Here is a 57,146-nt window from a genome sequence, read left to right on the forward strand (position 1 = left end):
CGCGACATCAACGGCACCGCCAACACCACCACCACCTCCCCACCCTTCACCGTCGAAGAACGCACCAGCCGCCTCGTCGCCGACCTGTGCACCGACAGACCGAAACCACCCGACTGCTGAGGACCGCAGCATCTTCGACCGACCTGCCGGACAGGCACCGCGGACTGCGCGCACCACCCGAACGGAGAACTCGTGATCTCGCTCCTCAGCCTGGTGCCCGTCCCCGACGTGCCTCCCGAACCCCCGCCACCAACGTCAGCTTCGACCCTCGGATGGGCTCTCATCGCCCTCGGTCTGGCGGGCATGCTCGGCTTCGCGGTGATCACCGTGCGGGCCATCCTCAACGTCTCGTTCCGCAAGCACGAGATCCGGCTCGCCGCCTGGCTGTCGTTCGGCGGCATTGCGCTCCTGGCCCTGTCCTACGTCGATTGGCGCATCCACCACCACCGGCAGGACGCGGCACGTGACACCTGGTGGGAGGCACGCCAGCAGGCGGACGACGTGGCGCAGGCAGCCCTGGAGAAGAAGTACGGCATCACCTTCACAGACCCGGTCCTCGTCTTTCCGATCGAGGAGGATCCGCTCCCGTGGGAGATGCACGTCGAGCTGACCGACGGCAGTCCTTCGAGCTGCTGGCTGAGCAACGCACATGACTACTTCACGATCTCGTGCGGGCCCGATGAAAGCACGGCTACCCCTCTCGCGGTGGTCGGCAACGACCACTCGGAGTCGGACGAGCATCCCGCACCCGCGACGGACGGTAACTCATGACGAACGCTCTCAGCCTCGACACAGATGCTCTGCATCGGACGGGAGCGGGCCTTCGACACGTCGCATCGGCGTTCGACGGTGCGGACGCGCAGAGCGGGCAGGCAGCCCAGGCGGCCGGGCACGGCGGGCTGTCGACCTGCTTGGAGCAGTTTGCTAGCGGTTGGGATGGCAGGCGCGCGTCGATCATCGAGGACATCGCCCGCCTGTCGGACGCCTGCGCTGCGGTGGCGACGGGGTTCGAGGACATCGACGAGAGCCTTGGCGCTGCGCTGCGAGGTCAGGGATGACCACCCGCGCCACGTCGTGGTACCCCCTCGCAGCAACCGATCCCGTGCCCGGCGATCCCGCCGTTCTCACGCAGCAGGCCGCGGCGCACCGTGAGGTCGCGGCACAGATCCGGCTCGCCGCTGACTCGCTCGTGGAGCTCACGAGCGACCCGCGCATGCGGTCGCTCGCTGTCGACACCCTCCGCGAGCGCGCGGCGGGGGTGGCAGGCACGATCAGGAAGGCCCGCGCTCGCTACCTGGCGGTGGCGGATGCGCTGAGCACCTACGCCGTCGCCCTACGCCAGGCCCAAGAGGCCGCAGACGACCTCCTCGCACGAGCCCGCACCACGCAGCAGTCCCTCGACGAGGCCGTTCAGCAGCGCCTGCGCGCGGCGGTGCTGCTCCGCGACCTCGAGGACGATCCCGCCGCGGCGGCGACCGACGTCCGGGCGACGACGAACCGGCTGGAGACAGCCCGCACCGCGGTGGACGATGCAGAGCTCCGGCTGACGACGCTGCGCGACGAGCTCGAGATCGTCGAGCGGGAACGCGACGCCGCGGCGCGACGCGCCATCGACACGATCGACGAGGCGCGGGCGAGCGATGGTCTGGACGACGGCTGGTGGGAGGACTGGGGTCTGGAGGTCGCGACCCAGGTCTCCGCGATCGCGGGCAAGGTCGCGACGATCGCCGGCACTGCGGCACTCGTCCTGTGCTGGGTGCCGATCCTGGGGCCCGCACTGGCGCTGACTGCGACGATCGCCGGCGCGGCCTCTCTCGTCGCGAACGTGATGCTCGCGGCGAAGGGCGAGAAGGGGTGGGCAGACGCAGGCATCGACGCTCTCGGCATGCTCTCGTTCGGCTGGGGAAAGGTCGTCGGCAAGGGGCTGCAACAGCTGTCCCGAGAGATGCCCGACGCCCTCACCGCGGTGCGCGGCTTCACCTCCCGCTCCGGCAACCCCGCGGTCGCCGCCGGCAGCGGCGCCGTCGACATGGCGACACGCGGTCTGCTTGCGTCCTCGGACCTCACGGTGCGCGGACTGCTCGCCGGCGGTTGGCGATCCGCGCCGGGCACGTACCTGGCGGCGTTCCGCACGGCGTTGTTCCAGGTCGGCGCCGGCCCCAAGGGGCTGCTCACGATGGCAGGCCACGGCGACGTCGTCGCCAACCGCGCCCTGCTGGACGACGTCGCGTCGGTCGCCACGCACCCGAAGGCCGTCGACCTCCTGAACCCGCTCCTTGCCAAGGCGTCGAGCCTCGAGCAGCAGGTGGTCTGGATCCATGGGATCGACGTGGCGGCGAACGCCTACGGTGCCGGGCAGCTCGCCTCTGAGCTCACCTCACCGCCCCAGCAGTCCGCGCGCGAGAGGCTCCACCTGTGACCGCGCCCATCGCGACCGTGCGCTGCGCGGCACCCCGCGGCTGGGTGGTCTGGCCGGCAGGCGACGGCGCCGTGGCCGCGGACCGGCTCACGACCGCGAACGACAGCCCGGCCACCCACGCCCTCGCCTCCGCGGTCCGGACCTTTGACGACGAGACGCAGACCAGCCATCCCGGCACGCTGCTCGCCGGCCTCTGGCAGCCGGATGAGAACAAGACCCCGTTCGCGTCGATGCGGATCCTTGTGTCGTCCCCGGCGTCACCCCGCATGACGCCCGACGAGCTCCTCGCCTTCGCGTGGGAGACGCCCGTGCTCGACGACGTCGAGATCCTCGACGTCGCGGCCGACCCCGGGCAACTGGCAGCCGGTCCGACGGTCGCGCAGATCGTCCGAGGCGTCCGACGGCCCGCGCGCCGGGGCGCCCTCGCGCGGCTGCTCGGCGGCCAGACCCGTCAGGTGATCACCCACGTCACCTGGTACGTGCTGCCGCCAGGGACCGAGCAGACCGTCGCGTGCCGCTTCGAGACGTCGAACCCGTACCTCCTCGAGGAACTGGGTCTGCAGACCAACGCGATCACCGACTCCCTCGTCGTCGACCTGGAGAGGGCGTGACCGACCACGCAAACGGGGCCGTCATCGTCACGCTCCCCGACGACTGGGCCGTCATCGAGCTCGGCGACGACGACGCGCGGACGGCAGACGTCCACGCCGTCGTGAACGAGCGGCTCGGAGACGACCCGCGATGGGCGAACCTGCGGGCCGACCTGACGCGCACCCTCCTCGACAGCACGGCGGCGGCCGCCGCCGCGCACGGGTTGTTCGTCGCGCTCGCGCTCGGTAGCGGCGACGGACCGCCGCTCCCCGCCTCAGTCTCGGTCCACCGCCTGCCCGGCCAGCGCGTCGACGCCCGCGGGCGCGCGCTCCTCGCCGACCTGGCGCGCACCGACGCGGAACCGGGCCAGGATCTCGATCTCGGGGAGACACCCCACGGCGTCGTGCTCCGTCGCGTTCGCGCCAGAGCCGCGAACCCCGACGAGGGAGCGCCGGATGCGCTGCCCTCGCTGGTCGTCGACTACTGGGTCGAGCCGACCGGCTCGCCGGACCTCGTCCACCTCGCATTCGCCACCCCGCTGCCGGCCGCCCGCGACGCCTTCCTCGAGCTGTTCGACGCCATCACGCGCTCCGTACGCGTGGCCGGTGGACCACCAGGGACGCCGAGAAGCGATCGATGAGGGCACCCGGCAGCCGAACCGCGACGGCCCTCAGCCCAGCGCCGCCGACGGCGTCGTCCGGCCGGCGGACCGGATCGGCCCCGAGGCTGTGCAGCTCTGACGTGCGCGTCGCGCCCCCGGCGCCGGCCGGGAGCGCCTCAGCGCCGGCCAGACCGTCGCCCCGACGCGGACGGCCCGCACGCAGCCGGATGATCCGGCGACGTGCGGGCCGTCCCTGCGCGACGACGCGCGCAGCGGCAGGTGAGGTCAGCTCACGTGCGAGCCACGTCGGCGGCGCACCGTCACCAGGACGGCTCCGCCGACCAGCAGCAGCAGGGCTGCGGCACCGAGTCCGGCGACCTGCGCACCGGTGACGGCCAGTGCTCCTCCGGCCGCGACCGGCGGGGCCGCCGCGACACGGACCGTGACCGTCGTGGTCGTGCGCGCCCCGGTCGCGTCGGCGGCGGTGTAGGTGAACGTCACCTCACCGACGAACCCCGGCGCGGGGGTGTAGACGAGCTTGCCGTCCACGATCTCGACCGTGCCGGACTCCGGCTGGGTGACCTCGACGATCGTCAGCGGACCGCCCTCGGGGTCGGAGTCGTTGCCCAGGACGTCGATCGTCACGGGCGAGCCCGCGGTGCCGTCCGCGGTGTCCGGCGTGACGACCGGTGCACCGTTGCCGACGGTGACGGACGCGGTGCCGGTGGTGGTGTCCGTGCCGTCGGAGACGACGTACTCGAAGGTGACCGTGCCGGACCACCCGGCGGGCGGCGTGTAGGTCACCACACCGTCGACGAGCGTGACGGTGCCGCGCGGGGTGCCGTCCGCGTCCACGGGGACCCGGACCTCGTCGACCTCGAGGGGGTCGCCGTTGGCGTCGGTGGCGGGCGTCAGGACGTCGACGACCACGGGCGTGCCGTACGGCGTGCCGACGGTGTCGAGCGGCGGGACGACCGGCGCCGCGTTGGCGACGGTGACCACGAGCATGCCCTCGTCGCTGCCACCGGCACCGTCGGTGACGGTGTAGGTGACGGTGACGTCGCCCTTGAAGCCGGTGGCCGGGGTGACGGTCAGGCGGCCGTCGGGCTCGATGGCGACCGTCGCGCCCTGGTCGGCCGTCGCACCGGTGACCGTGAGGCGCTGGTCGGTGCCCGGGATGTTCGGGTCGGTGTCGTTGCCGAGCACGTCCACCGTCACGGGGGCGTCCGTGGCGGTCGTGGCCGTGTCGTCGACGGCGACCGGCTCCGCGTTGGCGACGGTCACGGTGACCGTGCCGGTCGTCGTGCTGGTCCCGTCGGTGACGTCGTACTCGAACGTGACCGTGCCCGCGAAGCCGGGCGCCGGGACGTACCGGACCTGACCGTCCTCGACGGTGACGGTGCCCTGGGGCGTGCCGTCGCCGTCCACCGGCGGGGTGAGCGCGCCGGGCACGATGCTCAGCGGGTCACCGTTGGCGTCGGTGTCGTTGTCCAGGACGTCGACGAGCACGGACGTGTCGGTCGGTGTCGTCATCGGGCCGTCGTCGCCCACCACGGGGCTCGCGTTGGCGACCGACACCACGAGCGTGCCGGTGTCCTCGCCGCCCGCGCCGTCGGAGACGGTGTAGGTGACGGTGACGTCACCCTTGAAGCCGGGCGCCGGGGTCACCGTGACGCGACCGTCCGGGTCGACCACGGCGGTCGCGCCGTTGTCGGCCGTGACGGCGGTGACCGTCAGCTCCTGCGTCGAGCCGGGGATGTTGGCGTCCGTGTCGTTGGCCAGCACGTCGACCGTCACAGCCGTGTCGGTGTCGGTGCCGGCGGTGTCGTCGGTCGCGACGGGTGCGTCGTTGGCGACGACCACGGTGACGGTCGCCGTGTCGGCGGTCGTCCCGTCGGTGACGGCGTACGTGAACGTCACCGTGCCGGCGAACCCGGGCGTCGGGGTGAACCGCACCTGGCCGCCCTCGATCGCGGCGGAGCCGCGCACCACCCCGTCGGCGTCCCGCGGCACGGACAGCGACGCCGGGACGACGGAGAGCACGTCGCCGGGGTTCGCGTCGGTGTCGTTGGCGAGCACGTCGATGAGCGTGCTCGTGCTCGAGGCGGTCGTGACGGGGCCGTCGTCGCCCGCGACCGGTGCCGCGTTCGCCACGGACACCACGAGCGTGCCCGTCGCCGTGCCGCCCGCGCCGTCGGCGATCGTGTAGGTGACCGTGACGTCGCCGCGGAAGCCCCCGGCCGGGGTGATGGTCAGGCGACCGTCGGCCTCGACGACGACACCGGCACCGTTGTCGGCGCTCGCACCCGTGACCTGCAGGCGCTGGTCCGTGACGGGGATGTTCGGGTCCGTGTCGTTGCCGAGCACGTCGACCGTCACGGCCGTGCTCGTCGTCGTCGACGCCGTGTCGGCGACCGCGACCGGGGCGGCGTTGGCGACCTCGACCGTGATGGTGCCGGTCGCGGTGTCCGTGCCGTCGCCGACCACGTAGGGGAAGGTCACCGTGCCGGAGAAGCCGTCCTGCGGGGTGAAGGTCGCGACGCCGTCGGTGACGGTGACCGTCCCGCGGGGGGTGCCGTCACCGTCGACGGGCGTGCCCGCGCTGACGACGAGCGTGTCGTCCGGGTTGGCGTCCGACGTCAGCGCCGTCAGGTCGACGTCCACGGGCGTGCCGTAGGCCGTGGGGACGGAGTCGTCGTCGGCCACGGGTGCCGCGTTGGCGACCGTCACGGTGATCGTGCCCGTGTCCGTGCCGCCGGCGCCGTCGGCGACCGTGTACGTCACGGTCACGTCACCCTTGAAGCCCGGTGCGGGGGTCAGGGTGAGGGTGCCGTCGGTGTTGACGACGACGCCCGCGCCCTGGTCCGCGACGGCGCCCGTGACGGTGAGCTCCTGGTCCGTTCCGGGGATGTTGGCGTCGCTCGCGTTGCCGACCGCGTCGAGGACGACGGGGGTCCCGGACGGGGTCGTCTCGGTGAAGTCACCGGCGACCGGGACGGCGTTCGCGACCACGACCGTGGCGGACCCGGTCGCGGTCACGTCGCCGTCGGTGACGTCGTAGGTGAACGTGACCGACCCCGCCCAGCCCGTCGGGGGCGTGTAGCGGACCTCGCCGTTCTCGATGGTGACGGTGCCGCGGGGGGTGCCGTCGCCGTCGACCGGCGTGCCGAGGCCGCCCGGGACCAGCGTGAGCGTGTCGCCGTTCGGGTCGGTGTCGTTGGCGAGGACGTCGACGAGGACCGAGGTGCTGGTCGACGTGCCGACCGGCCCGTCGGGCAGCGCCGACGGCGCACCGTTCGCGACCTCGACCGTCAGGGTGCCGACGTCCGTGCCGCCGGCGCCGTCCGCGACGGTGTACGTGACGGTGACCGTGCCGGTGAAGCCGGCGGCCGGGGTCACGTCGAGCGTGCCGTCCGCGTTCCTCGTCACCGTCGCGCCGTTGTCCGCGGACGCGGCCGTGACCCGCAGCGACTGTCCGGAGACACCCGCCGCGACGTTGACGTCGGTGTCGTTGTCCAGCACCGGCACCCCGCTCAGGGTGCCGTTCTTCGCGACGGACGCGACGTCGTCGGCCGCGACCGGCGGCGTGTTGGCCGTGGTGACCGTCACCCAGGCCGTCGAGGACAGACCGCCGGCGTCCGTGATGCGGTACCTGAAGGAGTCGTCGCCGGCCCAGCCGGTGTACGGGGTGTAGCGGATGGTGCCGTCGGGGAGCACCGCCGCGGACCCGTGAACGGGCCCCGTCGCCACCGACACGGTCAGGGCGCCGTTCTCCGGGTCGGTGTCGTTGTCGAGCACGGGCACGACCACGTTCGACGAGCCCGTGGGCACGTTCGCGGTGTCGTCGGTCGCGACTGGCGCGCCGTTGACGATGATCGTGACCGTCACCGAGGAGGACACCCCTGCCGGGGACTGGTCGTCCCGCAGGAAGTAGGTGAAGGTGTCCGTGCCCACGAAGCCGGGGTTCGGGGTGTAGGTGCCGATGCCGTCCGCGCCCACGGTGACGCTCCCGTTGCTCGGCGTCGAGCGCCCGGCGACGCTGATCGCGTCGCCGTCGGGGTCGGAGTCGTTGACCAGGAGAGCCAGTGCGACCGTCCCACCGGCGTTCACGGTGTAGGTGTCCGGCTGCGCGACGGGGAGCCCGTTCGCGACCGTGACGGTCACCGTGGCGGTGTCCGAGCCGCCGCGGGAGTCCTGGACGACGTAGTCGAACGTGTCCGTGCCGCGGAACCCGGGGCGCGGGGTGTAGACGACCGAGCCGTCAGGGTCGATCGTGACGGTCCCGCCCTGCGCGCTGGTGGGCGTGACGGACCGGACGCTGAGCTCGTCGCCGTTCGCGTCGGTGTCGCCGTCGAGGACGTCGATCGTCACGGGCGTGCCGCCGGTCGTGGTGGCGGTGTCGTCGTCGGCGACGGGGGCGTCGTTGAGGACCACCACCTGCACCGACGCGGTGGACCGCAGGCCCGTGCTGTCCTCGATCGTGTACGTGAACACGTCGCGGCCCGCGAAGTCGTCGCGCGGGGCGTAGGTGACGGTGCCGTCGGGGTTGACGGTGAGCGCGGCGCCCGCGGCGTCGGTGACGGCCACGACGCGAAAGGTGTCGCCGTCGGGGTCGCGGTCACCGTCGAGCACGGCGATGTCGAGCGTCCGCTCGGTCGGCTGCGGCCGGAACGTCAGCACGTGCGGGGTGGCGATCGGCGGGTTCGCGCCCGGGACCGGTGTGGCCGTGACGACGTCGGTGAGGACGTTGGAGACCGACGACGCGGACTGGTAGGTGGTCTTGCCGCGGTACGTCATCGCCGCGCCGTTGACGATCTGCGCACCGTGCGGGATGTCGTCGTCGACGCGGACGCTGAAGGACACCGTGTGCGGGGCGGGTGCCAGCGCCGGGGTGATCGGGATGTCTCCCCCGCCGCCGGCCGACGCGGACGCGCCCAGGTACGCGACGACGTGACCGCTCGGTGCGGCGGCGTAGTACCCGGCGTCGTCGCCCTGCGCGTCGGTGACGCGGACCCCGTCGACGGCCAGCGACCCCGGCACGTAGGACGTGCCGGTGGGGATCGCGTCGAAGAAGCGGCTGTCGGCCGCCGTGTCCAGGCCGATGTTGCTGACCGGCACGGTGTACGTCAGGACGTCACCGGGCCGCAGCTGGCCGCCGTTGACGTCCGTGACCGACTTGTTGCCCAGCAGCGTCGGGTCGTACAGGTCGGTGGCGAAGGTGACGACACCGGGGAAGTACTGGTCGCTGGACGTCGTCAGCGTGATCGTCGCGCTCGTGTCGCCGTTGTTGACGACCGGGCGACCGACGCGGAAGACGTCGGCGTCGAACCCGAGCTGGTTGACGAACGCGGGGTTGCGGCGGCGGTCGTCGACACCGAAGCGGCTGATCGAGGAGTTGAACGAGTTGCCGACCGGGTTGCCGGCGTCGCTGAGGTTGGTGCCGTTGAGCTGCAGCTGGTCACCGGTGTAGCCGCGGTCGCCCTCGTACGCGACGACGCCGACCGACGTGCGGATGTCCCCGTTCGGGGGCGTGATGAAGCCGCTCACCGTGAACGTCGGCAGGGGGTCGCCGCTGCTGACGGACCCGAAGCCGTCGAAGATCGTCAGGTTGCGCGCCGGCGCCGCGGGGTCGGAGACCGCGACGACCAGCGTCCACCCGGCGTACTGGTTGTTGCTGCCCGAGGAGGACTGGACGTTGCCGACCGTGTACGTGCCGGACCCGGCAGCCTGCACGATCGCGGTCACGTCGCGGTGCGCCTGGTACGCGGTGCCGGAGTTGTCGCTCGTCGCGACGTCCACGCGGTCGGCGGTGACGGGCTGGTACGCGACGGCACCCGGGACGCGCAGGACGGCCTGGTCGCGCAGCGCGACGCTCTGGTTCGCGCCGCCCGTGCCGGTGCGACCCGCCCAGTACAGGCGCGCCCACAGCACGCTGCCGCCGTCCGGGACGGTCAGGTCCGCCGTGGAGGAGTTGAACGTCGACGCCGAGGAGTCGACGTCGACGAACTGCATGGGGCTCAGGTCGTTGTTGTTCAGGGACGAGCCGGTGCCGGCGCGCGAGTTGGCGCACGTGCCCGTCGTGGCGTTCAGCGCGGCGTTGCACGTCATGAGGGTGTTCGCCGCCATGAGGATGTCGCCGTTGGTGTTCGTGGTGAACACCGGCGCGAACGAGCGGTACTCCGCCGCCGCCGCGGGCGACGCGATGCCGACGAGGGTGAGCGGCGCGGCGACGAGCGCGCCGGCCAGGAGGGCCGCGACGCGTGCGACGAAGCGTCCGCGTCGCCGGGTGCCGTCGTGGGTCGTGCGTTGCCGACGCGCGCGTGCCGCTGCCATCTCTGTCGCCCTCCGTCGCACCCGAGGACGGGCACGTGTTGGTCAGTTGTCCAGGTCAAAGTGCCGACCGTAGAGGGTTCGCCGAGAGCGCGTGCGCGTGGAGACGGCAATTACGGCGAACACGGCGGGTGAGATTCGGCAACGGCTCGGGGGCTGCAACGGGGAGGCCGGAGAGGCGTCACGAGTCTTCTTTGCCAGCACCGATGAGGTTGTTTCCTGTTACAGTAAACAACTATGGAGTCGTCGCTGCGCGCCCGTGACGCGCTCCTCCGCGCCCTCCGGTCGTCCACCCCGGGACGGCTCGACGCGCACCCCACCCCCACCGGCGTCGACCTCAGACACCACGGGACGACCCAGCCGCTCCACCCCGTCTGGGCCGGTGAGGGCTTCCCGGCTGATGTCCGCCTGGCCCTGAGCGCCGTGGACGACACGCCCGCCGGCGCCACCCCCGTGATCGTCGCCCGCCGGCTCTCCCCCGGCAGCCGCGCCCTCCTGGCCGAGCGCGGCATCTCGTGGGCGGACGAGGCCGGAGGGCTGGACCTGTCGGCCGGCCCGATCCTCATCCGGATCCCGACCCCGCCCGCCCCGCCCGAGGCCGCACCTGCCCGGTTCACCGCAGCCGCCGGCGCGGTCGCCGAGCACCTCCTCCAGCGGGCGGCGACGGGCGAGACGCTCGTCCCACCGGTGGCCGACCTGGCGGCAGCGGTCGGCGCGTCGCCCGGCGCCGCCTCGAGAGCCCTCACCTACTTCGACAGCCAGGGGTGGACGGCACCGACCGGGCCGCGACGCGGACCGACGTCCCGTCGTGACGTCGTCGAGCGCGGCGCGATGCTCGACGGGTGGGCAACCTGGTACGCGTCAGGGCAGGACGACGGCATCGCAGCCCACGCACTGATCCGCGACCCCGACACCTGGCTCGCCGACGTGCTCGCGCCGGCCTGGCCGCGCGGCGTCTGGGCCGTGACCGGTCTGGTCGCCCTGGAGCGTCGGGCCCCGTTCACCACGGCGACCAACCCCGTCGACCTGTACCTCGACGGCACGGCGTTCGACCACGACCTCCATGACCTGCTGGCCGCAGCCGACCTCACGCCGACGGACGCCGGGGTTCGGGTCCGCGTCCTGCGGGCCGACCGGTACACCGTCGCCCTCTTGAGCGCGGACCGACCGCGCGCGGCACGACCGGACGCGGCACCCGACGACGACGTGCCGCTGGTGAGCGACGTCCGTCTCTACGGCGACCTGCTGCGCCGCGGCGGGGTGCGTGCCGACGAGTACGCGATGCATCTGCGCGAGCAGCGGATCGGCTTCTGATGCGCACACGCCGCACCCGCGCCATCGCGGAGGCCGCCCTGGCCCGCCTGGTCGCGCAGCTCGACGGCCGGACCGACGGGCGGGCGTGGCAGTGGGTGATGACGCTCGAGGGCGCCCCCGTGCGGATCGACCTGCTCACCGACGTGCTCGACCACCGCGGGCAGCAGCTCGCCGTGCCGGGCTGCACCCGCATGACCGTCCAGAACGTGGCCGGTCCCGCGCCGGCGCTGCGGGATCCCGTGATCCGCCGGCTGCCCGTCCGGTCCGGTGACGACCTCACCGCCTGGGTCGACGTGCCGTTCGCCAACCTCGGCGGGTACCTGCTCGCCAAGGCCGCGGCCGTGCTCGGACGTCGCGCCGACCGCGACCCCTACGACCTGGCGTTCGTCGTCCAGCACAACACCGCAGGAGGCCCCCGCGCGGCCGGACGTGCCGCGCGCGCGGCGCTGCCACCCGGCCGGGAGCAGGAGTTCGAGGGTGTCCTACGGGCCGCGCTCGCCCAGCTCACCGACCCGGACGGGCGCGCCGCCCGTCTCTACGCCACGCAACGCGTCGCCGACGGCGATCCCCTGCCCGTCGACGTGCTGGCCGCCGACGCAGCAGCCGCGGCTCGTCAGTGCCTTGCCGAGCTCGACCGGTGACCGACCCGACGCGATAGCAGTCGCGCTATCGTCGGACCATGACTGATCATCCGGGCGCCGAGCTGCGCGCCCGTCGCCTGCGCCTCGGCCTCACGCAGCGTGAGCTCGCGGCGCGGTCCGGCGTTGCTCAGCCGGTGATCGCAGCGGTCGAGACCGGGCGACGCGGCATCGGGCCGGAGGGACGCGCACGCCTCGACGCCGCCCTCCGCGTCCGGCCCTCCGCGGTGCTCGACCGGCACCGCCTCGCGGTCCGCGATGCCGTCGCGCGGCATCACGGTCACGACGCGCTCGTCATCGGCTCGGTCGCCCGCGGTGAGGACACCCCGGACTCCGACATCGATCTGATGATCACGTTCGACGACGGCACCGACCTGGTCGACGTCCTGGACCTCACGGACGAGCTCGAGCAGCTCCTGGGCACCAAGGTGGACGTCGTGTCCGGTCGTGTCGCCGGCGCCGTGAGCGCGCACGCCCGGCGCGAGGCGATCCCCCTGTGACAGCACCGGACAAGGTGGCGCGCCTCCTCGACGACCTCGTGGCCATCGCGGAGGACGCGGCGCACGTCGTCAGCCTCGGCCAGGCCGCCTACCTCGCGGACGACGCCCAGGGCCGGCTGCTGCGCAACGCCGGTGAGCGCATCGTCATCAAGGTGTCGACGGTCGTCGAGAAGCTGCCCGACGGCTTCAAGGCGGAGCACCCCGAGGTGGAGTGGGTCAAGATCCAGCGGATGCGCAACCTCATCGCGCACCACGACGACAAGGTGCAGGCCGACTTCGTGTGGGCGACGCTCGCGCACCGTATCCCCGGGCTGATCGCGGACGTCGTGGGCAGATGAGCTCGTAGTCCCCGCACCGACCCCTCAGTCCAGCGGCGCCGACCACCGCAGCAGCGCCCCGCGCCCCGACGCGGGCCGCAGCAGCGCGAACGACCCGCCCGACTCCTCGGCGCGCTGCGCGAGGTTGCGGGTGCCCGACGATCGCGTGCGCGCCGGCGGCACGCCGACCCCGTCGTCCTCGACCTCGACGACGACCTGCCCGACGTCCCCGGTGGTCACGGTCAGCCGCACGGACACCGCGTGCGAGCGCGCGTGGCGCGCCACGTTCGACAGCCCCTCCCGCACGACCGCGACGACGTTGTTGGCGCGGCCGGGTGCGACGACCTCGTCGATGCCGCCCGTGAGCACGCGGTCGCCGGCGAGGGGGTCCACGGCCACGCCGTCCACGTGGACGCTCAGGTGCGGGGCGAACCCGAGGGACGAGCGTGCGAGCTCGACCTCGGCGACGACGCGCTCGACGAGCGGGATGGTGGCGCCGGGGTCGTCGAGGGTCCGCACGATCACGCGGATCTGCCGGATGCCGGCGTCGACGTGCCCGACGACCTGCTCCAGCACCTGCGACGCCTCCGCCGACACGGGCCCGGTCGGGTCGGTCCGCAGCGCCTGGACCTGCATGCCGGCGGCGAAGAGCTGCTGGATGGCGAGGTCGTGCAGGTCGCGTGCGATGCGCGTGCGCTCGTCGCGCACGGCGGCGTGGCCGCGCAGCCGCTGGGCCTCACCGAGCACGAACGCGAGCGCGGCCTGCCGCGCGAACGACTGCGCGAGGGTGAGGTCCTCGTCGGTGAAGGGCGCGGCGCCCGTCCGGCGCAGCAGCACGAGCACCCCCATCCCCCGGCCCTGGGCGTGCAGGGGCGCGAGGAGCGACGGCCCGTACCCGACGAACGCCGGGGAGTCGCCGGCGTCGGCGACGAGGCACCCGGTGCCGTCGTCGAACGCCGCGCGCACGCGCTCCTCGGTGCTCATGTCCGCGCCCAGCAGCGACCTGCCGGCGGGGGTGACGATCTCGACGAGGAGCTCGTCCTCGTCGGCGCCCGGCAGGACGATCGCGGCGACGTCCGCCGCGCCGACCTGCACGGCGGCGGCCGCGACGCGCTCGAGGACGTCCTCGGCGTCGGCGCCCTCGAGCAGCATCGTGGCGATGTCCTGCCCGGCGGTCAGCCACTGCTGGCGGCGGACCTCCAGCGCGTACGACTGGGAGTTGAGGACGGCCACGGCGGCAGCGGCCGCCAGCGACAGCACCACCGCCTCGTCGTCCGGGCCGAACCCGCCGGGCTTCTCCGACAGGTACAGGGTGCCGAACCGCTCGCCGCGCACGCGCACGGCGGCACCGAGGAACGACCCCATCGGCGGGTGCCCGGCGGGCAGGCCGCGGAAGTCGGGGTGCTGGGTGAGGTCGTCGAGCCGCAGGACGCCCTCGTCGGGGATCGCGCCGAGCACCCCCCACGCGTGCGGCGGGTGGCCAAGAGCCGCGACGACGGAGTCGGTGAAGCCGCTCTGCACGAACTCGACCGACGCGCCGTCCTCGTCGACGATGTTGATCGCGCCGTACCGCGCGCCGGTCAGGCTGGTGCTCGCGGCCACGAACCGCTCCAGCAGGCTGCGGGTGTCGAGGTCGCCCGCCATGTCGAGGATCGCCGAGAGCAGCGCTGCCGCGACGTCGTGCTGCGGGGTGGGGCGGGCGACTGCCTCGGTCAAGGACTACCTCCTGGTGACTGACCAGCCCCACGATAGGCAGTCACGGGACCAAGGTCCCAACGTGCAGGGCGGCGGCACGTCACCCGCACCGCTCGCACCCGGCGCACGGCACGTACGCGGGCCGTGCGGCGTCGTACCGCTGCCCGGCGGGCCGCCCCGGCAGCAGCCCGACGACGACCAGGAGCAACCACCCGTAGGGCGCCAGGGCGATGACCTGCCACCACCCCGACAGGTTCAGGTCGTGGAGCCGGCGGGTGTTCAGCGCGACGGTCGGCACGGCGGTGACCAGCACCCACAGCACCAGCGCCGCCCCGACGGCGAGCACGGCCACCGCGGGTGCCGCGGCGCCGTCCAGCACCCGCAGGACCAGGACAGCGCCCCACACGACGACCACCTGCAGGAGCGCGGCGTTCCAGTACTCCGCGCGGCCGGCCCGCCCGGTGAGCACCGTCGACCGTCCGAAGTACCGGCGGACCGACTCCCCGAACCCGGCTCCGGGCAGCGGGGTGTCGTCGAAGGGGCGGGCCTCGGGGTGGCGTGTGATCGTCATGCCCGGGACGCTAGAGGCGGTCGATCACCCTTTGGTCCGCTTTCTCCCCATCTGTGGATAACCCTGTGGCCAACGGTGAGGGTCGGGCCCCTTCCCCGAGCACGGCGTGCGCCAGCAGCGTCGCCCCGGCGACCGCCGCGGGCATCGTCACCACGGCCCCGCCGGGCACCAGGAAGCACAGCTGCGTCGCCGCACCGAACCCGATCGCCCGGCGCCGGTGCGCCCGCAGCAGCCGGTTGCGCTCACGTCGCGGCACGCCGCGGGACACGAGCGCGCGCGACGTGAGCTCGTGCGCCAGCACCCAGCCGGTGAGCAGGAGCCCGCCGACCCACCCGAGCGCGGTCCCGACGACCGGCACGATCCCCACGGTCCCGGCGAGCACCGCGACGACGAGCCCGCGGCCCATGAGCGCGAGCCCGTCCTCGGCGCCGCGCCAGAACCCGGTGTCCCCGGTCGGCACCGCACCGGTCTCGGTGGCCTCGACGGCACGCCAGATCCGGTCGTAGAACGGCTCGCCGACAGTGAGGGTCAGCGCCGTGAACGTGACGACGACGAGCACGACCGCGGCCGCGAGCACCACGGCCTGCGCGGCGACCTCGGCGGTCCGCTCCCACGTGGGCGACCAGTCGTCGGCGAACGGCGTGAGCCACTCCGCGACCGTCCCCAGGTGCATCACCAGCAGGACGATCGCGGTGAGCATCAGGAGCCCGACCACCGCCGCCGGCACCAGGCCGAGCGCCATGACCCGCGGCTGCCGCCGCCAGTAGCCCCACCCGCGCAGCAGCAGCCGCGCACCGTCGAGCACCTCACCCATCGCCCACCTCACGCATCGAGCACCTCACGCACCGGCTCGCAGCGTAGGGCCGTCACCCCTCGGCCGTCCCGCGCGCCACCGCCGACGCGCGCGACGACTTGCGCGTCAGCAGGTGCAGCACGACACCGACCGCCAGCAGCACGCCCGCGAGCGCCCAGTGCTGCGGCTCCTGCCGCGTGAGCAGGACGAGGCACGACAGGACGGCGAGGACGGGCACGAACGTCGGGGCCTGGAAGTGCGGGTGCTCGACGCGGTCGCGCCGCAGCACCAGCACGGCGACGTTGGTCGAGAGGAAGACGAACAGCAGCAGCAGCACGACGGTCGACGCGAGGTCGACGAGCTCACCGGTGACCGCGAGCAGGATCGCGACGAGCGTCGTCACGACGATCGCGACGCCGGGCGTGCGGCGCTCGGGCAGCACGCGCGCGAGCGGCCCGGGCAGCAGCCCGCGCTCGGCCATGCCGTACGCGAGGCGGCTCGCCATGATCATCGTCAGCAGCGCGCCGTTGGCCACCGCGATGAGCGCGACGACCGCGAACACCTGCGGCGGGACGACGCCCGCGACCTTCACCACCTCGAGCAGCGGCCCGGTGGACTCCGCGAGCTCCTCGGGTGCGACGACGGCCGGCGCGACGAACCCCAGCAGCAGGTACACGACGCCCGCGGTGAGCAGCGACCCGAACAGCGCGCGGGGGTAGACGCGCGAGACGTCCGTGATCTCCTCGGCCAGGTTCGCCGACGTCTCGAACCCGACGAACGAGTAGTACGCGATGAGCGCGGACGCGAGCACCGCGGTGGCCACGCCGGTCTCGGCGGGCGGCGCGAACGCCCCGCTCAGGTCGGCGTCGCCGCGGCCGATCACCCAGGCGCCCAGCAGGATGACGACGACGAGCCCGGTCGTCTCGATGAGGGTCATGACGATGTTGGCGCGCAGCGACTCCTTGATGCCCCACGCGTTGATGAGCGCGACGAGCACGAGGAACACCACGGCCGCGGGCACCTGCGGCACGTCGAGGAACGCGGCCAGGTACTCCCCGGTGAACGCGAGCGACAGCCCGGCGGCGCTGACGACGCCCGCGGACAGCATGCAGAACCCGACGAGGAACGCGACGAGCGGGCTGCGGTACGCCTTCTCGGCGAACACGGCGGACCCGCCGGCCTTGGGGTACTTGGTGACGAGCTCGGCGTAGGAGAACGCCGTGAGCAGCGCCATGACGAGCGCGATCCCGAACGCCAGCCACACGAGCCCGCCGGCCTGCCCGGCCATCTCGCCGATCAGCGCGTACACCCCGGCGCCCAGCACGTCGCCCAGGATGAACAGGAACAGCAGCGGGCCCGTGATCGCCCGGCGCAGCGTGGGAGCGCCTGCGGTCACCTCGTCCGTCGTCTCGCCGGTCACGCGCCCGATTCTGCGGCAGGCCCTCCCGACGCGCGCGCCGAACGCCGCCGCAGGGCCTGCGACACGACGTAGATCCCCACCACGACGGCCACGAGCCCGGCCGTCGCGGCGAGCTGGGCGCGCGCCGCGTCGTCGGTGAGCATGAGCACGACGACCCCCGCGAGCGCGACGAGCGTCGCCCACGTCAGCCACGGGTAGCCCCACATGCGCAGCGGCAGCCCGGCGGGACCGGCGGCCGCCTCCAGGCGGGGCCGCAGCCGCAGCTGCGACACGGCGACCAGCACCCACACGACCAGCAGGGACGCACCGGCGGCGTTGAGCAGGATGCCGAGCAGCGCGTCGGGCAGCAGCCAGTTGAGCGCGACGGCGACGAGCCCGAGGACGACGGAGACGAGCACGGCGACCCACGGCACGTCGCGCCGCGACACGCGCCGCAGCGCACGCGGCCCGTCGCCGCGCCCGGCCAGGGAGTACGCCATGCGGGACGTCGCGTAGATGTTGGCGTTGAACGCGGACAGCAGCGCCAGGACGACGACGACCTCCATGAGGCGCGCGGCCCCCGGCAGCCCGGCCAGCTCGAGCACGGCGACGAACGGCCCGTCGACCAGCTGCGGGGCGTCCCACGGCAGGACGAGCACCATGACGCCCACGGCGCCGACGTAGAACAGCAGGATCCGCCACACGATCGACCGGGTCGCGCGCGCGACGGCCCGCTGCGGGTCGCGCGCCTCGGCGGACGCGATGGTGACGATCTCGATGCCCCCGAACGCGAAGACCACGACGAGCAGCCCGGCGGCGATCCCGCCCAGTCCCGTCGGCGCGAAGCCGCCGTGCCCCAGCAGGTTCGACGTCCCGACGGGGTCGGTGCCCGGCAGCCACCCGAGGGCCAGCGCGACGCCGACGACGAGGAAACCGACGATCGCGACGACCTTGACGAGCGCGAACCAGAACTCGAACTCGCCGAACTGCCGGACCCCGACGAGGTTCACGACGGCGAACAGGGCGACGGCCGCGAGCGCGACGCCCCACTGCGGCACGCCGGGCACCCACCCGGTGACGATGCGCGCGACGCCCGTGATCTCGACGCCCAGCACCATGACGAGCGTGAACCAGTAGACCCAGCCGAGCGTGAACCCGGCCCAGCGGCCCAGCGCGCGCTCGGCGTACACGGAGAACGACCCGCTCGCGGGGACGGCCGACGCCATCTCGGCGAGCATGCGCATGACGAGCACGACGAGCAGCCCGGCGACGGCGTACGACACGAGCACGGCCGGCCCGGCCACGGCGATCCCGACCCCGCTGCCGAGGAACAGGCCCGCGCCGATGGCCGACCCCAGGCCCATCATCGTCAGGTGCCGCGCGCGCAGGCCGTGACCGAGGGCGCGGTCGGGGTCGGGTGTGCCGTCGGCGCCCCGGGTGGGCCGGTCGACTGCTGAGGACATGCGGGTTCGGCTCCTGTGCGGTGGGGACGACCGGTCGGCCGTCGGCAGCACACGCTAGCCGCCCGGACTGAGCACCCTGCGGGCACGTGGTCCCCCCACCACCGAGTGCCCACCTCCCCCGAGGACCGGCGCCGAACGAGACCGGCCTGAGTCGTCGTCCCGCGCCGTGAAGACGACTCAGGCCGGTCCCGGCGAGGTCACGTCCCGGACGACCCGCCGGCCGCGGCACCGGGCGCGCGTCCTGTCTGTTCCGTCGGGAACCTCCGGGCTCTAGTGTGATGAGGGTCGAGCCGCGTCCCGGTGTGGGGACGCGGGCCTGAGGGGGCGCGTTGAGCGAACCGGCAGAGCTACCCGTCCGACCACCCACGCTCACCGACGCCCTCATCCCCCTCGGCGCCCTGGCCCTGCTCATCGCCGGGTCGCTCGCGCTGTTCGGCCTGGACGCGCTGGACGGACCGATCCAGGTGGCACTGGTCCTGGCGTGCGCGGTCGCGGCGCTCGTCGCGCTGCGCAACGGCCACACGTTCACCGCGATCCAGGCGGCGGGCCGCGGTGCGCTGGCGTCGGTGACGAGCGCGGTGTTCATCCTGCTGGCCGTCGGCGCGCTCATCGGCGTGTGGAACCTGTCGGGGACCATCCCGACGCTCGTCTACTACGGCCTGCAGGTGCTGTCCCCCGGGTGGTTCTACGCCGCGGCGGCGCTCATCTGCGGTGCGGTCGCGCTGAGCATCGGCAGCTCGTGGACGACGGTCGCGACGATCGGCGTCGGGCTGGTGGGCATCGCGACGCTGCTGGAGGTGTCGCCCGCGATCACCGCGGGGGCCGTGATCTCCGGGGCGTACCTGGGCGACAAGCTGTCCCCGCTGTCGGAGACGACGATCCTCACGGCGCAGATCGCGGACGTCGAGGTGCACGAGCACATCAAGCGGCAGGTGTGGACGTCGGTGCCGGCGTTCGTGCTCGCGTTCGTCGTGCTGCTCGTCATCGGCCTGGTCCAGCCCACGGCCGGCGGCGACGCGACGTCCTCGGACCTGGCCGAGCTCGGAGAGATCTACCGCATCACCCCGCTGGCGCTGCTGCCGGTCGTGGTGCTGGGCGTGCTGTCGGCGCGCAAGGTCCCGGCGTCGCTCGCCCTGCTGGCCTCGACGCTGTTCGCCGGGGTCCTCGGCGCGTTCCTGCAGCCGGACGTGTACCGCGACTTCGTCACCGGGGCCGGCAACATCGTCGCCGAGGCGGTGCAGGCCGTGTGGCTGGCGATGGCCAACGGCTTCGACATCGACTCGGGGGTCGCGGACGTCGACCGGCTGCTGTCGCGCGGCGGCATGGACTCGATGCTGCTGACGATCTGGCTGATCCTCGGCGCGGTGACGTTCGGGGCGATGCTCGAGGAGTTCGGGCTGATCAACCGGCTGGTCGTGCCGATGATCGACCGTGCGCGCAGCAACGGGCAGCTGTTCCTCACGGTGTTCGGCTGCGGGTTCGGCCTCAACGTCGTCGCGGGCGACCAGTACATCGCGCTGGTCCTGCCGGGCCGTATCTTCCGTGCCGAGTTCGAGAAGCGCGGCCTGGCGCCGACGAACCTGTCGCGGCTCGCCGCCGACAGCGCGACGGTCACCTCCCCGCTCGTGCCGTGGAACTCGTGCGGCGCGTTCATGGGCGCCACCCTCGGTGTCTCGACCCTGCTGTACGCGCCCTACGCGATCTTCTGCTGGGCGAGCCCGCTGCTGAGCGTGCTGTACGGCTTCACCGGGTTCCGCATCGAGAGGACGTCACCCGCCCCGACGATGGAGGACGCATGACCACGACTCAGAACCCGGCAGCACCCACCGCCGCCGCGGCGAAGATGAGCGTGCCGACCCTGACGGCGATGGTCGTCGGCGGCATGGTCGGGGCCGGCGTGTTCTCGCTGCCCGCACGCTTCGGCGTCGCGACGGGTGTGCTCGGCGCGCTCATCGGGTGGGCCGTCGCCGGCGCGGGCATGCTCATGCTCGCGTTCGTCTTCCAGAACCTCGCGGTGCGCAAGCCGGACCTGGACTCGGGTGTCTTCATCTACGCCAAGGCCGGCTTTGGTGACTACGCGGGCTTCAGCTCCGCGATCGGGTTCTGGGCCTCGACGGTCGCGGGCAACGCCTTCTACTGGGTGTTCATCACCGCGACGCTCGGTGCGTTCCTCGACGAGTTCGGTGACGGGGACACGGTGCTGGCCGTGGCCGTGTCGACCGTCGGGGTGTGGCTGTTCCACTTCCTCGTGGCGCGCGGCGTGCGCGACGCCGCCGTCATCAACCGCATCGTCACGGTGTTCAAGATCCTGCCGATCCTCACGTTCGTCGTCGTGCTGCTGTTCGCGTTCGACGCGCAGGTGTTCGCCGACAACTTCTTCGCCTACGACGACCTGGGCACCCTGTCCGAGCAGGTCAAGAACACGATGATCATCACGACGTTCGTGTTCCTCGGCATCGAGGGCGCGAGCGTCTACTCGCGGTACGCCCGGCGCCGCGAGGACGTCGGACGCGCGACCGTCCTCGGGTTCCTGTCGGTCTTGTCGATCTTCGCGCTCGTGACGCTGTCGTCGTACGGCGTGCTGCCGCGCGCGACGATCGCCGGCGAGCGGCAGCCGTCGATGACCGGGGTGTTCGAGTCGGTCGTCGGGGCGTGGGGCGCGACGTTCATCTCCGTCGCCGTGGTCGTGTCGGTGCTCGGGGCCTACCTGGCGTGGACCCTCATGGCGGCCGAGGTCATGTACCAGCCGGCCCGCAACGACGACCTGCCCGAGCTGCTCGGCCGCGAGAACCGGGCGGGCACCCCCATCACGGCGCTGGTGGTCACGTCGATCGCGGTGCAGGCGCTGCTCGTCGTCACGCTGTTCGTGTCCGACGCCCTGAACTTCATGCTCGACCTGTGCACGAGCCTCGCGCTCATCCCGTACTTCCTCGCCGCGGCGTACGCGCTGAAGATCGCACTCACCGGTGAGGGCTACGAGGGCGTCGACCCGCGCGTCCAGCGCAGGCACGCGATCATCGCGGGCGTCGCGACGGGCTACACGCTGTTCCTGTTCGTCGCCGCGGGCCTGGAGTTCCTGCTGCTGTCGACCGTGATCCTCGCGCCGCTGACCCTGCTGTACGTCAAGGCCCGCAGCGAGCACGGCAAGCGCCTGTTCACCCCGACCGAGGCGGTGCTGTGCGCCGTGATCGTCGTCGCCGCCGTCCTCGGGGTCCTCGGCCTCGCGACAGGCCGGATCGCGCTGTGAGACCGCACCACCCACGTCACCCGACGGAAGGACGAGCATGAGCCAGACCGTGTCCGCAGGCTACGGCGTCCACTCGGAGGTGGGCCGGCTCCGCAAGGTGATGGTCTGCCGCCCGGGGCTGGCGCACCGCCGGCTCACGCCGACCAACAGCGACGAGCTGCTGTTCGACGACGTGCTGTGGGTCGAGAACGCGCAGCGCGACCACGCGGACTTCGTCAACAAGCTGACGACCCGCGGCGTGGAGGTCGTCGAGCTGCACGACGTGCTCGCGCAGACCCTGCAGGTGCCCGGCGCCCGCGACTGGCTGCTGGACCGCAAGATCGTGCCGAACCGCGTCGGTCTGGGCCTGGTCGACAGCACCCGCACCTACCTCGAGGAGCTGGCGCCGGCACGCCTGGCGGAGCTGCTCATCGGCGGCCTGGCGACGATCGACCTGCCCCCCGAGCACCGCCCGCCCGCGATCGGCCTGGCCCGCGAGTCCACCGGCGCGCGCGAGTACCTCATGCCGCCGCTGCCCAACACGCTCTACACGCGCGACACGACGTGCTGGCTGTACGGCGGCCTCACGCTCAACCCCCTGTACTGGCCGGCGCGGCACGACGAGACGCTCATCTACCAGGCGATCTACCTGCACCACCCGGACTACGTCGGCTCGCGCGTCTGGTGGGGCGACCCCGGCAAGGAGTGGGGGCAGGCGACGTTCGAGGGCGGCGACATCATGCCCGTCGGCAACGGCGTGGTCCTCATGGGCATGAGCGAGCGGACGTCCCGGCAGGCGATCACGCAGGTCAGCGCCGCGCTGTTCGCGCAGGGGGCGGCCGAGCGCGTCGTGGTCGCCGGGATGCCGAAGCTGCGCGCGGCGATGCACCTCGACACGGTCTTCACGTTCGTCGACCGGGACGTCGTCACGCTCTACCCGACGATCATGGACGCGGTGCACACGTTCACGCTGCTGCCGTCGGACGCGCGCCCGGGCTTCGACGTCGTCGACGAGGGGTCGGCCGCGTTCACCGACGTGGTGGCCCGCGCCATGGGCCTGGACGCGCTGCGGACCATCGACACCGGCGGCGACGTCTACGAGTCGGAGCGCCAGCAGTGGGACTCGGGCAACAACGCCGTCGCGCTCGAGCCGGGCGTCGTGTTCACCTACGACCGCAACACCCTGACCAACACGCTGCTGCGCAAGGCGGGCATCGAGGTCATCACGATCGTCGGCGCGGAGCTGGGGCGTGGCCGCGGCGGCGGGCACTGCATGACGTGCCCGATCGTCCGGGACCCGGTGGAGTGGTGAGACGCGTCGCGGGCCCCCGCCGCCCGGGCCGGCGCCTGCACTTTGCATGCAGTCGCAGTAGTCTGACGGCATGAGCGTGTCCCTCACCGTCCGCGACGTGCCCGACGACGTCCGCGACGAGCTCGCCGCGCGCGCCGCGCGCAGCGGCCGGTCCCTGCAGGAGTACCTGCGCGCGACGCTGACCGAGCTCGCGGCCCGGCCGACGGCGGCCGACGCCGTCGCGCAGGCCCGCGGCCGTGCGCTCGGGTACCCGGACGTCAGCGCCGAGCAGATCCTCGACGACCTCGACGCCGGGCGGCGGTGACCACCGCCCTGGTCGTGGACGCGTCAGCCGTCCTGGCGGTGCTCATCGACCCCGGCCCCCGGGGTGAGCAGGCCGCGACCCACATGTCGGGCGCCCAGCTGGCCGCGCCCGACCTGCTCGGCTACGAGGTCCTCAACGTGCTGCGCCGACGCCGGGCGGCGGGGCGGCTCACCGCGAACCAGGCGGCGCTCGCCGTGCGCACGTGGTCGGACCTGCCGGTCGACCTCTGGCCTCTCGCCCCGCTCCAGCCCGACGTGTGGCGACTCACGCACAACCTCTCGGCCTACGACGCCGCCTACGTGGCTCTCGCCGGCCACCTCGGCGCACCGCTGCTCACGGGCGACCGCCGTCTCGCCGGGGCACCGAGCCTGACCTGCGAGGTCGTCACGATCTGATGCGCCCCCGCGGGTACGACCTGCGGTGCGGCCGTCAGGGTCTCGGGTCGTCGCCCGTCGGGTCCGACGGGTACAGGCGGCGGGTGCCCGTGTCCTGGTTGTCACCGGGCGGCGGCTGCGTGTCCGGGCCGGTGGCGCCGGGCAGCGGCTGGTTCTCCGGGTCCTGGGTCTCGGGCCGCTGGGATGCCGGGTGGACGGTGTCCTCGCTCATGGGTCCACCCTGCGACGGCCGTCCGGGCCCCGCCACCCGAGGGCGGCGGGGCCCGACGACGGCGCCCCGCGGCTGCGGGGTGCGTCAGCCGCCGACGACCCCGCACGCGATGCGGTCACCGGAGTCACCGGTCTTGAGCGTGTCCGCGTCCGGGCCGTTCGGCGCGTAGCGCTCGGGGATGTTGGCGAAGTTGTCCGGGCCGGCGTGGACCATGACCGCGGTGCCGTCGTCGTCCATGAGCTCCTCGAGCGTGACGGCGTCGGTGCTCGCGGTCAGGCGTCCCGCACCCGTGGAGTCGACGAGCAGCGACGGCAGGTCGCCCTCGTGCGCGCCGTGGTCCGCCATGTCGGCGCCGACGTGGCCGCCGGCGGACAGGAAGTCGCCGACCTTCGTCGGGTCGGTCGGGTCCGGGCTGTCCGGCTCGCACACGCCGATCGCGTGCAGGTGGAAGCCGTGGAAGCCCGGCGGCAGGTCACCGGCCGCGACCTCGATCTCCAGCGCGCCGTCCTCGTCGTCGAGCCACACCGTGCCGACCTCACCACCGTCCGGGTCGACGAGCACCACCTCGGTGCCCTCGTCGTCCTCGGTCATGGCCGGCGTGGTCGCCTCCTGCTGGTTCATCACCGGGTCGTCCTGCTCCTGCCCGGACGCGGTGCAGGCCGTCAGTGCCGCGGCCGCGGCGACGGCGACGGTCGCCACCCTGAGAGTCCCTCGCATCGTGCCCCCTCGATGTCGGTGCTCGGTCGTCTCTCCACGGTACGAAGAGGCCGGGGCGGGCGCCCGGCGAGCGACCGCGCCGCCCGGCGTCCCGCACGTCAGCGGAAGCGCCCCGCGAACCGGCCCGGCGTCAGGCCCGTGACCCGGCGGAAGTCGCGCGTGAAGTGCGGCTGGTCGGCGTAGCCCAGCTGCGCCGCGACCTGCGCCAGGGACACCTCCCCGTCCCGCAGCCGCTCGGCCGCCTCCTGCAGCCGGCGCCGCTGGATCAGCCACTTCGGGCTCAGCCCCGTCCGGCGGCGCACGAGCCGCTGCAGCGCGCGCTCGGCGATACCGAACCGGTCGCACAGGTCCTCGACGCGCAGCAGCGCGGGGTCGTCCTCGACGGCCGCCACGAGCCGGTTGACCAGCAGGCCCTCGTCGTCGACGGGCAGGTGGGTGCGCAGCAGGTCGGTGAACGCGTCCATCGCCTCGCGCTGGGCGCCCGGCCGGTCCGGACCCGCGGACATCGCGGCCCGCACCTGCTCCACGAGCCGCGCGCCGGGCGCGCCGAGCACGTCGCCGAGGTCCTCGGCCCGGTCCGTCCACCGGTCCACCGGGTCGCCCGTCAGCAGCGCACCCGCCGCGGGCTGCAGCATCAGCCCGACGGCCCAGCCCGACCCGCTCAACGTCGTCGTCGCCAGCCCCGGCACCACCCCGGAGAAGCGCGCGTCGTGCGGCGCGACGACCATGAGGCACACCGGGTACTGCAGCACCTGCTGGTGCGACTCCGCGCCGGCCGGGACGTCCCAGACGGGGATCCAGAACCGGCGCGCGAGGTCCGCCAGGTCGTCCGGCACCGCGTGCCGGTCGATGCGCCACGTCCGGTCCGTGGGGTCGACGAGGTGAGCGCGCTCGACCGGGTCGAGACCCGTGACGGCTTTCATCAATCCCCGCCTCCCGCACCGCGCCTACCGTCGGAGCATGACGACCTCCACGACCCACCCTGCACCCGACCTCCGACAGCTCACCGCCGCGTTCGGCGCCGTGTGCGACCGGCTCCCCGCGGACGCCTGGGACCGACCCTCCCCGTGCGAGGGCTGGGCCGCGCGCGACGTCGTGCGCCACGTGGTCGACACCGAGCGCGACTTCCTCGACCAGCGCGGCGTCCCGCTCGCCCCGATCGACCTCGACGGCGACCCGGCCGCCGTGTGGCGGACGCACGCCGCGGCGCTCGCCGACGCGCTGGCCGACCCGGCCGTGGGCGGGCTCGAGTACGACGGGCACTTCGGGCGGACCACCGTCGGGGAGTCCCTGCTGCGGTTCTACGGCTTCGACCTCGTCGTGCACCGCTGGGACGTCGCGACGGCGGCGGGCCTCGACGAGCGGTTCACCGACCAGGAGCTGGCCTTCGTCGAGGCGTGCGCCGCGGGCTTCGGCGAGACGCTGTACGGCGAGGGCATCTGCCGCCCCGCGCTCGACGTGCCGGCCGACGCCGACCGGCAGACCCGCGTGCTGGCCCTCGTGGGCCGCCGCACGACAGGCTGAGCGCACCCCGCCACCAGGTGGTGAGAGAGCAGTCCAGCCCCACCAGCTGGTGAGTGAGCAATCCAGCGCCCACCAGGTGGTGAGAGAGCGATCCAGTACGCCGAAACGGTCTCGACGCTCGGGCGTGGCCACCACTAGGTTCGTCCACCGATGCCCGACACCGACCCCACCCGGCTCGTCGCCTGGGACCGTGAGCTGCGTGCGGTCCACGCGCGCCTGCGCGGCAGCCTGCGACTCGCGCGCGAGGCGGTCGACGACGCGGCGGACGGTTCGGCGGACGCCGCGTCCCCGGCGCGCGAGCTCCTGCTGTTCTGCACCGGGTTCTGCGCGGCGCTCGACGGCCACCACCGGGGTGAGGACGACGTCGTCTTCCCCGGCCTCCTCGCGTCGGCGCCGGGGCTCCGGGACGTCGTGGGCCAGCTGGTCCGCGACCACGCGATGCTGTCGCACCTGCTGGGTGAGCTGCAGCGCGCGGTCGACGGGGGGCACGCGGCGGGTGGCCACGACACCGCCGCGCTGCACCGGCACCTCGACGGCATCGAGGCCGTCATGGAGACGCACTTCCGGTACGAGGAGAAGCGGTTGCTGCCGGTGCTGGCGGACCTCGTGCTCGACGCGACGCCGCGCGCGGCGCTCGGCCCGCTGGCCTCGGACGCGGCGGGCGACTGACCCGTCGGGGTCGCACAAAGCCCTCGGCCCCGGACGGTCGCGGTGCCAGGATCGAGCGCATGACGACCGACGAGTGCATCCTCTGCGAGATCGTCGAGGGCCGGCTCGACTCCTCGGTCGTGCACGAGTCCGCGACCGTCCTGGCGATCATGGACATCGACCCGGTCACGCCGGGGCACGTCCTCGTCCTGCCCCGCGCGCATCTGCCGGCGCTCGCGGACCTGGACGACGACCTGGCGGCCGAGATGTTCGCCGTCGCGCGGTCGGTCGCCGCCGCGCTGCGGCGCTCGCCGCTGCGGTCCGAGGGCGTGAACCTGTTCTACGCCGACGGCGAGGCCGCGTTCCAGGAGGTCTTCCACTCCCACCTGCACGTGTTCCCGCGATTCGCCGACGACGGCTTCACCATCGGCGCGCGGTGGGGCTCGCACCCCTCGCGCGCGCAGCTCGACGCGAACGCCGCGGCCCTGCGTGCGGAGCTCGCCCGGCCCCGCCCGGCCGAAGCGTGACCTGCCCGCAACACGCCTGACACACCCGCCTCGTAACGTCACCGCACCGCACCCGTGGACACGGCGCGCGCGCCGCGTCACGCTGGGTCCACCCGGCTCACGAGGCCGCGCGATTCGCCGCACCGACAGGCGCACGGCAGGACGGACGCACGCGAGGAGGCCGGGATGTTCGACCACGTCGACCCGTTCATCGGCACCGACGCGACCGACCTGCCCACGCCCGGCGGCCTCGCGGCGACGTGGTGGTCGCCCAAGCCGCAGGTCGGCAACACGCACCCGGGCGCGACGCACCCGTTCGGCATGGTGTCGGCGTGCGCGTACTCGGGGGCGTACCCGACGGGCTACGGGCGGTACGACCTGTCGACCGAGGGCCTGCCGCCCGTGCTGCACGACCGGCTCGTGGCCAGCGGGTTCACGCACTTCCAGCAGTCCGGCACGGGCGCGATCCGCAAGTACTACAACTACTTCCGCGTGACGCCGATGCTCTCGCCGCTCGACGACCTGGGCCGCACCTGGGAGATCGTCGACGAGGAGGCGACGCCCGGGTACTACGCGGCGACGCTCGAGTCGGGGATCCGCGCCGAGATCACCGTCGGGCCCAAGTCGGCCGTGCACCGGTACACGTTCCCCGCGCACCACGACGCACGCCTCGTCATCGACTTCTCCCTCGGCGGGCTCGACATCCCGTACGGCCGGACCATCCCCCTGCGCGCGCACCTGGGCTCGGTGAGCCCCGGGTGCGCGGAGGGCGAGATCGTCGTCGAGGGTGCGCCGCTGGCCGTGCGCGTCGAGTGCGACGCGCAGCACTGGCGGCAGCTGCTCTGGTACGACCGCCGCCTCATGCCCGGCGGCACGCGCCTCGACTTCGACCGCATCCGGCCCACCACGCTGCGCCCCTTCGGCCTCATGTGGGCGGGGCCGACGGAGCCGGGGCAGGTCGTCGAGCTGCGGTTCGGGTTCTCCCTGCGGGGCGTCGACCAGGCGGCGCAGACCCTCGAGCGCGAGTGCGGCTCCGACCCGCGCCTCTCGTTCGACCGGCGGCGCACGCAGACGCAGGACGTGTGGCGCGAGCACCTCGGGAAGGTGCAGGTCGACACGCCGTCGACGGACAAGGCCACGGTCTTCGGCACCGCGCTCTACCACTCCCTCATCAAGCCGTGCCTCGCGCCCGACGAGTCGCCGTTCTGGCCCACGCCCGGCCCGTTCGCGTTCGACCTGTCGACCATGTGGGACATCTACCGCACGCACCTGCCGCTCATGACGGCGCTGTTCCCCGACCGGGCCGTCGAGCTCGCGAACGCGCTCCTGCAGATCGCCGAGGAGGAGGGCAACCTGCCCATCGGCTACCGCATGGCGCGCGGCGCCGACCGCTTCAGCCGGCAGGGCTCGGCGCTCGCGCACACGTTCCTCGCCGACCTGTGCGCACTGGGCCTGCCGGGGGTCGACTGGGACTGGGCGCTCGTGCACATGAACGACGACCTGCGCCGCACGTACGGCGAGGAGTTCCTGCTGCACGGCCGCACGCACCCCATCAGCCACACGCTCGACCTCGCGTTCGGGTACTGGTGCACCGCGATCGTCGCCGGGCGCGTGGGCGACCTGACGCTCGTCGAGCAGTTCGGCCCGCTGGCCGCGCGCTGGCGCAACGCCTACGACCCGGCGACGGGGCTGCTCGTCGACTCGACGTACTACGAGGGCGGACGCTGGAACTACTCGTTCCGGCTGATGCACGACATGGCCTCGCGGATCGCGCTGACCGGCGGGGACGACGCCTTCACGACCATGCTCGACCAGTTCTTCGGGTTCGGTGCCGACCCCGTCAAGCAGCCGGGGCTGCACCCCGACGTCGACGAGATGGCCGCGGGGTACGCGCTGCACCGGTTCGAGGGGCTCAACAACGAGCCCGACATGGAGGCCCCCTGGGCCTACATGTACGCGGGCCGTCCGGACCGCACCGCGCAGGTCGTCCACGACGTCGTCCAGCAGCAGTTCGGGACGGGCCGCGGCGGGCTGCCCGGCAACGACGACTCGGGCGGGCTGTCGTCCTGGTACGTGTGGGCGACGCTCGGGCTCTTCCCTGTCGCGGGGCAGAACCTGTACCTGCTCAACGCGCCCGCGTGGCGTGAGGCACGCATCGACGTGGGCGGCCGGCCGCTCACGGTGGAGACGACCGGCTTCGCCGAGCCCGAGCCCGGCGGTCCGGTCCAGCACGTGCAGTCCGTCCACCTCGACGGCGTCCCGCTCGACCGCCCGTTCCTCACGGGCGGCGAGCTGCACTCCGGGGGGCGGCTGCTCATCGGTCTCGGCCCGGAACCGTCCGGGTGGGGCACGCAGCACCGACCACCCAGCGCGCCCGCGCCGCACGTCGACGTCCCGCTCCCCCGCCTGTCCAGACCCTGACGTGACGGGATTGCTCTCTCACGCCCAAGGGGGAAGGCCACCCACCCCCTCTCCCCGCGAGAGAGCAATCCAGCACCCCCTCTCCCCGCGAGAGCGCGATCCAGTCACCCCCGATCCACCGAGAGGACGACGCCGTGGACCCCATCACCGCCGCACGCCCCGACCGCCGTCTCGTCATCGTCGTGCGCGCCGACCCGGTGATCTGCGGTCACTCGGGCGAGGCCCGCAACCTCGCCGAGGCCGCGCTGCAGCGGGGCTTCGACGAGGTCCGGATCGTCACCTGGCCGGTCGAGCGGCTGCAGGAGGCGGGCCTGCCGCTCAAGCCCCTGGACGGCGTCATGCCGTACTCGCCGGGGATCGTCGTGGACCGCCCCGGACCCGTCGGTGACTACAAGGTCCCCGACGGCCGGTACCTCGCGGGGCTGACCGGGCGGCTCGTCGAGCTGTTCACCGACGGCGTCCCGACCGTCGCGATGTCGCTGTACCTGTCGCCGCACGCCACGGCGGTCGCCGACGCGGTCGCGGTCGCGCGCCGCACGGGGCTGCCGGTGGACGTCGTGACCGTGGCCGAGGCCGTCGGGTCCGACGTCACCAACGTCGTGCGCGAGTGCGTGCAGGAGGACCGGTTCGGGGCCGCCGCGCACGTGCTCGCGCAGTACCTGTCGCACGACGTCGTCCTCGCGGTGTCGCAGTACACGCGCGACCTGGTGATCACCGAGGCCGCCGCGATCGACGCGCGCCACGGCACGCGGTTCGCCGAGCAGTGCCGCGAGCGCGTCGCCGTCTCCTACCCCGCGATCGACGTCGGCACGTACCTGGCGCGGGACGAGGACGAGACCGACCGGGTGCTCGCCGACCGTGGCCTGACGCGTGACGGCTACGTGCTGTTCCTGTCGCGGCTCGCGCACGCCAAGGGCGTCGACGACCTCATCGACGGCTACGTCCGCTCGGGCGCACCGGCCGCCGGGCGCCGTCTGGTCATCGCGGGCAACGGGCCGCAGGCCGCGGAGCTGCGCGCGCACGCCGCCCGCACGCCCGTGGCCGGCCTCATCACCTTCCTCGACGACGTCCCCGACGACGAGAAGGGCCACCTCATGGCCGGCTGCACCGCGTTCGTGCTGCCGTCCAAGCCGCGACCCGAGTTCATCGAGACGTTCGGCATCGCCCTGGTCGAGAAGATGCTGTCCGGCGGCGGGCCCGTCATCACCACCGTGACCGGCGGCATCGGCGAGGCCGTGGGTGACACCGCGATCATCGTCCCCGTCGACTCCCCCGACGCCATCGCGGCCGCGCTCGACGACGTCCTCACCATGGACCGCGCCGACCGCGCCGCCTGGGCCGAGCGGGCACGGGAGTACGCGCTGCGCTTCGACCGGGTGGTGGTGCTGGACCGGATCCTCGACCAGGTCGCCGCCGTGAGGTGGGCACCCGTGCCCGTCTGAGGAGCCCTCGGGGGCGGGCAGAGCATGCTCACCTCAGGTCGCGCTGGACCGCCCGCTCCTCGTCAGCCGTGAGGCCCGACCGCCGCGGGCGGTCCACGCCCCGCGCGACCTCGTCGGCCAGCACGCGGGTGACCGTGTCGCGCAGGGGACGCAGGGTCCCGCCGGCGGCCCGGTACGCCGACCCGTCGCGGCGCGCGAACCCGGCGTCCGCGACGGGCAGCCACAGCGGCAGCGACCGCGGTCCCGCCCAGTACCGCACGTCGTGGGCCAGCAGGGTCGCGTCGTCGACCGGCACGAGCTCCACGTCGGCACCGGTCACCGCACGGATGTCGGCGAGGAGGTCCCCCAGCGGCACGGGCTCGCCGACGGCGTTCACGGCCCCGGTGATCCGCTCGCGCCCGGCCGCGACGATCCAGTCCGCGAGGTCGTCGACGTCGATCACCTGCACGTGGCGACCGTGCGGCGTCGGAACGACCACCCGGCCGCCGCGGTGCAGGCGCGCCGGCCAGTAGCCGAACCGGTCGGACGGGTCACCGGGCCCGACGATCAGGCCGGGCCGCGCGAGCAGCAGCCGGTCCCCGACCCGCGCAGCCGTCGCCTGCTCGGCGGCGACCTTCGCGTCCGGGTACTGCGTCAGGTCGCGCGGCTCGACGAGCGCCGCGGACTCGTCGGCGCCCGGCTCGTCGTTGCGCGCGTACACCGAGACCGACGACACGAGCGTCCAGTGCCGGGCGCGGTCCGCGAGCGCGTCCAACGCCCCCGCCACGAGCGCCGGGTCGTACGCGATCTCGACGACCTCGTCCCACTCGCCGGTGAGCGCGTCGTACGCGCCAGGCTCACGCCGGTCGGCACGGACGAGGCGGGCGCCGTCGGGCACCGTCCCCGACTCGCCGCGTGCGAGGCACACGACCTCGGCCCCGTCCGCGACGGCCGCGCGAGCGACGCGCGCGCCCAGCCACCCGGTCCCGCCCAGCACCAGCAGGCGTCGCATGGGGACAGTCAACCGTGCCGGCTCACCGCGCGCGGGCGAGCGCGTCCAGCGCGGCGACGGGGTCGGGTCCGCTGGGGAACAGCACGCACGTCGTGGCTCCCGCCTGCGCGCGGGCGGCGATGCGCTCGCGCACACCCGCCGGCGTGCCCGCCAGCGACAGCTCCCGCACCCACGCGTCCGGCAGCGCCGCGGCGAACTCGTCGGGTGACGCGGACCCCGCACGCAGCGCGGCCAGCTCGGCCGCGAACGGCTGCTGCGCGAGGTGCGGCGCCCAGTCCGGCTCGCCGATCCAGACCAGGCCACGCCGCGCGACGTCGAGCGCGCGGGCCTCGTCGTCGTCGACGCACGCGACGTCGTACGTCACGACGCGTGAGCGCCCCGTCGCGGCGACCTGCTCGACGGCCGCCCGGACGTACGCCGGGGCGCACGGCTCGGCGAGCACCACGCCGTCGGCGACCCGGCCGGCGACCGCGAGCGACCGGGGCCCGCGCACGCCCAGCAGCACGTCGGGCACGACGTCCGGGACGGACGACGGGTCGAGCGCGACCCCGTCGAGCACGATCGACGCACCGGGTGCGGTCGTCACCGTCTCGCCGCGCAGCAGCGCGCGCAGCGCGACCGTGTACTCCTCGAGGTAGGTCAGCGGGCGCGCCGGCCACCGGCCGACCGACCGCATCCAGTCCGGCATGCCGTGCCCGACGCCGAACGTCACGCGCCCCGGGAACAGGCGGGCGAGCGTCGCGGCGTCCATCGCGGCGAACGCGACGTCCCGCGCGGCGGCCGGCACGATGCCGATGCCGACGTGGATGCGTTCGGTCGCCGCGAGGACGGCCGCCGCCTGCGCGGCACCGCCGCGGAAGCCCAGGTCCTCGACCACCCACAGCTCGTCGAAGCCGAGGGCCTCGGCGCGGCGGGCGTGCTCCAGCACGCGGTCGGCGGGCAGGTCACGCGGCAGGAGCACCCCGAGGGACGGCGTCGTCATGGGGCCATCCTCGCCCGCCGGCCGGCGGGCGAGGCGCAGGCCCGCCGGTCAGAGCTTCAGCAGGACGGTGACGCCCAGGACGAGGTCGATGACGATGCACGCCTCGGCGAACCAGCGCCACGTGACGCGGCCCGCCCGGTGCAGGGCGACGTCCCACGCGACGTGCAGGAGCCAGCCGGCGGCGACGACGGGACCGGCCACCGCGGCCGGTGCGGTCGCCGCGACCGCGGCGAACCCCAGGTAGAGGACGAACCCCGCGACGTGGGCGGCGAGCAGCCGGTCGCGCCGGAACTCGCGCCGCACCGCCCCGATGACGAGGTACTCCCCGCCGAGCACGGCCAGCGTCCACGCGGGCGGGATGCCGGGGCTGACCCACGAGTCGAACGTCAGCCCGAGGGCGAGGAACGTCGGCCAGCGGTGCGCGACGACCTCGACCCCCCGGCCCCACGCCGTGCGGGCCGGGCCGTGGACGTGCCCGCCCGTGTACTCGGCCCGGCGCAGGAGCATCACGCCGACCATCGCGGGGAGCATCAGGACGTGCCCGACGACCAGGGCGTCGGCCCCGGACACGAGCCCGGCCCAGTAGGGCACCAGGCCGATGGCGAACGGCAGGACCATGGCCGCGGACATCTCGCCGACGGACCGTGGACCGTGCCCGCGGTGCACCATCCACACGGCCATGCCGAGGGTCATGGTCGTCGCCATGACGAGGGCCGCGGCCTCCGGGCCGGCTGCGGACAGGTCCCAGCCGGCCGCGTCGGCGAGGGCCGTCACGACCGGGGTGAGCAGGAGCATCCCGAGGAGCATGGCCACGGCCATGCCGCCGAGATGGAGCACGAAGGTCACGGCGGGCCCGCGGGGCGGGCGGGCCGGGACGGTCGCGGTGCGGTGCTGCGTGGGTGCGTGCGTCGAGGTAGCCATGGCCCCACGGTGCGTCGGGGGTGCTCCCGCGGTGCCCGTGGCCCGTGCACCCGGTCCCGTGCGGATCGCACGGGTCCGTCGTGCGCCCGTCAGCCGGCGGGCAGCTCCAGGTCGTCCACGTGCAGCGGTCCGCCGCAGCTCGCGCACCGCACCTCCGCGTGGGTGACCTGCCCGCAGGTGCGGTGCCGGTAGCTGACCGGCGGACCGTCCGGGCCGGCGAGCCAGCGGTCGCCCCAGGCCGACATGACCAGGAGCACCTCGCACAGGTCACGGCCGCGCTCGCTGAGCCGGTACTCCGACCGGGGCGGCCGGTCGCTGTAGGGGACGCGCTCGAGCACGCCCTGCTCGACGAGCCAGCCGAGGCGCTCGGTGAGGACCTTGCGCGAGACGCCGAGGTCGGCACGGATCTCGTCGAAGCGGTGCAGGCCCATGAGCACGTCGCGCAGGACGAGCGGCGACCAGGCCTCGCCGACGACGTGGAGCGTGCGGGCGATGGAGCAGTTCATCTGGCTGAAGTCGGTGCGCTGCACCGTGCCAGCCTAGGCCAGTGGGTTCCCTGGGGGAACCGACCACGGTACGGTGCGAGAAAGTTCCCTCGAGAGACGGAGTGACGCCGATGTCCCCGACACCTCCATCCACCGCCCTGCCACCTGCTGCCCTGCCGCAGGGGGACCCGCGGCTGCTCACCACGCCCGTCGCCCGCGAGCTGTTGGCCGGCACCGCGCTCGCCCGCATGGCGTACGTCGCGCCCGACGGCTCTCCCCGCGTCGTCCCGAGCTGGTTCCACTGGACCGGTGAGGAGCTCGTCACGGTGACGTACGTCGCCGGCCCGGGCGTGCAGCACCCCGCGCGGCGGCTGGACGCGCTGCGTGCCGACCCGCGGGTCGCCGTGACCATCGACGACGAGGGACCGCCGCCGCGCGTGCTGACCCTGCGGGGCCGTGCCAGCGTCCACGAGGTCGTGGGCGTCGCCGCCGAGTACGCCGCCGCGGCGCGCCGGTACCTCGGAGCGGCCGCCGCCGACGAGATGCTCGCCGAGCTGGAGCACCCCACGCTGCGGCAGGCCCGGATCTGCCTGCGCCCGGCATGGGTCGGCCTGCTGGACTTCACGTCGCGGCTGCCGAGCGCGCAGGGCGGCGTGACGGTGGACGCGGCGCAGGTGGGATGACACCGGCGCGCGACGCCCGGCGGACGCCCTCGCACACCATCCCGCACACGGTCCCGTGCGGATCGCACCGGTCCGCGGTGCGCCCCCCGCGCCTAGCATCACGCGTGTGAGCACCGTCGCCGCGTCGCCGTGGGCGGCCGCCCCGCGCGACCGTCGCCTGGGTCGCGCGCGGGCGCTCGTGCTGGTGTGGCTCGCGACGACCGTGTGCACGAGCCTGCTCATGCCGGGCATCGGCCTGCTCGAGGAGCCACGCCCCCGGTGGGTCGCCCTGGGCGCCGTCGGCATCGCGGGCTTCGCGGTCACGTCGGCCGGTGCGGTGCACGGCGCCGTGACGCCCTGGACGACGGCGCGCACGCGCCGGGCGTGGACCCTCGCGCTCGTCGTCGCCTCCGTGGCGTCGCTCGCGCTGGTGGCACCGGTCGCCGCCGGGCGCTGGGCGACGTGGGCGTGGGTGGGTGCGGGGATCGTCGGCATCGCGCCGCTGCTGGTGACGTGGCGGTGGGTCGTCGCCGTGGCCGCGGCCTGCAGCGCGGTCAGCGTGGTGGTGGCCGGGCTCGTGGGTGGGTCCCCCCTGCAGGCGCTCGTCGTCACCGGGGGCATCGGCGTGTCCGTCGCCGTCGTGAACTGGGTGCCGGTGTGGCTGTGGGGCCTGCTGCTCGACGCCGACGCCGGCCGCGACGCCCGCGCACGCCTGGCCGCGGGCGAGGAGCGGCTGCGGTTCGCGCGCGACGTGCACGACCTGCTCGGGCACAGCCTCACCGTCATCGCCCTCAAGGCCGAGCTCGTCGCGCGCCTCCCCGCGGGCGACCCGGCGGTCCGCGACGAGGCCGCGCAGATCCAGCGGCTGGCCACGACGGCGCTGGGCGAGGTCCGCCAAGCCGTGCACGCCTACCGCTCGGTCGACCTGCACGAGGAGGTCGCCGCCGTGCGGCAGGTGCTCGACTCCGCGGGGGTGCGGTGCACCGTCGTCGGCCAGGCCGCGGACGTCCCGCCGGACGCGGCGGCGCGGCTCGCGCCGGTCCTACGGGAGGCGGTGACGAACGTGCTGCGGCACAGCCGCGCGACCTGGTGCCGGGTCGAGGTGGGCCTGGACGGCGAGGGCGACGTTGCGGCACGGCGGGACGCGACGCTCACCGTGCGCAACGACGGCGTCGACGCGCGCGCCGCCGACGCGCACAGCTCCGGGCTCGACGGCGCCGCCGGGCGCCTCGCGGACGCAGGCGGGCGGCTGCAGGTCGAGCGGCGGGGCGGCGAGTTCTGGCTGCGGGCGAGCGTGCCCGCCGGTGCGCCGACGACGCCGGGAGGCGAGGGCCCGTGATCCGCGTCCTGCTCGCCGACGACGAGGAGCTGATCCGTTCCGCCGTCGCCGCGCTGCTTGCGCTCGAGGACGACCTCGACGTCGTCGCCCAGGCCGCCGACGGACCCGCCGCGGTCGCCGCCGCACTGGCCCACCGACCCGACGTCGCGCTCGTGGACCTCGAGATGCCAGGCCTCGACGGCGTGGCCGTCGCCGCGGAGATCACCCGCACCGTGCCGGGCTGTCGCGTCGTGGTGCTCACGGGCCGCGGTCGCCCGGGGCACCTGCGTCGTGCGCTCGAGGCCGGCGCCCGCGGATTCGTCACCAAGGGCACGTCGGGGACGACGCTCGCGGGCGTGCTGCGCGCCGTGCACGCCGGCGAGCGCTACGTCGACCCCGGTCTCGCGGCGGACGCGCTGAGCGCACCGGCCTGTCCCCTGAGCCCGCGCGAGCTCGAGGTGCTGCGGCTCGCGTCGTACGACCTGCCCGCCGCGGTCATCGCCCGGCGCGCGCACCTGGCACCCGGCACGGTGCGCAACTACCTGCTCGCCGCGCAGACCAAGCTCGGCGCCGCGACCCGGGCCGAGGCGGCCGCCACGGCCGAGCGGTTCGGCTGGCTGTAGCGCGAGCCCCTCAGCGCCCCGGCGCCTCCGCCGCCTTCACCGCCAGCACCGGGCACCGCGCGTCGAGCAGGATGCGCTGCGCGGTCGACCCGAGCAGGAGCTTGCCGACGGGTGAGCGGTGCCGGATGCCGATGACGAGCAGGCTCGCGCCGACCTCGTCGGCGATCGCGACCAGCTCCCCGGGGACGTCGCGCACGACGGCCTGCCGGACCTGCGCCTCGACACCCAGGGACTCGAGCAGCGCCTGCACGTCGGTGACGTCGGAGTCGGCGGCGAACCGGTCGTCCACGGCGGCGGTGCCGGTCGTCGCGTTGACCACGAGCAGGTCCTCACGGTGCGCGAGCGCCTCGCGAGCGCCCCGCAGGAGGGCCGCGTGGCCCCGGGCGTCGGGCGTCCAACCCACGACGACGGTCATCGCCTCACCTCTTCCTCGAGCTCGTCGACCTCGTCCGCGAGCCGTTCCGGTGCCTGCCGGCCGGGGATCAGCCGCAGCACGAGCGGCCAGAGCAGCAGGGCCGCGACGACGACGTAGACGACCACCGCGACGGGCTCGCTCCACAGCGCGGACACGTCCCCGCGCGACAGCTGCAGCGCCTGCCCCAGCTGCTCCTCCAGGCGCGGCCCGAGGATCACGCCCACGATGAGCGGCAGCACCGGCAGCCCGAACCGTCGCATCGCGAAGCCGAGGACCCCGAACAGCACGAGCAGCGCGACGTCGAACCACTGGAAGTTCACGCTGTACGCGCCGAGCACCGCGAAGAACAGGATGCCCGCGTACAGGTACGGCCGCGGGGTGCGCAGCAGCCGCGCCCACAGCGGCGCGAGCGGCAGGTTGATGACGAGCAGGAGCGTGTTGGCGACGAACAGGCTGGCCAGCAGCGTCCACACCAGCTCGGGCTCGGCCTCGAACAGCTGGGGGCCGGGCTGCAGCCCGTAGCCCTGCATCGCCGCCAGGATGACGGCCGCCGTCGCGGTGGTCGGCAGGCCGATGGCCAGCAGGGGCACGAGCGTGCCGGCGGCCGACGCGTTGTTCGCGGCCTCCGGCCCGGCGACCCCCTCGATCGCACCCTTGCCGAACTCGGCCCGGTGCTTGCCTGCCAGGCGCCGCTCGGTGACGTACGACAGGAACGTCGGCATCTCGGCGCCGCCCGCGGGCAGCGCGCCGAACGGGAAGCCGAACGCGGTGCCCCGCAGCCACGGCTTCCACGACCGCCGCCAGTCCTCCCGGTCCATCCACGGGCGTCCCACGGGGATGATCTCGAGCGGGCGCCGGCGCAGGTGGGCCGCGACCCACAGCGCCTCCCCGACGGCGAAGATCGCGACCGCGACGACGACGATGTCGATGCCGTCGGCCAGCAGCGGGTTGCCGAACGTGAGGCGCGGCTGCCCGGTCGCGGTGCCGACGAGCCCGATCGTCAGGCCCAGCGTCAGCGCGACGAACCCGCGCAGCCGCGAGCTGCCCAGGACGGTCGTCACCGCGATGAGTGCGAGCACCATGAGCGCGAAGTAGGACGGCGCCCCCAGGACGACGACCCACTCGGCGACCGTCGGCGCGAGCGCCACCAGCAGGACCGTGCCGATGGTCCCGGCGACGAACGAGCCGATCGCCGCGGTCGCGAGCGCCTGCGCCGCACGCCCCGCCTTGGCCATCTTGTTGCCCTCGAGGGCCGTGATGACCGACGACGACTCCCCCGGCGTGTTCAGCAGGATCGACGTCGTCGACCCGCCGTACATGCCGCCGTAGTAGATGCCGGCGAACAGGATGAGGGCCGCGCTGGGCTCGACGTTGTAGGTGACCGGCAGCAGCAGCGCGACGGTCATGGCCGGGCCGATGCCCGGCAGCACGCCGACCGCGGTGCCGAGCAGCACGCCGACCACCGCGTACAGCAGGTTCTCCGGGGTGACGGCCAGGCTCAGGCCCGTGAGCAGCGCGTCCATCACAGGATCCCGTCCAGCACGCCCGCCGGGATGGGGATGCCCAGCCCGACGTAGAACCCGTACCAGGACCCCACCGACATGACCGCGCCGATCAGCAGGTTGCGCACCCAGTGCCGGTTGCCGAGCACGGTCGCGGCACCGGCGAACAGCAGCGCACCGACGATCGCCCAGCCGAGGACGTCGAGCAGAGCGATGGTCGCGACGAGCACGCCCGCGAGCCCGGCGAGCGTGCGCCAGTCCGTGCCCTGGTCGAGGTCGACGTCCTCACCCGCCTCGCCCTCGGCACGGTCGCCGCGGGCCGTCGCCACCGCGAGCAGCACCGCGAGCACGACGAGCGCGGACCCGATGACGTACCCGAAGGCGGCGGGCCGCACGACCTGGTCGGCGAACCCCGGTCCCAGGCCCGCGGAGTCGACGACCGTCCAGACCCCGACGACCGCGAGCACCGCGGCCAGGGCGTACTGCGCACGGTCCACCACCGGCGTCACGGGTGCGACGGGCGCGGCGTCCTCGGCGGCGCTCACGGCAGACCCAGCTCGTCGAGGGTGGTCGCGACGCGCTCGTCCTGCTCGACGAGGAACTGCTCGAACTCGTCGCCCGTGACGAAGGCGTCGACCCAGCCGTTGGTCTCCAGGGCCTCCTGCCACGCGTCGGTCGCGTGCATCTGCTCGAGCAGCGCGATGTGGGCGTCGCGGACCTCGTCCGGGATGCCGGGCGGTGCCAGCACGCCGCGCCAGTTGGTGAAGACGAGGTCGATGCCGGACTCCACGAGCGTGGGGGCGTCGACGGCCGCGAGCCGCTCCTCGCCCGAGACGGCGAGCACGCGCAGCGACCCGTCGGCGATCTGCCCCTCGAACTCCGCCAGGCCCGACGTGCCGACGTCGATCTTGCTGCCCAGCAGCGCGGTAGTCAGCGGGCCACCGCCGTCGTAGGAGATGTAGTTGACCTGCGTCGGGTCCACCCCGACCGCCGCCGCGAGCTGCATGGGGAACAGGTGGTCCGGCCCGCCGGGGCTGGACCCCCCGCCGATGCGCACAGCACCGGGGTCGGCGAGCCACGCCGCGACGAGGTCGTCGACCGTCTCGAACGGCGAGGCGGCCGGGACCAGCAGGCCCTCCTGCTCCTCGACGAGCTGTGCGATGGGCGTCGCCCCGCTGACCCGCGCGTCGGAGCCGTTGGTGTACGTCGCGCCCACCACGCCCAGGCCCATCGTCATGAGCAGGTCCTGCGCGCCGCGCTCGTTGACCAGCCGCTGCATCGCGACCGTCCCGCTCGCACCGGTCACGTTGCTGACCTCGAACCGGCCCGTGAGGTCGGCGGTCTCCATGACGCGCGTCGCCGCGCGGCCCGTCTGGTCGTACCCGCCGCCGGGCGCGTTGGGGATCATCATCCGCAGCCGCCGGTTCTCGCCGCCGTCGTCGCCGCGCGTCACGCCGCAGCCCGCGAGCGCGAGCACCGCGACGAGGACCACCGCGAGCAGCGCCGTCCCGCGCCCGCCCCGCGCCCACCGGTCCGTGACGCCCCCCATGCAGAACACCCCCTCGTGCCTGCGTCGATCCTCATCCCTGCGGGGCGGACCGGCACGTCGAGACCGTGGAGGTGCGGCGCTGTCGCGCACAGCGCTGCGGTGACGGCCGAACGTCGCTACTGCAACATCTACTGGCACGTGCGTGTTGCAGTAGATGTTGCAGTAGCGACCGAGGGCGTCTCAGCGACCGACCACTACGTCAGCCGCCACGCCGCCCGCGGGTCCTTGGGCGACTGGCCCTCCCACGCCACCAGGCCGGCGTCCTGCAGTCGCTGAAGATGACGCGAAGCTGTCGGGCGCGTGACGCCGGCAGCATCGGCCACCTGACCGGTGCCCAGCGGGGCTACCGCGGCACCGTGAACGTCCAGCCGTCCACCCGCAGGCGCGGGATCACGCGCCGGACGGCCTCGACGGTCGCGCTGCGGTCGCCTCCCCCGTCGTGCAGCAGGACGACGCCGCCGGGCTCGATGCCGCCGAGCCGCTCGACGAGCACGTCGGCGGGCGGCGCCGGGTCCCAGTCCTCGACCGCGAGCTGCCACTCGAGCGAGCGCATGCCCAGCTCGGCGGCGACGCCGATCGTCTGCCCCCAGTGCCCGAACGGCGCACGGAAGAACGGCACGGGTGCGTCGGGGACGACCGTGTGGATCGCGTCGAGCGTGCGCACGAGGTCGGCGCGGACGGCGTCGGGCGTGAGCTGCGCGAGGTCGTCGTGGCGCCACGAGTGGTTGGCCAGCACGTGCCCGTCGTCGACGATGCGCCGCACGAGGTCGGGGTGCGCCTGCACCTGCACGCCGACCAGGCAGAACACCGCCGGGACGCGCTCGCGCGCCAGCAGGTCGAGCAGCTCGACCGTGTCCGGCGGGTTCGGCCCGTCGTCGAACGTCAGCGCCACCGTCGGCGACGTGGCGGGGGTGTCGACGAACCGGATGACGTCGGCGAGGCCCTGTGCGTTGTCCACACGCGCATCCTGCCCCACCGCCTGCAACGCACCCCGCACGGGCGCGCGAGCCTCAGCCCGCGAGGTCCGCGTCCGTGAGCACGACCCGCTCGCCGTCGTCGTCGGTCGCGCGGACCTCGAACGAGCCGTCGGCGACGTCGAACGTGAGCGTCGCGCGCGCGTCGCCGGCGCTGCGCACCATCGTCCCGCGCGTCTCGTCGAGGTCCCACGCGAAGTCGCCGCCGAACGCCGGGTGCGTCGAGCGCAGGCGCAGGCCGGCGAGCTGCCCGCGGACCGCGGGGTGCGTCAGCGCGTCCTCGACCTCGCCCGGCGTGAAGTGGTGGCGGTTGACGTCGCGGCCGACGCCCGTGGCGGCGAGCAGGTCCATGTCGTTGGACCCGGCCAGCAGGCCCACGTAGTAGACCTGCGGGATGCCGGGCACGAACAGCTGCAGCAGGCGGGCCAGCACGTAGCGCCGGTCGTCGCGGGCCAGGGCGTCGTAGAACGTGCAGTTGACCTGGTAGAGGTCGAGGTTCGACGCGGCCGCACCGGTCGCCTGGCGGGACGTGCCGCCGCTGTTGTCGTGGATCCGCTCGACGAGCGCGTCGATCTTCTCCGGCGCCAGCAGGCCCGGCTCACCCGGTCGCAGGTCGGACGGGCCGACGTCGACGATGCCGATGCCGTCGTGCGTGTCGAGGACCGTCACCGCGTTGGCGGGGCGGATCCGCAGCCAGCCCGCGAGCGGCTCGAGGTCCGCGGCCGTCAGCGCGTGCAGCACGAGCGGCGGCAGCGCGAAGTCGTAGACCAGGTCGACCTTGCGGGCGATCTCGATCTGCTGCGTGTGGTGCCCGTGGACCTCGACCAGCACCTGCGCACCGCGCTCGCGCGCCTGCTCGACGATGCGCTCGGTGTACGCGTCGGTCGCGGGCGTCATGAAGCAGTCGGTGCCCGCCTCCTTGCCCGTGTACCCGACGGCGTCGAGGCGCAGCATCGTGACGCCGCCCGCCGTGAGCGCGTCGACGACCGACGTCAGGTAGTCCCAGGCCTCGGGCGTGCGCAGGTCGATGTCGACCTGGTCGGGCGTGAACGTCGTCCACACCAGGCGCCGCTGCCCGCCGAGCGTCATGACCGTGAACGGCAGGCCCGGGCGCGGGCGGTAGATGCGCGCGAGGTCCTCCTCGGACGCGCCGTCGGGGAACACCGCGCCGAGCGTGAGGAACATCGGTGCGTGCGGCGAGGCGTCACCGCGCTCGCGCACGTCCCGGAAGCGCGCGGACTCCGCCGACACGTGGTTGACGATGACGTCGGCCATGACGTCCCGGCCGGTGGCGAGCGCCCGCACGTCGTCCCACGTGCCGAGGCGCGGGTCCACCTCGGTGTGGTCGCGCGGGTCGAACCCGGCGTCCACACCGTCGAACGGCGTGTAGAACGGCAGCACGTGCACACCGTCGAAGGCCCCGGCGAGCGGCCCGTCGAGCAGCGCGCGCAGGCCCGGCAGGTCGCCCGCGAGGCGGTCGGCGTACGTGATCAGCTGGGGGCCGCGGTGGGTCACGGTGAAGGCTCCGTCATCGGTGCAGGTGCTCGGGCCGGCAGGTGCCGGGCCGTGGGTGGAAGGCCGCGCCGCCCCCGGCAGGGGGGCTGCGGGGGCGACGCGGCGGTCAGGGGGCGTCGGATGTGGCGTCCGGCGCGGTGGCGAGGCGGGCGAGCAGTCGTGCCAACCATCGTGCGCGCGCGTGGCGGGCGTCGCGCGACACGGGCGCGTCGGGGACGAGGCCGTCGAACCCGTGGCAGCCGCCGGGCCACACGTGCAGCTCGGCGTCGCCGCCGTCCGCCCAGATGCGCGCGGCGTACGCGACGCACTCGTCGCGGAAGGTCTCCGCCGAGCCGACGTCGACGTACGCGGGCGGCAGGCCGCCGAGCGACGCCGCGCGGGCCGCCGACGCGTACGGCGGGGTGCTCGCGCCGGCCGCGTCGCCGAGGTACGCGGCCCACGCGGTCGCGTTGGCCGTGCGGTCCCACGTGCCGACGCCGGCCATCTGGTGCCCCGACGCGCTGTCGTTGCGGTCGTCGAGCATGGGGCACACGAGCAGCTGACCCGCGAGGGACGGGCTCCCGCGGTCGCGCGCCAGCAGCGCGAGAGCGGCCGCGAGGCCGCCACCTGCGCTGACGCCCGCGACGACGACGCGAGCGGGGTCGAGCCCGAGGTCGCCCGCCTGCCCGACGAGCCACACGAGCGCCGCGTACGCGTCCTCGACAGCCGCGGGGTACGGGTGCTCGGGCGCCAGGCGGTAGTCCACCGACGCGACGGCCCAGCCGGGCCCGGCCTGCGTGGCGGCGGCGACGTCGTCGGACACCGTGCCCACGATCAGCCCGCCGCCGTGCAGGTGGAGCAGGACCGGCACGGGCCCGACGACCTCGGGGCGCAGCAGCGCGACGCGCACGTCGCCGTCCGGCCCGGGGGCCGCGTGCCACGTGAGCGTGCGCCCGGAAGCCACGGCGACCTCCTCGAGCACGGGCGGCAGCGCGCGCGCCCGCAGCCCGGCGATCTCGTCGGGCGCGAGCGTCGTCACGACGTCGCCCGGCCGCGCCGCCGCAAGGGCGGCGGCCACGGCCGGGTCGAACGGCGGACGGGTGGTCGTCGTCATCCCTTCAGTGCTCCCTGCATGAGCGCCGAGACGAACTGCCGCTGGAAGGCGAGGAACACGATGAGCGTCGGCGTGAGGATGAGCAGCGACCCCGCGCACAGCAGCGGGATGTCCGTCCCCCACTGGCCCTGGAAGGCGCCCAGCGCACCGGCCATGGTGCGGTTCTTCGGGTCGTCGACCAGCACGACGGCGAGCAGGAACTGGTTCCACGTCCACAGGAACATGAGGATGCCGAGCGCGGACAGCGCCGGGCGCGACAGCGGCACGTGCACGCGCGTGAACAGCTTCCACGTGTTCGCACCGTCGATGCGGGCGGCCTCGGACAGGTCCGGCGGCATGGTGACGAAGTGCGCGCGCATCCACATGACCGCGAACGGCATGTAGAGGCCCAGCAGCGGCAGGACGATCGCCCACCGGGTGTTGAGCAGGCCGATGTCCCGCATCTGGTAGTAGAGCGGCACGATGATCGCCTGGAACGGCAGGGTCAGCCCCAGGACGAACGCGAGGAAGATCCACCGGTGGCCCGGGGGGCGCAGGTGGCCCAGCGAGAAGCCGGCGAGCGTCGCGATGAGCAGCGCCGCGGGCACCACGCCGAGCTCGATGAGGAAGCTCGACCACAGCAGGGCCCACATGTCGGCGGCCTGGAAGGCGTCGACGAAGTTCGACCAGTACGGCGTCTCGGGCCACGCGAGCCCCGAGGGGTAGGTGCCGGGCTTGTGCAGCGCGGTGACGAACAGGCTGATGAACGGCACGATCGTGACGGCCATCAGCAGGACCAGCAGGGCGCGGCCGAGCCACGTCTCACGGCGGGAGACGATCATCAGTCCTCCTCCTTCGTCAGACGCTGGATCGGCAGCACGACGGCCAGCACGAGTGCCATGAACACCACGGCCAGCGCGGACGCCTGGCCGACCTCGCGGGAGAAGAACCCGAGGTAGTAGATCTCCAGGCCGGGGACGAGGGTCGAGTTGGCCGGCCCGCCCTGCGTGGAGATGTAGACGATGTCGAACGCGGCGAGCGCGGCGATGACGGTGACGGTGACGCACACGCCGATCTCCTGGCGCACGCTCGGCAGCGTGATCGCGAAGAACTCGCGGACCGCGCCGGCGCCGTCGATGCGCGCGGCCTCGAACAGGGCCGGGTCGATCTTCGTCATGCCGGACAGCAGCAGCAGGAGGCACAGGCCCAGGGCGACCCAGGCGCCGATGACGCCGACGGCACCGAGGGCTGTGCTGGTGTCACCCAGCCAGGCGCGCGTCACGGAGCCCAGGCCCACGGCGCGCATGAGCTCGTTGACGACGCCGTCCGTGGCGAGCATCCAGGTCCACATGATGCCGGCCGCGACGAGCGGGATGACCTGCGGCAGGAAGAGCACCGTGCGGGACACCATCGCGAGGCGGCTGGTGGCGAACTTGCGGATCGTGGCCGCGGTGAGCAGGCCGAGGATCACGGGGACGAAGCTGAAGTAGATGATCAGCTCGAGCGCGTTGACGATCGACCCGAGCAGCTCGGGCTTGTCGACGAGGCGCGTGTAGTTGCCGACGCCGACCCACGTGGCGGCGCCGACGCCGTTCCAGTCGTAGAACGAGTACTGCACCGTCAGCACGAGCGGGCGCAGCACGAACGCCACGTAGAACGCTGCCGCCGGGACCACGAGGCCGAGAGCGACCCAGCCCCGGCGCAGGCGCGCCCCCCCCCCCCCCCCCCCCGGGCGCCTGGCCTCGAGGCTGGTCGACGCAGGAGCGGCGACCTCGCGGCGACCGGGCCGAGCGGCCGTCCGCATCCTGTTCATCAGCCGTTGATCTCGCTCTCGTAGTCGGCCTGGACGGCCTGCAGCAGGCCCTCGGCGGTCTGGTCACCCGCGACGAGCTTCTGCAGGTTGGGGGTCCAGCTCTTGGCGTAGATGGCACCGGTGGCGTTCGCGATGAACTCCATCGAGCCGTTGTCCTCGGCGATGGTGGCACCCGCCGCGAGGGTCTGGCCGGTCACGGACTCGGGGTCGACCTCGGGCATGAAGGCGTCCGACGGGCCCATGGGGTGCGAGCCGCCGACCTCGACGGCGATGGTGCGCGCCTCGTCGTTCGTGGCGATCCAGTCGAAGAAGAACGCCGCGCACTCCGGGTTCTTCGCCTTGGACGAGATGCCGAACGTCAGCGGGGCCGACATGGCGCCGACCTTGCCGCCCTCCTCGAGCGGGGGCATGAGGAAGAAGCCGGCCTTGCCCGCCATCTGCGAGTCGAGCGTGCCGGACTCCCAGTCGCCGTTGAAGATGAACAGGCTCTTGCCGTCGATGAACTGGCCCATCATCTGCGAGTAGTCGAGCGAGTTGATGTCGTCGGCGAAGTAGCCCGCGTCGATCCACTTCTTGAGGTGCGCGGCGGCCTTGACGTTGTTCTCGGTGTCGATGCGCGCGTCCGGCTGCTGGAAGGTCCAGTCGTTGATCGCGTCCACGTCGCCGTAGGACGCCATGAGGAGCTGCAGCGGGAACGCGAGGCCCCCCGTGGCGCCACCGTTGAACTGGTTGGACGGCGTGATGCCGGCGTCCTTGGCCTTCTGCATCCACTCGTCGAGCTCGGCGAGCGTCTTGGGCGCCTCGGTCATGCCGATCTGCTCGGCGAGCTCGGTGTTGTAGAAGACACCGGTCATCGAGTAGTTCTTGCCCATGGCGTACAGGGGGCCGTCGCCACGGCGACCCTCCTCGTCGACCCGCATCTGCGCGAGCTGCGAGGCGGGCCACTCGTCCCAGCCGAAGTGCTCGGCGGCGGCGTCGAGGTCGTAGAGCAGGCCGTCACCGACGAGGTCGGACATCTGCGGCAGGCGCATGAGGTCCGGCGGGTTGTCGGCCAGCACGCGGGGGGCGTTCTGGGTGATGACGGCGAACTGGTCCTCGCGCACGTCGAACGTGACGTTCGGGTACTGCTTCTCGAACTCCTCGAACAGCGCCGTGGAGAGCGGGAAGCCGGTCTCGAGGTAGGCGCTGAGCGCGACGTCGTCCTCGCCGCAGGTCCAGTCACCGTCCGCGGCGGTCGCGCCGCCGTCGGCCGTCGCGTCGTCGGTCGTGTCGCTGCCGGGGGCGCTGCAGGCGGTGAGTGCGAGAATGCTTGCCAGGAACAGGGACGCGGCGGTTGCCGCGCTCCGAGGCTTTCCAGTCGATCGAGACACCGATGTCTCCCTCTCCAGAGGTTCGGCACCGGGGGGCTCGGCACCGTTGCTAAATCGTCTTAGCACGGTCATGCTCGCTACTGGCGGGAGACGTTGTCAAGCCGCGCCAGGTCACGGATGCATGACGGCGACGGACTGATCAGGACGAAGTCGGACACGTGACCAGGTGGGAGCGTGACCGGCGTCGCAGACAGCCCACCGCCCCTAGGATCGCTGCGACGAAAGGACCCCTGTGACCCGACGCGTCACCCTCGCCGACGTCGCCCGCACCGCCGGGGTGTCGTCCACGACGGCCTCGCTCGTGCTGTCCGGTCGAGGCTCGGAGCTGCGCATCTCGTCCGCCGTGCAGGAGCGGGTCCGCGAGGCGTCCGCCGACCTGGGCTACCGCCCCAACATCGTGTCCGTCGGCCTGCGCAAGGGCACCACGCGCACGCTCGGCCTCGTCTCGGACACGGTCGCGACGGGCCAGATGGCCGGCGACATGATCAAGGGCGCCATCGAGGCCGCGCGCGACCACGGCTTCATGCTGTTCATCGGTGAGACCGAGGGCGACCCCGCCATCGAGAGCGCCCTCATCGACGCGATGCTGGACCGGCGCGTCGACGGGATCATGCTCACGTCGATGTTCACGCGCACGCGCGCCGTGCCGGCTGCGCTCGAGCGCCTGCCCACGGTGCTGCTCAACACCCTGCCCGCCGGGCCGACGCGCGCGCCCGCGGTCGTCCCCGACGAGGTCGAGGCGGGCCGCGCCGCCGCGCGCCTGCTGCTCGACGCCGGGCACCGCGACATCCACCTCGTCGGCGCCGGCCCCGGGGCCGACGACGTGCCGCCGGACACGGTCGCGGGCGTCGAGCGCCTCGCCGGCATCCGGGAGGTCCTGCACGCGGCCGGCCTCGAGCCCGCGTCGAGCCACCTGTGCGACGACTGGACGCCCCCGCAGGGCTGGGCCGCGACCCACGACCTGCTCGCGCACCACCCGCGGCCGCGCGCCGTCATCTGCTTCAACGACCGCCTCGCGTTCGGCACGTACCAGGCGCTCCAGGAGAGCGGCCTGCGCATCCCCGACGACGTGTCCGTCGTGTCGTTCGACAACTACCCGATGGCGGACTGGCTGCGCCCCGGCGTGTCGTCGTTCGCGATCCCGCACGAGGCGCTCGGCCGCCGCGCGGTCGAGCTGCTGCTCGCCGAGGTCGCCGGCACCCCGGCCGTGCCCGAGGTGCACCGCCTGCCGGTCCCGCTGGCCGCCCGCGGCTCGGTCGCCCCGGCCTGACGACGCCGGACGGCAGCGGGCGGAGCTGCGCGGCACCGGGCAGAGCTGCGCGCACCGGACAGCACCGGGCCGCCCCCGTCCGTGGACGAGGGCGGCCCGGTGCTCACGTCACGCGCCGCGAGCGGTGCGCACGCGCTGCCGCACGAGGAACGCCCCCGCGGCCATCGCGGCGAGCGCGAGCGCCGCCAGGAGTGCCGGCTGGTCCGCCCCCGTGGCGGCCAGCTGACCGCTCGCACCCGACGGTGCGCCTGCTCCGGCGCCCGAGCCGGTCGATCCGGTGCCGCCGGTGCCGCCGGTGCCGACGGTCCCGTCGGTGCCGTCCGGGTCGTCGGTGCCCGGGACGTCGGTGCCGGGGTCTGTGCCCGGGCCCGTGCCGGGGTCGGTCCCCGGGTCGGTCCCCGGGTCGGTCCCCGGGTCGTCAGGGCCGTCGACGTCGGGGTTGCGGTCCTGGGCCAGGAGCCACTGCAGCGTCGCCGGGTCCTCGAACGTCGGCGCAGAGGCGAGGTGGTAGTCCGGCAGCGTGAACGCGTCGTTCCCGTACTCGGTCCACCGCACGAGCTCGGCGATCCGGTCGGCCGGGACGCCGAGGTCGACGTACGCCGCGACGAGCGCGTCGTACGACGCCCGGGCCCGCGCGACCGGCAGCAGGTGGTCGTTGGTGCCGTGCGTGATCCACATCGGCACCTCACCCGCGGCGATGCGCGCGAACTCGTCCGCGTCACCCGGGAACCCACCGGTGAGCAGACCGCCCGCGAACAGCTCGGGCCGCTCGGAGAACATCTCCCACATCAGCTGCGAGCCGTAGGACACCGACGTCGCGTACACGCGGTCGCTGTCGACGGCGAACCGGGCGAGGAAGTTCTCGACCAGCTCGATCGCCTGCGCGCCCTCGGTCGCCTTGCCGGTGCGCACGTTCTGCGGCGCGAGGACGATGACGTCCTCGTCCGTGCCCGTCCACGACTCCTGGAACCAGGCGGTGGCGAGCATGTCCGACGCGAGCTGCACGCCGATGTTCTGACCGTCGTAGCCCATCCCGTGGCCGGGCAGGGCGATGACGAGCGGGTAGGTGCGCGCGGGGTCGTAGCCCTCGGGCAGACGGTAGGCGTACTCGACGGGGCCGGTCGTCGACGTGAACCTCGCGAGGACGAACTGGTCGACCTCACGGTCGATCGCGGCCTCGGTGAGCGGGTGCGCCACGGCCGCGTCGCCGGCGGCGAGCAGGGCGCCGTCGGTGCCGTGGACGTCACCGAGCTGGGTGACCTGCGTGAGCTGGTCCGGGTTGACGCGGACCGAGCACAGGAAGGTGGGGCACAGCGAGACGATGACGGTCCACCCGCCGACGGGCGAGTCCGCCAGGTCCAGGACGACGAACCGGCCCGGCGCCTCGGGGCGGTCGGACGTGAGCAGGCGCGCCGGGTCGTCGGTCGTGAAGACCGACGCCACGTCGCGCTCGACCAGGTCCGGGAGCGTCTCGATCCCGGCGAACCGGAAGTTGTAGCCCGAGTCCTCGACGAGGAAGTCGGCCCCGGTCAGCGCCGAGGCGTCGACCGGCGCGGCGTACTCGAGGACGACCTGGGTGACCTGCTGGCCGTACGAGCCGACCTCGGTCACGGGCGTGACGGCCAGGACGGGAGCGGCAGCCGCGGCCACCGGGCCCGTCTCGTCCTCAGGCGCCGGCGCGGCGGCCGCGGGTGCGGCAGCCAGCAGGGTCGCCGCACCCATGGCGGCGAGGGTGAGCAGGGCGGTCGTGGTGACGCCGCGAGGGCGTCGGTCCGACGGGGCGCCCCGGGTCAGGGATCTCGACATGCATGTCTCCTTTGACGGACGGGCCTGACCGCCCGGCACCCCCCAGGCAGCGGCTCGATGGGTGCAGCTGCTTTGCTACACCGATTTAGCACCCTAGGTGAGAGGACCTGGGAGGGCAATGACCGCGACCAAACGGACCGCGGGACGCCGCGCGACGGGATCAGGTCAGGTCGGTCAGGTCGCGTGCGCCAAGGTCAGGTCAGGCGGCGCGGCGGGCCCGCGCCCGCACGACCCACCAGACGATCCCGCCGACCAGCACGCCGAAGCCGACAGCGCTCAGCCCCAGCACGCCGAAGACCCCGAGGACGGTCCCCCAGATCGCGCCGAAGAACGGCCCGAACGGCTTGTCCGGGGCCAGCGCGACCCACGCACCCGCGACGTCCGTGGGCGGCACGGCCATCTCGTACGTCCCGGTCTCCGGCGCCGTGAACGCGCCGACCGTCATGGCGACCCGGTCACCCACTCCGGTCCGCATGTTCACGCCCGGGGAGTCGTCCGCCTCGACCACGGCGCCCGACGGCGCGAGCAGCAGCACGTCCTCGTCGAGGTCCACGCGCTCGTCGTCGCGCACGGCGTCGCTCGGCACGACGAGGTACACGGCGTACCGCTCGCCGGCGGTCAGCTCGACGCTCGTCGCCCCCGGGGCGTCCGCGGACGCCAGGACGGCCGACCCCGGACGTCCGTCACGCGTCAGCACGTCGCTGCGCACCGCGCCGGCGAACCCCGCCGCGGCCACGACCGTCAGCACCAGCGCCGCGACCAGCAGCAGGACGCCCGTGGCCGTCAGCGCGACGGGCCCCGCGAGCGAGGGCCGGCGGGGTGCGGGGACAGGGGACGACGGGTGTGCGCTCACGTCCCCGAACCTACAGCGCACCCAGGCACCCCGGACCGGGCGAGAGCACCGCGGTCTAGAGCACGTCCCGCGAGCGGAACGCGTTCCGCAGCGCGAGACCCCCACTCAGCAGGCACGCCACGGCGATCAGCCCGGCGGCCATCGCCACGAACTGCAGGACCATCTGCAGCGCGGGACCCGCACCCGGGTGGTGTGGAGCGATCCCGACCCAGGCGCCGGGGGCGTCCACCGGGGGCACCGTGAGGGTGTACGTCCCGGCCTCGGACGTCGTGACCAGCGCGACGACGCGCTCCTCCCACCCGAGCACGCGTGAGCGGTACGTACCCCCGGGTGGCGCGAGCTCCACGGCCGCGCCCGACGGCGCGACGAGGGTGGCGTCGCCGTCGAACCGGGGAGGCAGGCCCGCCGTCACGGGAGCGGCGAGGTGCACGTGGTAGGTCGCACCGGCGTCGAGCGTGACGGTCGTCGTCCCCGGCGCACCCACCGACGCCAGGACCGCACCCGCCGGTCCGCCCGTCGGCGAGATCACGGAAGGGCTCTCCGGGGAGCCGGCCGCGCCCACCGCCAGCGCCACGCAGACGCCGACGGACACCAGGCCGGCGAGCGCGCCGAGCGCCAGCGTCCGCAGCGCGTGGACCACCTCGAGCGCCCGGACCGCACGCAGGACGAAGCCCATCAGATCGACGCCACCCACAGCCCGTCGCGCGCCCGCGTCATCGCGACGTACAGCTCACGCAGGCGGAAGTCGCGGCGCTCACGGTCGACGTCGTCCAGCTGGTCCGCCTTCTCGGTGATCCACGACGCGACCAGGTCGACCACGAGGACCTGCTTGAACTCCAGGCCCTTGGCGCGCTTGATCGTGCCGACCTTGACGCGGTTGACGGGCACGCCGTCGTACTTCTCGAGGTTGACGACCGGGACGCCCGCCTTCTTCAGCGCCTCGGTGGCCGCCTCGACGCCGCGCCGCGACAGCGACAGCACGCCGACGTCGCCGAAGTTGGTGCCGACCTCGGCGACCACCTCGTGCACCCGCTGGACCATCCGGCGCTGCCGGTCCGCCTCGCCGGCGCAGCGCACGTACACGGGCTTCGGCCCGCTGCGCAGCACCTGCGTGGGCCGGTCGCCGCGCGCGGTCGAGCCCTCGATGTCCGCGAACTCGTCGTCCTTGACCAGCAGGGACGCGAACTGCAGGATCTCGCGCGTGTTGCGGTAGTTGACGTCGAGGACCGAGCCGCGGCCGGCGACGGACACGCCCGCCTCGGCGAGCGTGAAGCCGCCGGGGTAGATCGTCTGCTGGCCGTCGCCCACGAGCGTCAGGCCGTCGGGGGCGTCCCCGACGAACGCGTGCAGCATCCGGATCATCACGCACGTGAGGTCCTGCGCCTCGTCGACGACGACCGCGGTGTACCGGTCGGTCGGCGGCTCGCGCCGCAGCTCCGCCTCCGCGAGCGAGATCTGGTCGGCGAAGTCGTGCACGCCGCGGTCCCGCAGCTCCTTCTCGTACGCCTCGTACAGCAGCCACACGACGCGGCGCTGCTGCGGGCCGAGCCGGTGACGGCGCCCGAGCCGCGGCAGGTCCGCGTACTGCTCCCAGCGCGTCAGGCCGCGGCCCTTGATGACGTAGCTGACCTCGTCGTGCCAGTACTCCTGCTCGTGGCGGTCGGTGTCGATGATGCTGCCGCCCGCGACCTTGCCCCACGCCGCGGTCCACGCCGACGCGATCTGCCGGCCGTCGATGCGGTGGGTGACCCCGCGCTCGTCGAGGATCCGCTTGGCGGTCTCGTGGACGCCGGCGAACTCGACCCGGTCCACGACGTCGGGGGCCAGCCGCGTCAGCAGCTGGCGCAGCACGTCGGGCAGCGTGCGGATGTACGTCGTGACCAGGACCTTGCCCTCGCGGGTCCGCGCGAGGTACGCGGCGCGGTGCAGCGCGACGACGGTCTTGCCGGTGCCGGCGGCGCCGCGGATGCGGGCGGGCCCGTTGTAGGACCGGCGCACGATCCGGGCCTGCGTGGGGTGCAGGAAGGCCATCCACTCCTCGACGGGCTCGGCCATGAGCCCCTCGAGCATCGCGCGCTGCACCTCGGCCTCGCTGAGCAGCGGCTCGTCGTCCACGAGCAGCACCGGACCGCGCGGCGCGGGCAGGACGGGCTCGGGGAGCGTCGTGCTGACGGGCGCGGGGCCCGCGACGTGCGTGAACCACTCGAGGCACCGTGCGAGCACCGCGTCGACCTGCCGCGTCCCCAGCCGCGAGCCGCGGCGCGCGATCTGGCGCAGCACGTCGCGGTCGCCCACGACGTGCACGGGCCCGACGCGCTCGTCGACGCCCGACCGCCCCGCGAGCACCGCGACGGCGTGCACCTCGCCCGGCGCCAGACCGACCTCGGCGAGCTCGCCCTCGGTGCGGTACGCCAGGTCGGCGAGCGCCATGAGGTCGTCGGTGACGTCCTCCTGACCGCGGTGGATCCGGTCGGCCGCGATCGTCACGTCGGCCCAGGCCTTGGTGTCGACGATGAACACGCCGCCGGGCCCGACCACGACCATGTCGACCTGCGCGCGCCGGCTGCCCGGCCACTGGCGGTCGGCCAGCAGGTGGTAGCCGGCGGCGGCGAGCGGTGCCAGGGCGGCCGCGGTGCGCTGCTCGGTCGCGGACGCGACGCCGTAGCGCGACGCGGTCGCGCGCGCGTCGGCCGCGGCCTTCTCGTGCGCGGCGGCGAGCGCGAGCTGTCGGCTCGCCTCCTGCGCCGCGGAGTCACCTGCAGGCATGCGTCGTCGTTCCTCCCACTCTCGGACTCCGAGTGCTATCGGTCCGGGAGCCGGACGCCATGAGGTCCGGGGAGCGTGACCACCCGCACGCGTGGTGCGCGCGGGTGTCAGCGGGTCGCGGGCGCGGGGGTAGTCGAGCGGCCGGCGAGCCGCGGCACGATCGCCATGGCCGGCACGAGCATGAGCGCCGGGACGAGGAACGCCGGGCCCAGGCCCGTGACCTCGGACAGCAGGCCGATCACGACGGCGCCGAGCAGGGCGCCCGCGTAGTTGAAGAGGTTGATGCGGGCCACGACGTCGTCGAGCCGCGCGGGCGCGAGCTCGCCCGCTGCCGAGAACGCGAGCGGCACGAGCGTCCCGGCGCCGATGCCCGCGAGCGCGAACCCGACGACCGCGGCACCCGGGCTGGGCACGAGGGCGACGACGAACAGCCCGACCGCGGCGACGGCACCCGTGGGCGCCGCGACGCGCACGCGGCCGTAGCGCCGGACCAGCGGGTCGCCCGCGAGGCGCGCGATGAGCACGGCGCCCTGGTAGGCGGCGTAGCCGAGAGGCGCGACGGTCCCCGACGCGCGCAGCTCGTCGTGCAGGTAGACCGTGCTCCAGCTGCTGACGGCCGAGTCGACGACGAACGCCACGGCGACCAGCGCACCGAAGAGCCAGATGCCGGCGCGCGGCAGGGGCGTGCGCGCGGGCGTCGCGGGGGCGTCGGGCGGGACGACGCCGGTGCGCGCCCCGGGCGCGATGCCGTCGGTGTGGTGGGCGCCGGCGGCGGGGAGGTCGGCGGCTGCGGCGTGCGGGGAGGTCGCGGGGTCCGTCGTCCGTGGCAGGAGCGACGGCCGCACGGCGAGCGCGATGGCGCCGGCGACGGCGACCGCGACCAGCAGGGCCGACACGGCGCCGGTCGTGGTGCCGAGCCGCGCGAGCCCCGACTGCGTGAGGGCCGCGAGGATCGCCGCGACGGTCAGGCACGCGAACAGCGTGGACAGGATGGAACGGCCGACGCGGTGCTGCAGCGCGACGCCCTGCATGTTGCACGACGCGTCGACCATGCCGAGCCCGAGCGCGAACACGACGAACGCCCCGACCAGCGGCGGCACCGACGTCGCGGCGGCGACGAACGCCAGGCCGACCGCCTGGGCCAGCAGGCCGACGACGACGGCCGTGCGGCTCGACCACCGGCGCGCGAGCCGTTCCGCCGAGACCGAGCCTGCGGCGGCCAGCAGTGCCCCCATGAGCAGGACCAGCGCGATCGTGTCGTCCTCGATGCCCGTGCGGGCCTTGAGCCCGGGCAGCGCGGTGACGACGGTCGCGTACCCGAAGCCCTGCGCGGCGTACGTGGCGCCGACCGCCACCCGCGCCCGCCTGACGGCAACCTCCTGCATCGGTCCCCCTTGTCCCGGGTGCCTCCCAGCGGCACCGAGGTGACCCTACGACGTCCGTGCCGGAGCGCGCGCGTGGACCGGTCTCGGGTTCGGCGCGTCGGGGCGCGGCACGGCCGGTGCCCACGTCGCGGGCTCACGTCGCGCGCCCGACGGGCCGATACCGAGGCATGGGGTCCTGGTGAGCACCGGCGACGAGCCGGCCGTCACGCGCCGCGGCACGCCCGCGGTGCGCGGCGGCGCGCGACGGCGCGGCCTGCCGTCGTGGGCGCGTCGCCGCGGCGCCGCCGACGCGCGGGCGGTCGCGGCCGTGGCCGCGGTGCTGCGGGGCCTGGAGCCGGACGGCTGGACGACGCTGGACGCCCTGCGCGGCCACGGGGCCGGATGGGCCGGCGCCGACCACGTCGTCGTGGGGCCGGGCGGGGTCGTCGTCGTGGACGTCCGCCGGGCGACGGGCGACGAGGGTCCCGACGCGACGGGGTCCGCCCCGGCCCGGTCCGGGCTCGCGACTGACGCCGTCCGCGCCGCGGCCGTCGTCACGACGCTCCTCGCGCCGCGCCACCGCACGGCCGTGCGCGCGCTCGTGTGCCTCACGGGCCGCGCGCTGCCGGCGACCGACGCGGTCGCAGGCGCCACGGTCGTCGCGGCCGACGACCTCGCCGCGTACCTGCGCGCGCTGCCGCCGCGCCTGCACCCGGCCGACGCCGCGGGCCTCGCGCTGCACCTGAGCCTGCACCTGGGCCCGCACCTGGGCGGGTCGGGCGATGCCGACGTGCTGACGACCGGGGCCCTCGAGGCCGACCCGCGGGTCGCACGGCGCCGCGTGGTGCGCCCGCTGCCGTTCGGCCGCCCCGCGGCGTCCGGCCGGCTGCCGGCGCGCGGCGGGCCGCTCAGCCCCGACGGCACCTCACCGGCCGCTCTCCCGGCGCTGCCCACGCCGGGTCATGCCACCGCGGTGCCCGGCCACCTGCGCGCCGACCTGCGCGGTGGGCGCCTCACCCCGGCCGGCGTCGCGCTGCGGGCCGGGGTCGTCGTGAGTGCGGCCTGGCTCGCCTGGGCCTTCACGACGGCGCCACTCGGCCTGTTCTGAGGGTCGCGCAGGGGCCGGCCCGCACGCGGCCCCCGGGGCGGCGCCCGTCAGTGCGAGGTGCGCTCGCAGAGCCGGGCCTCGTCGGCCCCGTCGTGCTCCGACCGGTCCGCCTGCTCCGCGCGCTCCACGTCGTCCGGGTGGTCGTGCGGGACGACCGCGTCGACGACCATCGCACCCTCGGACGGCCCCTCGAGCGCGACGGGGTCCGGCATCGCCTCGACGCGTGCGAGCGGTGCGACGGGCACGGACGCGAGCCGGCGGTGCGCCCGGACGTACGCCGGGACGAGGCCCGCGACGGCACCGAGCCACGCCAGCGGGTTGCCCCACACGACGCCCTCGAACCCGAAGGCGGCCCCCAGCACCACGGCCGCGCCGACCCGCATGACGAGCTCGACGATCCCGGTCAGGGTGGGCACCATCGTGTGCCCGAGCCCCTGCAGCGCACCGCGC

At 74.1% G+C, this 57,146-nt stretch carries 54 protein-coding genes (1 of these 54 running past the window's edge); 24 read left to right on the plus strand and 30 right to left on the minus strand.

What is annotated here, in order from left to right:
• Positions 1-192 precede the first annotated feature (192 nt).
• From H9657_RS17780 to H9657_RS17800, 5 genes are read left to right on the plus strand one after another with little or no spacing between them, the layout of a single operon-like run.
• Positions 193-771, plus strand: a complete 579-nt coding sequence (locus H9657_RS17780; RefSeq protein WP_191784774.1) for a hypothetical protein — start codon at positions 193-195, stop codon at positions 769-771.
• Positions 768-1,058, plus strand: coding sequence for a hypothetical protein (locus H9657_RS17785; protein ID WP_191784775.1), 291 nt, complete (start codon positions 768-770; stop codon positions 1,056-1,058). Before H9657_RS17780 ends, H9657_RS17785 begins: the two co-directional genes overlap by 4 nt.
• Positions 1,055-2,419 carry a hypothetical protein gene (locus H9657_RS17790; protein WP_191784776.1) on the plus strand — a complete coding sequence of 455 codons (1,365 nt, stop codon included), beginning with the start codon at positions 1,055-1,057 and terminating at the stop codon, positions 2,417-2,419. Before H9657_RS17785 ends, H9657_RS17790 begins: the two co-directional genes overlap by 4 nt.
• Positions 2,416-3,030, plus strand: coding sequence for a hypothetical protein (locus tag H9657_RS17795; protein ID WP_191784777.1), 615 nt, complete (start codon positions 2,416-2,418; stop codon positions 3,028-3,030). The genes H9657_RS17790 and H9657_RS17795 overlap by 4 nt, the downstream gene beginning before the upstream one ends.
• The gene (locus H9657_RS17800) at positions 3,027-3,650 is read left to right on the plus strand and encodes a hypothetical protein (protein ID WP_191784778.1); all 624 of its coding nucleotides are present in this window, start codon (positions 3,027-3,029) and stop codon (positions 3,648-3,650) included. The genes H9657_RS17795 and H9657_RS17800 overlap by 4 nt, the downstream gene beginning before the upstream one ends.
• A 246-nt stretch (positions 3,651-3,896) precedes the next feature.
• Here the strand turns inward: H9657_RS17800 and H9657_RS17805 are convergent, their stop codons facing one another.
• Positions 3,897-9,944, minus strand: a complete 6,048-nt coding sequence (locus H9657_RS17805; RefSeq protein ID WP_191784779.1) for an Ig-like domain-containing protein — start codon at positions 9,942-9,944, stop codon at positions 3,897-3,899.
• Between the two features lie 420 nt (positions 9,945-10,364).
• Here H9657_RS17805 and H9657_RS17810 point away from each other — a divergent pair, with 420 nt between their 5' ends.
• Genes H9657_RS17810 through H9657_RS19785 form a run of 4 tightly spaced genes read left to right on the plus strand, consistent with a single transcriptional unit; the run spans position 10,365 to position 12,731 of the window.
• A complete protein-coding gene (locus tag H9657_RS17810; protein WP_191784780.1) occupies positions 10,365-11,255 on the plus strand; it encodes a type IV toxin-antitoxin system AbiEi family antitoxin in 891 nt (296 codons plus the stop codon).
• Positions 11,255-11,896 (plus strand): hypothetical protein, encoded by a 642-nt coding sequence (locus H9657_RS17815; protein WP_191784781.1) that lies wholly within the window; start codon positions 11,255-11,257, stop codon positions 11,894-11,896. The genes H9657_RS17810 and H9657_RS17815 overlap by 1 nt, the downstream gene beginning before the upstream one ends.
• A 38-nt stretch (positions 11,897-11,934) precedes the next feature.
• The gene (locus H9657_RS17820; RefSeq protein WP_191784782.1) at positions 11,935-12,393 is read left to right on the plus strand and encodes a nucleotidyltransferase domain-containing protein; all 459 of its coding nucleotides are present in this window, start codon (positions 11,935-11,937) and stop codon (positions 12,391-12,393) included.
• Positions 12,390-12,731, plus strand: coding sequence for a HepT-like ribonuclease domain-containing protein (locus H9657_RS19785; protein WP_191784783.1), 342 nt, complete (start codon positions 12,390-12,392; stop codon positions 12,729-12,731). Before H9657_RS17820 ends, H9657_RS19785 begins: the two co-directional genes overlap by 4 nt.
• 24 nt (positions 12,732-12,755) lie before the next feature.
• On the opposite strand, the gene H9657_RS17830 is transcribed toward H9657_RS19785, so the two are convergent.
• The 5 genes from H9657_RS17830 to H9657_RS17850 form a co-directional block, all read right to left on the minus strand.
• A complete protein-coding gene (locus H9657_RS17830) occupies positions 12,756-14,426 on the minus strand; it encodes a sensor histidine kinase (RefSeq protein ID WP_225215611.1) in 1,671 nt (556 codons plus the stop codon).
• Between the two features lie 79 nt (positions 14,427-14,505).
• A complete protein-coding gene (locus H9657_RS17835; protein WP_191784784.1) occupies positions 14,506-14,976 on the minus strand; it encodes a DUF805 domain-containing protein in 471 nt (156 codons plus the stop codon).
• Between the two features lie 10 nt (positions 14,977-14,986).
• On the minus strand, positions 14,987-15,802 hold the full coding sequence (locus H9657_RS17840) for an EI24 domain-containing protein (RefSeq protein ID WP_318241584.1): 816 nt from the start codon (positions 15,800-15,802) through the stop codon (positions 14,987-14,989).
• Between the two features lie 40 nt (positions 15,803-15,842).
• Positions 15,843-17,189 carry an APC family permease gene (locus tag H9657_RS17845; RefSeq protein ID WP_191784785.1) on the minus strand — a complete coding sequence of 449 codons (1,347 nt, stop codon included), beginning with the start codon at positions 17,187-17,189 and terminating at the stop codon, positions 15,843-15,845.
• Positions 17,186-18,631: an amino acid permease gene (locus H9657_RS17850; protein WP_225215612.1), complete on the minus strand. Its 1,446-nt coding sequence runs from the start codon at positions 18,629-18,631 to the stop codon at positions 17,186-17,188. The genes H9657_RS17845 and H9657_RS17850 overlap by 4 nt, the downstream gene beginning before the upstream one ends.
• A 329-nt stretch (positions 18,632-18,960) precedes the next feature.
• On the opposite strand from H9657_RS17850, the gene nhaC reads away from it, so the two are divergent.
• The 5 genes from nhaC (at position 18,961) to H9657_RS17875 (ending at position 23,868) form a co-directional block, all read left to right on the plus strand.
• Positions 18,961-20,430, plus strand: a complete 1,470-nt coding sequence (gene nhaC / locus H9657_RS17855) for a Na+/H+ antiporter NhaC (protein ID WP_191784786.1) — start codon at positions 18,961-18,963, stop codon at positions 20,428-20,430.
• On the plus strand, positions 20,427-21,878 hold the full coding sequence (locus H9657_RS17860) for a basic amino acid/polyamine antiporter (protein WP_225215613.1): 1,452 nt from the start codon (positions 20,427-20,429) through the stop codon (positions 21,876-21,878). The genes nhaC and H9657_RS17860 overlap by 4 nt, the downstream gene beginning before the upstream one ends.
• Before the next feature lie 37 nt (positions 21,879-21,915).
• Positions 21,916-23,169, plus strand: a complete 1,254-nt coding sequence (locus tag H9657_RS17865; protein ID WP_191784787.1) for an arginine deiminase — start codon at positions 21,916-21,918, stop codon at positions 23,167-23,169.
• 70 nt (positions 23,170-23,239) lie between these two features.
• Positions 23,240-23,473 carry a FitA-like ribbon-helix-helix domain-containing protein gene (locus tag H9657_RS17870; protein ID WP_191784788.1) on the plus strand — a complete coding sequence of 78 codons (234 nt, stop codon included), beginning with the start codon at positions 23,240-23,242 and terminating at the stop codon, positions 23,471-23,473.
• Positions 23,470-23,868: a type II toxin-antitoxin system VapC family toxin gene (locus H9657_RS17875; RefSeq protein ID WP_191784789.1), complete on the plus strand. Its 399-nt coding sequence runs from the start codon at positions 23,470-23,472 to the stop codon at positions 23,866-23,868. Before H9657_RS17870 ends, H9657_RS17875 begins: the two co-directional genes overlap by 4 nt.
• 34 nt (positions 23,869-23,902) lie before the next feature.
• On the opposite strand, the gene H9657_RS17880 is transcribed toward H9657_RS17875, so the two are convergent.
• From H9657_RS17880 to H9657_RS17890, 3 genes are all read right to left on the minus strand, one after another.
• On the minus strand, positions 23,903-24,079 hold the full coding sequence (locus H9657_RS17880) for a hypothetical protein (protein ID WP_191784790.1): 177 nt from the start codon (positions 24,077-24,079) through the stop codon (positions 23,903-23,905).
• 84 nt (positions 24,080-24,163) lie between these two features.
• Positions 24,164-24,778 carry a superoxide dismutase family protein gene (locus H9657_RS17885; protein ID WP_318241585.1) on the minus strand — a complete coding sequence of 205 codons (615 nt, stop codon included), beginning with the start codon at positions 24,776-24,778 and terminating at the stop codon, positions 24,164-24,166.
• A 116-nt stretch (positions 24,779-24,894) separates the two neighbouring features.
• Positions 24,895-25,719, minus strand: coding sequence for a helix-turn-helix domain-containing protein (locus H9657_RS17890; RefSeq protein ID WP_191784792.1), 825 nt, complete (start codon positions 25,717-25,719; stop codon positions 24,895-24,897).
• A 37-nt stretch (positions 25,720-25,756) separates the two neighbouring features.
• Between H9657_RS17890 and H9657_RS17895 the strand changes: the two genes are divergently transcribed.
• The 5 genes from H9657_RS17895 (at position 25,757) to H9657_RS17915 (ending at position 31,337) form a co-directional block, all read left to right on the plus strand.
• The gene (locus H9657_RS17895; protein ID WP_191784793.1) at positions 25,757-26,320 is read left to right on the plus strand and encodes a TIGR03086 family metal-binding protein; all 564 of its coding nucleotides are present in this window, start codon (positions 25,757-25,759) and stop codon (positions 26,318-26,320) included.
• Between the two features lie 150 nt (positions 26,321-26,470).
• Complete coding sequence (locus tag H9657_RS17900; protein WP_191784794.1) at positions 26,471-26,989, plus strand: hemerythrin domain-containing protein; 519 nt, start codon at positions 26,471-26,473, stop codon at positions 26,987-26,989.
• Positions 26,990-27,048: 59 nt separating this feature from the next.
• Positions 27,049-27,495: an HIT family protein gene (locus tag H9657_RS17905; protein WP_191784795.1), complete on the plus strand. Its 447-nt coding sequence runs from the start codon at positions 27,049-27,051 to the stop codon at positions 27,493-27,495.
• A gap of 165 nt (positions 27,496-27,660) precedes the next feature.
• The gene (locus H9657_RS17910) at positions 27,661-29,895 is read left to right on the plus strand and encodes a glycoside hydrolase domain-containing protein (protein ID WP_191784796.1); all 2,235 of its coding nucleotides are present in this window, start codon (positions 27,661-27,663) and stop codon (positions 29,893-29,895) included.
• A gap of 134 nt (positions 29,896-30,029) precedes the next feature.
• On the plus strand, positions 30,030-31,337 hold the full coding sequence (locus tag H9657_RS17915) for a glycosyltransferase (RefSeq protein WP_191784797.1): 1,308 nt from the start codon (positions 30,030-30,032) through the stop codon (positions 31,335-31,337).
• Between the two features lie 28 nt (positions 31,338-31,365).
• On the opposite strand, the gene H9657_RS17920 is transcribed toward H9657_RS17915, so the two are convergent.
• The 4 genes from H9657_RS17920 to H9657_RS17935 all read right to left on the minus strand — a co-directional run bounded on the left by H9657_RS17920 (position 31,366) and on the right by H9657_RS17935 (position 34,761).
• A complete protein-coding gene (locus H9657_RS17920; protein ID WP_191784798.1) occupies positions 31,366-32,328 on the minus strand; it encodes an NAD-dependent epimerase/dehydratase family protein in 963 nt (320 codons plus the stop codon).
• A gap of 22 nt (positions 32,329-32,350) precedes the next feature.
• On the minus strand, positions 32,351-33,310 hold the full coding sequence (locus H9657_RS17925) for an LLM class flavin-dependent oxidoreductase (protein ID WP_191784799.1): 960 nt from the start codon (positions 33,308-33,310) through the stop codon (positions 32,351-32,353).
• Between the two features lie 48 nt (positions 33,311-33,358).
• Positions 33,359-34,231: a hypothetical protein gene (locus H9657_RS17930; RefSeq protein ID WP_191784800.1), complete on the minus strand. Its 873-nt coding sequence runs from the start codon at positions 34,229-34,231 to the stop codon at positions 33,359-33,361.
• An 89-nt stretch (positions 34,232-34,320) separates the two neighbouring features.
• On the minus strand, positions 34,321-34,761 hold the full coding sequence (locus H9657_RS17935) for a winged helix-turn-helix transcriptional regulator (RefSeq protein WP_191784801.1): 441 nt from the start codon (positions 34,759-34,761) through the stop codon (positions 34,321-34,323).
• Between the two features lie 86 nt (positions 34,762-34,847).
• On the opposite strand from H9657_RS17935, the gene H9657_RS17940 reads away from it, so the two are divergent.
• The 3 genes from H9657_RS17940 (at position 34,848) to H9657_RS17950 (ending at position 37,319) form a co-directional block, all read left to right on the plus strand.
• On the plus strand, positions 34,848-35,399 hold the full coding sequence (locus H9657_RS17940; protein WP_191784802.1) for a pyridoxamine 5'-phosphate oxidase family protein: 552 nt from the start codon (positions 34,848-34,850) through the stop codon (positions 35,397-35,399).
• A gap of 106 nt (positions 35,400-35,505) precedes the next feature.
• Positions 35,506-36,717 (plus strand): sensor histidine kinase, encoded by a 1,212-nt coding sequence (locus H9657_RS17945; RefSeq protein ID WP_318241586.1) that lies wholly within the window; start codon positions 35,506-35,508, stop codon positions 36,715-36,717.
• A complete protein-coding gene (locus tag H9657_RS17950) occupies positions 36,714-37,319 on the plus strand; it encodes a response regulator transcription factor (RefSeq protein ID WP_191784803.1) in 606 nt (201 codons plus the stop codon). The genes H9657_RS17945 and H9657_RS17950 overlap by 4 nt, the downstream gene beginning before the upstream one ends.
• Positions 37,320-37,329: 10 nt before the next feature.
• On the opposite strand, the gene H9657_RS17955 is transcribed toward H9657_RS17950, so the two are convergent.
• The 11 genes from H9657_RS17955 to H9657_RS18000 all read right to left on the minus strand — a co-directional run bounded on the left by H9657_RS17955 (position 37,330) and on the right by H9657_RS18000 (position 47,529).
• Positions 37,330-37,734: a universal stress protein gene (locus tag H9657_RS17955; protein WP_191784804.1), complete on the minus strand. Its 405-nt coding sequence runs from the start codon at positions 37,732-37,734 to the stop codon at positions 37,330-37,332.
• Positions 37,731-39,257, minus strand: coding sequence for a tripartite tricarboxylate transporter permease (locus H9657_RS17960; RefSeq protein WP_191784805.1), 1,527 nt, complete (start codon positions 39,255-39,257; stop codon positions 37,731-37,733). Before H9657_RS17960 ends, H9657_RS17955 begins: the two co-directional genes overlap by 4 nt.
• Positions 39,257-39,781: a tripartite tricarboxylate transporter TctB family protein gene (locus H9657_RS17965; protein ID WP_318241587.1), complete on the minus strand. Its 525-nt coding sequence runs from the start codon at positions 39,779-39,781 to the stop codon at positions 39,257-39,259. Before H9657_RS17965 ends, H9657_RS17960 begins: the two co-directional genes overlap by 1 nt.
• Positions 39,778-40,785 (minus strand): Bug family tripartite tricarboxylate transporter substrate binding protein, encoded by a 1,008-nt coding sequence (locus H9657_RS17970; RefSeq protein ID WP_191784806.1) that lies wholly within the window; start codon positions 40,783-40,785, stop codon positions 39,778-39,780. Before H9657_RS17970 ends, H9657_RS17965 begins: the two co-directional genes overlap by 4 nt.
• A 194-nt stretch (positions 40,786-40,979) precedes the next feature.
• Positions 40,980-41,153 carry a winged helix-turn-helix domain-containing protein gene (locus H9657_RS19320; RefSeq protein ID WP_225215621.1) on the minus strand — a complete coding sequence of 58 codons (174 nt, stop codon included), beginning with the start codon at positions 41,151-41,153 and terminating at the stop codon, positions 40,980-40,982.
• Positions 41,129-41,743 carry a polysaccharide deacetylase family protein gene (locus H9657_RS17975; RefSeq protein WP_318241588.1) on the minus strand — a complete coding sequence of 205 codons (615 nt, stop codon included), beginning with the start codon at positions 41,741-41,743 and terminating at the stop codon, positions 41,129-41,131. The genes H9657_RS19320 and H9657_RS17975 overlap by 25 nt, the downstream gene beginning before the upstream one ends.
• A 52-nt stretch (positions 41,744-41,795) precedes the next feature.
• Positions 41,796-43,274 carry a sucrose phosphorylase gene (gtfA, locus tag H9657_RS17980; RefSeq protein WP_191784807.1) on the minus strand — a complete coding sequence of 493 codons (1,479 nt, stop codon included), beginning with the start codon at positions 43,272-43,274 and terminating at the stop codon, positions 41,796-41,798.
• Between the two features lie 106 nt (positions 43,275-43,380).
• A complete protein-coding gene (locus H9657_RS17985; protein ID WP_191784808.1) occupies positions 43,381-44,367 on the minus strand; it encodes an alpha/beta hydrolase in 987 nt (328 codons plus the stop codon).
• Positions 44,364-45,188: a carbohydrate ABC transporter permease gene (locus H9657_RS17990; protein ID WP_191784809.1), complete on the minus strand. Its 825-nt coding sequence runs from the start codon at positions 45,186-45,188 to the stop codon at positions 44,364-44,366. Before H9657_RS17990 ends, H9657_RS17985 begins: the two co-directional genes overlap by 4 nt.
• Positions 45,188-46,021 carry a carbohydrate ABC transporter permease gene (locus H9657_RS17995; protein ID WP_318241589.1) on the minus strand — a complete coding sequence of 278 codons (834 nt, stop codon included), beginning with the start codon at positions 46,019-46,021 and terminating at the stop codon, positions 45,188-45,190. Before H9657_RS17995 ends, H9657_RS17990 begins: the two co-directional genes overlap by 1 nt.
• Positions 46,022-46,158: 137 nt before the next feature.
• Positions 46,159-47,529, minus strand: coding sequence for an ABC transporter substrate-binding protein (locus H9657_RS18000; protein ID WP_191784811.1), 1,371 nt, complete (start codon positions 47,527-47,529; stop codon positions 46,159-46,161).
• Positions 47,530-47,761: 232 nt separating this feature from the next.
• On the opposite strand from H9657_RS18000, the gene H9657_RS18005 reads away from it, so the two are divergent.
• Positions 47,762-48,799, plus strand: coding sequence for a LacI family DNA-binding transcriptional regulator (locus H9657_RS18005; RefSeq protein ID WP_191784812.1), 1,038 nt, complete (start codon positions 47,762-47,764; stop codon positions 48,797-48,799).
• A gap of 108 nt (positions 48,800-48,907) precedes the next feature.
• Here H9657_RS18005 and H9657_RS18010 read toward each other — a convergent pair whose 3' ends face one another.
• The 5 genes from H9657_RS18010 to H9657_RS18030 all read right to left on the minus strand — a co-directional run bounded on the left by H9657_RS18010 (position 48,908) and on the right by H9657_RS18030 (position 55,609).
• Positions 48,908-50,605, minus strand: a complete 1,698-nt coding sequence (locus H9657_RS18010) for a hypothetical protein (protein WP_191784813.1) — start codon at positions 50,603-50,605, stop codon at positions 48,908-48,910.
• Positions 50,606-50,804: 199 nt separating this feature from the next.
• Complete coding sequence (locus tag H9657_RS18015; RefSeq protein WP_191784814.1) at positions 50,805-51,458, minus strand: hypothetical protein; 654 nt, start codon at positions 51,456-51,458, stop codon at positions 50,805-50,807.
• 55 nt (positions 51,459-51,513) lie between these two features.
• Positions 51,514-52,134: a hypothetical protein gene (locus tag H9657_RS18020; RefSeq protein ID WP_191784815.1), complete on the minus strand. Its 621-nt coding sequence runs from the start codon at positions 52,132-52,134 to the stop codon at positions 51,514-51,516.
• On the minus strand, positions 52,134-54,224 hold the full coding sequence (locus tag H9657_RS18025) for a nuclease-related domain-containing DEAD/DEAH box helicase (protein ID WP_191784816.1): 2,091 nt from the start codon (positions 54,222-54,224) through the stop codon (positions 52,134-52,136). Before H9657_RS18025 ends, H9657_RS18020 begins: the two co-directional genes overlap by 1 nt.
• A 107-nt stretch (positions 54,225-54,331) precedes the next feature.
• Positions 54,332-55,609, minus strand: a complete 1,278-nt coding sequence (locus tag H9657_RS18030) for an MFS transporter (RefSeq protein WP_191784817.1) — start codon at positions 55,607-55,609, stop codon at positions 54,332-54,334.
• Between the two features lie 178 nt (positions 55,610-55,787).
• Between H9657_RS18030 and H9657_RS18035 the strand changes: the two genes are divergently transcribed.
• Entirely contained in the window at positions 55,788-56,696 is a 909-nt protein-coding gene (locus H9657_RS18035; RefSeq protein ID WP_191784818.1) for a hypothetical protein, read from the plus strand.
• A 47-nt stretch (positions 56,697-56,743) separates the two neighbouring features.
• Here the strand turns inward: H9657_RS18035 and H9657_RS18040 are convergent, their stop codons facing one another.
• Positions 56,744-57,146: the final stretch of an MATE family efflux transporter gene (locus tag H9657_RS18040; RefSeq protein WP_191784819.1), read on the minus strand. Its footprint extends 1,121 nt past the window's final position; 403 of the gene's 1,524 nt are visible here — the last part of the coding sequence; its start codon lies off the right edge, out of view; it ends in the stop codon at positions 56,744-56,746.

This window comes from Cellulomonas avistercoris (assembly GCF_014836445.1).
Lineage (GTDB): Bacteria > Actinomycetota > Actinomycetes > Actinomycetales > Cellulomonadaceae > Cellulomonas > Cellulomonas avistercoris.

Excerpts from the sequence above, each read along its gene's own strand:
- H9657_RS17955 (WP_191784804.1), bottom strand. The coding sequence starts at position 37,734 with ATGACCGTCGTCGTGGGTTGGACGCCCGACGCCCGGGGCCACGCGGCC.
- H9657_RS18010 (WP_191784813.1), bottom strand. The coding sequence starts at position 50,605 with ATGTCGAGATCCCTGACCCGGGGCGCCCCGTCGGACCGACGCCCTCGC.
- H9657_RS18020 (WP_191784815.1), bottom strand. The coding sequence starts at position 52,134 with ATGGGCTTCGTCCTGCGTGCGGTCCGGGCGCTCGAGGTGGTCCACGCG.
- H9657_RS17925 (WP_191784799.1), bottom strand. The coding sequence starts at position 33,310 with ATGACGACGCCGTCCCTCGGGGTGCTCCTGCCGCGTGACCTGCCCGCC.
- H9657_RS17815 (WP_191784781.1), top strand. The coding sequence starts at position 11,255 with ATGCGCACACGCCGCACCCGCGCCATCGCGGAGGCCGCCCTGGCCCGC.
- H9657_RS18030 (WP_191784817.1), bottom strand. The coding sequence starts at position 55,609 with ATGCAGGAGGTTGCCGTCAGGCGGGCGCGGGTGGCGGTCGGCGCCACG.
- H9657_RS17905 (WP_191784795.1), top strand. The coding sequence starts at position 27,049 with ATGACGACCGACGAGTGCATCCTCTGCGAGATCGTCGAGGGCCGGCTC.
- H9657_RS17790 (WP_191784776.1), top strand. The coding sequence starts at position 1,055 with ATGACCACCCGCGCCACGTCGTGGTACCCCCTCGCAGCAACCGATCCC.
- H9657_RS17920 (WP_191784798.1), bottom strand. The coding sequence starts at position 32,328 with ATGCGACGCCTGCTGGTGCTGGGCGGGACCGGGTGGCTGGGCGCGCGC.
- H9657_RS17910 (WP_191784796.1), top strand. The coding sequence starts at position 27,661 with ATGTTCGACCACGTCGACCCGTTCATCGGCACCGACGCGACCGACCTG.
- H9657_RS17940 (WP_191784802.1), top strand. The coding sequence starts at position 34,848 with ATGTCCCCGACACCTCCATCCACCGCCCTGCCACCTGCTGCCCTGCCG.
- H9657_RS17985 (WP_191784808.1), bottom strand. The coding sequence starts at position 44,367 with ATGACGACGACCACCCGTCCGCCGTTCGACCCGGCCGTGGCCGCCGCC.
- H9657_RS17895 (WP_191784793.1), top strand. The coding sequence starts at position 25,757 with ATGACGACCTCCACGACCCACCCTGCACCCGACCTCCGACAGCTCACC.
- H9657_RS17860 (WP_225215613.1), top strand. The coding sequence starts at position 20,427 with ATGACCACGACTCAGAACCCGGCAGCACCCACCGCCGCCGCGGCGAAG.
- H9657_RS17785 (WP_191784775.1), top strand. The coding sequence starts at position 768 with ATGACGAACGCTCTCAGCCTCGACACAGATGCTCTGCATCGGACGGGA.
- H9657_RS17865 (WP_191784787.1), top strand. The coding sequence starts at position 21,916 with ATGAGCCAGACCGTGTCCGCAGGCTACGGCGTCCACTCGGAGGTGGGC.
- H9657_RS17820 (WP_191784782.1), top strand. The coding sequence starts at position 11,935 with ATGACTGATCATCCGGGCGCCGAGCTGCGCGCCCGTCGCCTGCGCCTC.
- H9657_RS17990 (WP_191784809.1), bottom strand. The coding sequence starts at position 45,188 with ATGATCGTCTCCCGCCGTGAGACGTGGCTCGGCCGCGCCCTGCTGGTC.
- H9657_RS17835 (WP_191784784.1), bottom strand. The coding sequence starts at position 14,976 with ATGACGATCACACGCCACCCCGAGGCCCGCCCCTTCGACGACACCCCG.
- H9657_RS17890 (WP_191784792.1), bottom strand. The coding sequence starts at position 25,719 with ATGAAAGCCGTCACGGGTCTCGACCCGGTCGAGCGCGCTCACCTCGTC.
- H9657_RS17930 (WP_191784800.1), bottom strand. The coding sequence starts at position 34,231 with ATGGCTACCTCGACGCACGCACCCACGCAGCACCGCACCGCGACCGTC.
- H9657_RS17805 (WP_191784779.1), bottom strand. The coding sequence starts at position 9,944 with ATGGCAGCGGCACGCGCGCGTCGGCAACGCACGACCCACGACGGCACC.
- H9657_RS18025 (WP_191784816.1), bottom strand. The coding sequence starts at position 54,224 with ATGCCTGCAGGTGACTCCGCGGCGCAGGAGGCGAGCCGACAGCTCGCG.
- H9657_RS17880 (WP_191784790.1), bottom strand. The coding sequence starts at position 24,079 with ATGAGCGAGGACACCGTCCACCCGGCATCCCAGCGGCCCGAGACCCAG.
- H9657_RS17850 (WP_225215612.1), bottom strand. The coding sequence starts at position 18,631 with ATGTCCTCAGCAGTCGACCGGCCCACCCGGGGCGCCGACGGCACACCC.
- H9657_RS17960 (WP_191784805.1), bottom strand. The coding sequence starts at position 39,257 with ATGGACGCGCTGCTCACGGGCCTGAGCCTGGCCGTCACCCCGGAGAAC.
- H9657_RS17900 (WP_191784794.1), top strand. The coding sequence starts at position 26,471 with ATGCCCGACACCGACCCCACCCGGCTCGTCGCCTGGGACCGTGAGCTG.
- H9657_RS17870 (WP_191784788.1), top strand. The coding sequence starts at position 23,240 with ATGAGCGTGTCCCTCACCGTCCGCGACGTGCCCGACGACGTCCGCGAC.
- H9657_RS17970 (WP_191784806.1), bottom strand. The coding sequence starts at position 40,785 with ATGGGGGGCGTCACGGACCGGTGGGCGCGGGGCGGGCGCGGGACGGCG.